Annotated in this window: 32 protein-coding genes (2 of these 32 cut by a window edge); 9 read left to right on the top strand and 23 right to left on the bottom strand. The window is 36.3% G+C overall.

The window, feature by feature from the left end; genetic code table 11:
• The 15 genes from CLU83_RS08530 to CLU83_RS08600 all read right to left on the bottom strand — a co-directional run.
• Nucleotides 1-915, bottom strand: partial view of a polysaccharide lyase gene (locus CLU83_RS08530; RefSeq protein ID WP_100431207.1) — the 5' portion only. 792 nt of this gene lie to the left of the window's left edge; only the first 915 of its 1,707 coding nucleotides appear in the window; it begins with the start codon at nucleotides 913-915; the stop codon falls past the left edge of the window.
• Between the two features lie 63 nt (nucleotides 916-978).
• On the bottom strand, nucleotides 979-1,650 hold the full coding sequence (locus CLU83_RS08535) for a DUF3826 domain-containing protein (RefSeq protein ID WP_232727029.1): 672 nt from the start codon (nucleotides 1,648-1,650) through the stop codon (nucleotides 979-981).
• Between the two features lie 77 nt (nucleotides 1,651-1,727).
• A complete protein-coding gene (locus CLU83_RS08540; RefSeq protein ID WP_100431209.1) occupies nucleotides 1,728-3,437 on the bottom strand; it encodes a polysaccharide lyase in 1,710 nt (569 codons plus the stop codon).
• Nucleotides 3,438-3,528: 91 nt separating this feature from the next.
• Nucleotides 3,529-5,520 carry a RagB/SusD family nutrient uptake outer membrane protein gene (locus CLU83_RS08545; RefSeq protein ID WP_100433680.1) on the bottom strand — a complete coding sequence of 664 codons (1,992 nt, stop codon included), beginning with the start codon at nucleotides 5,518-5,520 and terminating at the stop codon, nucleotides 3,529-3,531.
• A gap of 19 nt (nucleotides 5,521-5,539) precedes the next feature.
• Nucleotides 5,540-8,923 (bottom strand): SusC/RagA family TonB-linked outer membrane protein, encoded by a 3,384-nt coding sequence (locus tag CLU83_RS08550; RefSeq protein WP_100431210.1) that lies wholly within the window; start codon nucleotides 8,921-8,923, stop codon nucleotides 5,540-5,542.
• A gap of 388 nt (nucleotides 8,924-9,311) precedes the next feature.
• Nucleotides 9,312-11,333 (bottom strand): glycoside hydrolase family 127 protein, encoded by a 2,022-nt coding sequence (locus CLU83_RS08555; protein ID WP_100431211.1) that lies wholly within the window; start codon nucleotides 11,331-11,333, stop codon nucleotides 9,312-9,314.
• A 152-nt stretch (nucleotides 11,334-11,485) separates the two neighbouring features.
• A complete protein-coding gene (locus tag CLU83_RS08560) occupies nucleotides 11,486-13,939 on the bottom strand; it encodes a polysaccharide lyase family 1 protein (protein WP_100431212.1) in 2,454 nt (817 codons plus the stop codon).
• Nucleotides 13,940-13,945: 6 nt separating this feature from the next.
• Nucleotides 13,946-16,273 (bottom strand): DUF5703 domain-containing protein, encoded by a 2,328-nt coding sequence (locus CLU83_RS08565; RefSeq protein WP_100431213.1) that lies wholly within the window; start codon nucleotides 16,271-16,273, stop codon nucleotides 13,946-13,948.
• Nucleotides 16,274-16,451: 178 nt separating this feature from the next.
• On the bottom strand, nucleotides 16,452-17,858 hold the full coding sequence (locus CLU83_RS08570) for a sialate O-acetylesterase (protein WP_232727030.1): 1,407 nt from the start codon (nucleotides 17,856-17,858) through the stop codon (nucleotides 16,452-16,454).
• Nucleotides 17,859-18,115: 257 nt separating this feature from the next.
• Nucleotides 18,116-21,523, bottom strand: a complete 3,408-nt coding sequence (locus tag CLU83_RS08575) for a glycosyl hydrolase (RefSeq protein ID WP_100431215.1) — start codon at nucleotides 21,521-21,523, stop codon at nucleotides 18,116-18,118.
• 101 nt (nucleotides 21,524-21,624) lie between these two features.
• Nucleotides 21,625-24,948, bottom strand: a complete 3,324-nt coding sequence (locus tag CLU83_RS08580) for a glycoside hydrolase family 2 TIM barrel-domain containing protein (protein ID WP_232727031.1) — start codon at nucleotides 24,946-24,948, stop codon at nucleotides 21,625-21,627.
• Nucleotides 24,949-25,130: 182 nt separating this feature from the next.
• On the bottom strand, nucleotides 25,131-26,252 hold the full coding sequence (locus CLU83_RS08585) for a glycosylase (RefSeq protein ID WP_100431217.1): 1,122 nt from the start codon (nucleotides 26,250-26,252) through the stop codon (nucleotides 25,131-25,133).
• A 236-nt stretch (nucleotides 26,253-26,488) separates the two neighbouring features.
• Nucleotides 26,489-28,168 carry a hypothetical protein gene (locus tag CLU83_RS08590; RefSeq protein WP_100431218.1) on the bottom strand — a complete coding sequence of 560 codons (1,680 nt, stop codon included), beginning with the start codon at nucleotides 28,166-28,168 and terminating at the stop codon, nucleotides 26,489-26,491.
• The gene (locus tag CLU83_RS08595) at nucleotides 28,152-30,356 is read right to left on the bottom strand and encodes a family 78 glycoside hydrolase catalytic domain (protein WP_100431219.1); all 2,205 of its coding nucleotides are present in this window, start codon (nucleotides 30,354-30,356) and stop codon (nucleotides 28,152-28,154) included. The genes CLU83_RS08590 and CLU83_RS08595 overlap by 17 nt, the downstream gene beginning before the upstream one ends.
• 174 nt (nucleotides 30,357-30,530) lie before the next feature.
• A complete protein-coding gene (locus tag CLU83_RS08600; protein WP_100431220.1) occupies nucleotides 30,531-32,045 on the bottom strand; it encodes a right-handed parallel beta-helix repeat-containing protein in 1,515 nt (504 codons plus the stop codon).
• A 737-nt stretch (nucleotides 32,046-32,782) separates the two neighbouring features.
• On the opposite strand from CLU83_RS08600, the gene CLU83_RS08605 reads away from it, so the two are divergent.
• Nucleotides 32,783-36,085: an FG-GAP-like repeat-containing protein gene (locus CLU83_RS08605; protein WP_100431221.1), complete on the top strand. Its 3,303-nt coding sequence runs from the start codon at nucleotides 32,783-32,785 to the stop codon at nucleotides 36,083-36,085.
• A 313-nt stretch (nucleotides 36,086-36,398) separates the two neighbouring features.
• Here CLU83_RS08605 and CLU83_RS08610 read toward each other — a convergent pair whose 3' ends face one another.
• The 6 genes from CLU83_RS08610 to CLU83_RS08635 all read right to left on the bottom strand — a co-directional run bounded on the left by CLU83_RS08610 (nucleotide 36,399) and on the right by CLU83_RS08635 (nucleotide 43,559).
• The gene (locus tag CLU83_RS08610; RefSeq protein ID WP_100431222.1) at nucleotides 36,399-38,903 is read right to left on the bottom strand and encodes a right-handed parallel beta-helix repeat-containing protein; all 2,505 of its coding nucleotides are present in this window, start codon (nucleotides 38,901-38,903) and stop codon (nucleotides 36,399-36,401) included.
• Between the two features lie 205 nt (nucleotides 38,904-39,108).
• Entirely contained in the window at nucleotides 39,109-39,945 is an 837-nt protein-coding gene (locus CLU83_RS08615) for an amidohydrolase (RefSeq protein ID WP_100431223.1), read from the bottom strand.
• Between the two features lie 5 nt (nucleotides 39,946-39,950).
• The gene (locus CLU83_RS08620; protein WP_100431224.1) at nucleotides 39,951-40,748 is read right to left on the bottom strand and encodes an SDR family oxidoreductase; all 798 of its coding nucleotides are present in this window, start codon (nucleotides 40,746-40,748) and stop codon (nucleotides 39,951-39,953) included.
• 18 nt (nucleotides 40,749-40,766) lie between these two features.
• A complete protein-coding gene (locus CLU83_RS08625; RefSeq protein ID WP_100431225.1) occupies nucleotides 40,767-41,780 on the bottom strand; it encodes a zinc-binding alcohol dehydrogenase family protein in 1,014 nt (337 codons plus the stop codon).
• Between the two features lie 45 nt (nucleotides 41,781-41,825).
• On the bottom strand, nucleotides 41,826-42,680 hold the full coding sequence (locus tag CLU83_RS08630) for a fumarylacetoacetate hydrolase family protein (RefSeq protein WP_100431226.1): 855 nt from the start codon (nucleotides 42,678-42,680) through the stop codon (nucleotides 41,826-41,828).
• Nucleotides 42,681-42,794: 114 nt separating this feature from the next.
• A complete protein-coding gene (locus CLU83_RS08635; protein ID WP_100431227.1) occupies nucleotides 42,795-43,559 on the bottom strand; it encodes an SDR family NAD(P)-dependent oxidoreductase in 765 nt (254 codons plus the stop codon).
• A gap of 351 nt (nucleotides 43,560-43,910) precedes the next feature.
• Here CLU83_RS08635 and CLU83_RS08640 point away from each other — a divergent pair, with 351 nt between their 5' ends.
• The 8 genes from CLU83_RS08640 to CLU83_RS08675 all read left to right on the top strand — a co-directional run bounded on the left by CLU83_RS08640 (nucleotide 43,911) and on the right by CLU83_RS08675 (nucleotide 54,447).
• Nucleotides 43,911-45,059: an ABC transporter substrate-binding protein gene (locus tag CLU83_RS08640; RefSeq protein WP_100431228.1), complete on the top strand. Its 1,149-nt coding sequence runs from the start codon at nucleotides 43,911-43,913 to the stop codon at nucleotides 45,057-45,059.
• Complete coding sequence (locus tag CLU83_RS08645; protein ID WP_100431229.1) at nucleotides 45,056-46,201, top strand: CaiB/BaiF CoA-transferase family protein; 1,146 nt, start codon at nucleotides 45,056-45,058, stop codon at nucleotides 46,199-46,201. Before CLU83_RS08640 ends, CLU83_RS08645 begins: the two co-directional genes overlap by 4 nt.
• Entirely contained in the window at nucleotides 46,202-47,338 is a 1,137-nt protein-coding gene (locus CLU83_RS08650; RefSeq protein WP_100431230.1) for a CaiB/BaiF CoA-transferase family protein, read from the top strand. It begins immediately after the preceding gene.
• A gap of 2 nt (nucleotides 47,339-47,340) precedes the next feature.
• Entirely contained in the window at nucleotides 47,341-48,564 is a 1,224-nt protein-coding gene (locus CLU83_RS08655; protein WP_100431231.1) for an extracellular solute-binding protein, read from the top strand.
• A 2-nt stretch (nucleotides 48,565-48,566) separates the two neighbouring features.
• Nucleotides 48,567-49,637, top strand: a complete 1,071-nt coding sequence (locus CLU83_RS08660) for a Gfo/Idh/MocA family protein (RefSeq protein ID WP_100431232.1) — start codon at nucleotides 48,567-48,569, stop codon at nucleotides 49,635-49,637.
• Between the two features lie 192 nt (nucleotides 49,638-49,829).
• The gene (locus CLU83_RS08665; protein ID WP_100431233.1) at nucleotides 49,830-50,270 is read left to right on the top strand and encodes a MaoC/PaaZ C-terminal domain-containing protein; all 441 of its coding nucleotides are present in this window, start codon (nucleotides 49,830-49,832) and stop codon (nucleotides 50,268-50,270) included.
• A 25-nt stretch (nucleotides 50,271-50,295) separates the two neighbouring features.
• On the top strand, nucleotides 50,296-51,612 hold the full coding sequence (fucP, locus tag CLU83_RS08670; RefSeq protein ID WP_100431234.1) for an L-fucose:H+ symporter permease: 1,317 nt from the start codon (nucleotides 50,296-50,298) through the stop codon (nucleotides 51,610-51,612).
• Between the two features lie 213 nt (nucleotides 51,613-51,825).
• Nucleotides 51,826-54,447 carry a glycoside hydrolase family 3 protein gene (locus CLU83_RS08675; RefSeq protein ID WP_100431235.1) on the top strand — a complete coding sequence of 874 codons (2,622 nt, stop codon included), beginning with the start codon at nucleotides 51,826-51,828 and terminating at the stop codon, nucleotides 54,445-54,447.
• A gap of 85 nt (nucleotides 54,448-54,532) precedes the next feature.
• Here the strand turns inward: CLU83_RS08675 and CLU83_RS08680 are convergent, their stop codons facing one another.
• Complete coding sequence (locus CLU83_RS08680) at nucleotides 54,533-56,086, bottom strand: DUF5597 domain-containing protein (protein ID WP_100433681.1); 1,554 nt, start codon at nucleotides 56,084-56,086, stop codon at nucleotides 54,533-54,535.
• Nucleotides 56,087-56,425: 339 nt separating this feature from the next.
• A protein-coding gene (locus CLU83_RS08685; RefSeq protein WP_100431236.1) for a glycosyl hydrolase 115 family protein crosses the window boundary here: on the bottom strand, nucleotides 56,426-57,671 show its 3' end. The gene runs 1,280 nt beyond the window's last position; the window shows 1,246 of its 2,526 coding nt (coding positions 1,281-2,526); its start codon lies beyond the right edge, outside the window — the gene reads right to left on this strand; it ends in the stop codon at nucleotides 56,426-56,428.

Consider the following 57,671-nt stretch of genomic DNA (forward strand, 5'->3'; position numbering starts at 1 on the left):
CACATTATTTACAAAATTAAAATCGCCGTACATACCTATAGAAGCATTTCTGGAAATATTATCAGCCCATAAATTACGCATAAAGGTACTATTTAATCCGCCAATTGTACTTCCGAAAGCGTGATTGTATGTATCTAATCCTTCGGATGAAATAGTATTTTGAATGGTAATATTACAAGCGGGAAGCTTTTCTAATTTCGACTTATCATTGACCTGAAACTGATGTCTATACAATGAGATATTTTCATCTAATCCCCAGCTTATTGAGCAGTGATCAACAATTATATTCCCGATTGGATTTCCGCCAAGAGCATCGTCTCTTCGGGCAACATCGGTTGCTCCTCTGCGAAAACGCATGTGTCTGATGATTACGTCATGTGTATCGATTTCCAAGGTTTCGCCTGCAATGCAAATTCCGTCACCGGGAGCAGTTTGTCCTGCAATGGTAACATAAGGAGCACGCATACTAATACGGTTTTTCAAATGAATAATTCCCGAAACGTTAAATACTATTGTTCTCGCACCAACTGCTTCGCAGGCTTCACGGAAAGTTCCTTTTCCGCTGTCTTCCAAACTAGTCACTACAAATAGTTGCCCGCCACGGCCACCTTGCGTAAATGCTCCGCCTCCTTCTGCTCCAGGAAAAGCTGGAATATCTGCCTGAACAAAATCTTTTGGATAGGAAGCCCAAGGCAAATAAGGTTTTCCGTGCTTTGCTTCTTCCTTAAGAATGTTGGCATTATTTTTCCAGATTTCGCCCAAACGCTTTTCTTCTCTTGCTAAAATGGTATCGGTTTTAGCCTGAACTTCTTTCGGAATTTCCGGATATTGGGCAAATACTGATGAAAAAGACAGACAGAAAGCAACTGCCAAAAACGTCTTATTCGTAATGTTATTTTGGAAAATAGTAAACATTTGGAATTCTTATTAAAAGTTAATTTAGTGATTAGCTTATGTTTAAGAGCTAATCACCAATAATTATTTGGCTGATTTAGCCTTTTCACGTTCTTCGATACGTTTATGCCAGTCTGCACTTTCTTTATTTAAATCGTACCCTTGTTTCGATAAATAGTTGTTGATTCTTCCTTTGTATTTACCAAACCAACCGTGTTTTTCTTTGGATGAACCTCCGTCCATAGCGTGTTCTCTGGCTTCAACCAAAGCATCATAAATGTATTTTTTTTGTGCTTCTGTCAAATTTGGCAACATATCGTTATAACCTGCAACGGTAATAGGAAGTACGCCGTAGGTCATTCCGTCTTTTACTTCCGTAATTTTAGCTTCATTTAACTGAGTTCCTAATTTTTTCAAATAGGCTTTGTGCAATTTGTCAATTGATTTATCGGCATCAGCTTTCAGTTTATCAATTGATACGTTTTGTTTTTCTTTAGATAAAGTGGTGTCGTCTTTCACTTTTTTGATTTCAGCGTCCCTACTGTCCTGAATTTTACTCAAATCACGAAATTGCTGTGCAATAATATTGGTTACAGCAGTTTCTTTTTCTTTGTTTCCCAAAGCTAACTTCTCGACAATTTTTGCTGCTCGTTCATTGGTCACTTTGATATATTCCGGATCTGCATATTGCTGTGCGCTTAACTTGCAAAAGGCAAAAAGCAAAAACAACAGACTTAATTTCTTTATTGACATCATTTTTTAATATTTATTATTTGAAAACATTCTCATTTCGTATTTGAATAGGAAACAAGAATATTTTCAAAAATTATTTCTTAATTTAAATCTAATAAAGGTCTAACTAATGTCTCTTTATTATTGGCTAAATCTTTCCAATCTACTTTTATTGCAGGATTTACACCATTGATGTAGTCTTCAATATTAGAATATCCATCTCCGTTTAAATCTCCTTTTGCATCAGATGGATCTTTTGGATTCAGACCGTATTTTTTCTCCCATGCATCCGGTAAACCGTCTTTATCGGTATCTACATAAGGTTTCCCTTTGTATTCCGGATATCCGCCAACCTGTGAAATATCTGTTATAATTCCTTGTTTATAAGAGTCCATCGGTAAACGACGGTGCTCAAACTGATAAAATTCTTTTTTCTCTAATCCTTTTGCATATTCTGGAACCCCTGTTTTTACTGTTCTTACAATTCTTTCATCCACTTTATCTCTGATTGGCAAAGTGGCACCTACATTTTTCAAAACAAAATCATAAGATTCCTGGGCAGTCATAATTTTGCTAAACCAAGGCATTGGAAATGGTCTGTCGCTTTTCATTTTATCAAAATAGGTTTTAGCTTCATCATAAGTCATCAACTCGCCTTTTTTATTTTCGATTTGAATTCCGCCATCCCAGTTATCATTGGTTACTTTCTCGTTATTATTAACGACGTTTCCATTTACATACGCTCTACCAAAAACCATATAAGACAGTTTGCTTCTTCCTGATTCCGGTTTTAAGATTCTGTAGCTGATTGGCTCTGCCAAATTAGTTACCGGACCTGGTTTGTAAAAGTTATTGATGATATTGTAATTGGCTGTGTAATCACCACCATCAGTCGATCTGTTATACCAATTATATACTACATTGTTCACAAAGTTAAAAATACCATTCCAACCGATAGATGGGTTTCTGCCCGCATTACTGGCCCACATATTTCTCATGAAAGAACAATTTTCTCCACCTAAAGTACTTCCGAAAGCATGGTTGTAGGTATCCAAAGCTTCTCCGAATAAACTGTTTTGAATGGTAATGTTTACAGTAGGTTTCTTTTCGTCTGGATAACCGGCACCTGGGCTGTACATGTGTCTATACATAGACATATTTTCATCAAGTCCCCAAGTGGCTGACACGTGATCGATCATAATATTTCCAACTGGATTTCCTCCAATAGAATCATCCCTGCGGCCTACAAAAGTTTCTCCTCTGCGGAAACGCATGTGCCTGATAACAACATCGTGAGTATTTATCCAAACTGATTCTCCCGCCACACAAATACCGTCACCTGGAGCAGTTTGTCCTGCGATAGTGATATACGGTGCGCGAATGATTAACGGAGTTTTGATTCTAATAATTCCCGAAACGTTGAAAACAATAATTCTGGCTCCTCCTTGTTCGCAGGCTTCACGCAAAGTTCCTGGACCTCGGTCTTCTAGACTTGTGACAGTGTAAACATTTCCGCCACGGCCACCAAAAGTATACATTCCTCCACCTTCAGCTCCAGGGAAAACAGGTATAGATGCCTGTGGTAAATCGTTTGGTCTGGATGCCCACGGAATATAAGGTTTACCTTGTTTGGCTTCTTCTTCTATAATTACAAGCGCTTTTTCCCATGCTTCATCCGAAAGTCTATCTGCTTCATCTATAAAAGCTTTCGATTGAGCTTGCATTTCAGCGCTTATTTTTGGGTACTGAGCAAAACATTGGATACTTCCTAAAAACAAAAGGAAAATAGCCGATAAAGTGAAATTTTTCATACTAATTTTAATTTTGGCAATCTTTTTAAACAAATCACCTGTATCTTATGAATACAGGTGACAGTTTTTATAGTTTTAAATACTTATAGAATTATTCTTGATAATTAAAAGTCCCAGCACCACCAATATTACTATTCCATCCTAAAGTTTGCACTAACCATGGGTTTACGGTTAAAACATCTGTTTTAAGCCCATTTATGTAATAATTTGGATTAAATTTAATTTTAACAGCAGTTCCACCAACATTATCCATAGGTGTAAGTAAATTTGTACGGATGAAATTAGTGTTATAAAATGTCGCCAAAGTTGCCAATTGAGCTTGGAAAGTAGCTGTTGCTGCATCAGGATCGACAACTATACTTGCGCGAAGTGTTGCTAAAGGATCGGCAGCTGAAGTAGTAGCAGTTTTGTACTGTAAATAATTTCCTGTACGCTGTGTCCCATTGATAGGTGTTAAACCTAATTTACTAACAGTACCACCAGTAATTCCAGGTAATGATGCATCATCATAAAGCATCCAGCGCTGAACATCCCAAAAACGTTTACCTTCATAAGCCAACTCAACTCTGCGTTCGTATAAACAAGCTTCGATAGCGGCATATTTATCTGCCAATGTGCCTATTCCATAATTATTTGCAGAAGGAATACCCACACGGTTTCTAATTTTTCCTAAATAGGCTAAAGTATTACTCGTTTGCCCTAATGCTGCATAACATTCAGCAATATTCAATAACAATTCAGCATAACGGTATTCAAAAATATCAGTTGGTGAATACGTATAATTGGTTGCATTAGAAGCTGTTTGATTGCTCATTTTTCGAACAAATGCAGGACTTGTTGATGTCGTATTAAGATCACTGAAATATGCTTTACCAGCACTATCTAACCAACGGTAAGACCAAACAACAGGTCTGTAAGTAGCAGTAGCACTTTCTTTATATGCCCAAGTCATACCCGAAAAAGCAAATGTTCTGTAAAATCTCGGGTCACGATTCATAAAGAAAGTAAAATCGTTATATCCATTGGCTGCAGTGGGTCTTGAACCATTTGCCAATGGGAACAAATCAATCATCTCCTTAGGGACATTAACACCACCTGTTCCACCTTGACTCGGCAAACGCATCGATTTCTCCCAGTTATTATTTATGTTGAAGTTTATGTCAAGATTTGTATTACTTAAAAGCTGCACCGTGATTGCTTCTTTACACTTAACGTTATCAATCAAAAACATGTTATCCCAGTCTTTTATTGTTGTTCCATACAATCCGTAACCATCTTGCGTTAATTGCGCTTCTGCTGCCAGTCCAGCATCTAAAGCCGCTTGCCAACGTTCATTAGAACCATCCCAATTTTTATTAAACAAAGGACTTGCAAAAGTTAATAATACTCGAGATTTTTGAGCCAAAGCCGCACCTCTCGTAAAACGTCCATAAGCACCAGGCCAATCTCCTGGCAACAAACTTGCGGCCAAATCTAAATCTTTAACTATTTGAGCTACTACCTCAGAAACTTTTGCTCTTGGAAGTTTAATCGACGGATCGTCTGCTGATGCTGTTTGAGAAGCCGTTACAATAGGAACACCACCATAAGTACGCATCAAATCAAAATATTGTATGGCACGCATATAATACATTTGTCCTTTTGCCCGATCACGGAATGTTTTATCCAAAGCAGCTCCTTTTACATCAATATCCTCCAATAAATTATTGCATTCTCTAATCCTTGTATAAGGATTATTATTAATACTGGTACTTATTTTGACACCATAATAACCACTAGCAAGATCTGAAGTATTAATGGTTTTGCTCGGATTAGTAAAATCCTGAACCCCTCCTAGCTCTTCAGTCAGTTTGGTATTGGCATCTGTATAAATTCCAACTACACTTGATGTTGGTGATTTATAAGATGCAAAAAACTCAAAGTACTGATTATCAACATACGCTTGTACGCGCTCTTGACTTTGATAGAATGAATCATCATACTGACCGATAGGCTGAACATCTTCTAGAAAATTATCGTTACAGGAAGCTCCTAAAACAAGCAACAATCCTAAAGCTATATATATATTAAATTTTGTTTTCATAATTGCCATCGAATTTAAATTAGAATGATATGTTAAAATTAATCGACCATGTTCTAAGAGTAGGATACCCTACACCAGAGTCGTCGTACATATTACGATAATGACCTGGATAAGGATTGTAAAGATCCCAAAGATTATTACCGGTTACACCTAAAGATATATTTTGTATTTTGGTATTCACAAAAACTTGCTTTGGAATATCATACGTTAGAGTTAAATTTCTGACAACACAACGAAAAGTATCAAGTTGCCAAAAATCAGAAGTGCTTGTTGCACCAGCGGCCGCCAAATTTGGGTATTTTCCGTTTGGATTATCAGTTCCGTACATATCATTCCAAAAAGGTTCGCGTGCCCACATATTACTGGCACTACTAGTTGACTGACTTACTAAATCTACAAAAGTAGCTCCACCCCAAGAAGTTGCAATTTGGGTTTTTAAAGAAAATCCACTGTATTTGATCCCCAAGTTAGTATTAATTGTATATGTTCTGCTACTTTTAGCCAATTTAGTATAGTCATTTTTATCAATAATCTGACCATCTGGTCCTGTCAAAGTTCCGTCATTTTGAAGCGTCCCAGCAACGTCTTGAAAAGCCATAGACCCTTTTTGAATTTTAGTAGGATCACCGTTACCTAAATAACTTGGAACACCACCTACTGCTGTAGCATTGTCAGTCAAGTACTTCCAATAGTTAGCAATATCAGCATCTGTACGCAAAATACCGTCACCTGTAGAAGTTCCTTTCCATGTTTTGAATCCCCATACCGGATTAAATCCGCTTGAATATCCTTCTCTACTAGCGTTATTAGACGGAAGAAGGTTTCCTTGATTTGGATATTTCACTATTTTGTTATCTCCATAACCAAAATTTACGCCCACATCATAACTTAAATTACCTTTTACTTTATCGCTCCAAGAAATGCTAAGCTCAGAACCCCAAGCATTAACGGTAGCATAATTTTCTTCTGCAAATCCTCCACCAACAGAAACTGGCACACCAATTGCGCTACTCAGGTCAGTGATCATGTCTTTTGAAATGTCATAATAGAAATCTGCATTAAACTGCAATCTGTTTTCTAAAAAAGCCATATCAATACCAAAATTATTCTTTAATGTGCTATCCCATGCTGTCTCTCTGTTTGGAACTATTTTAGGAGTCACTGAAGACCCTAATTGACCACCGCCAGATCCAAATGTATAACCTTTATTAGGAGTAAGATCATAAAATTGAATCCATTTCCAAGGTGGAAGATTATCTTTTCCGGTTTTACCAATTGAATAACGCAATTTAAAGAAATTCACAGCTGACACATTATTTGCAAACCAATCTTCTTTAGAAACTACCCAACCCAATTGAAGTGACGGAAAAGTTCCCCAATAATGTTCTGGAGCGAACTTCGTGGATGCATCACTACGTATAAGAAATTGTGCCAAATACTTTGATTGATAGCTATAATTTAAAGTTCCAAAATACGACATCGTTGCATTATTTCCTTTAAATGCGGTAGAATTACCTGTATCAACTGTTCCTGCAGTACGCCAATCACCTTGGTAATCTTTAGGAGTGTTAAAATAAGCTAAACGAGTGGTGGCATAGTTAGACTCAGATCTTTCAGCTCCAAACATCGCACTAACTTGATGCCTTCCGAAAGTTCTATCATAATTGGCAAAAAAGTCCATCTGAGTGCTTTTAGAAAAACTTGTATTATAATACACTCTTGAATTTCTAATATTAGTTTCTATGACATAGTCAATAATACCACCTACCTCTGGGTTTTTAATAGTTGCACTTGGATATGCTGCACTTGCAAGGTGGTTATCCTGCAACTGATAATTTGTGATTCTTGCCAAGTCATAAGGGAGTTGGATTTGCTCTGCATTACTGGAATTTTGAGTTCTTGCAAAGGTTCCCTTAAAAGACAATCCTTTAATACCGGCTACTTTGTAATTCAACGAAGTAGTAAAATTATAAGAAGCATCATCAGTTGTTTGATGTGACCCATTGTTCATATTGGCAAAATAATTCCATCCGGCTATATTATTATTTGCATTAGCTGATCCAAAATTTTTATTAGTATTAGGAAATGGCGACATGTAATATTCTTTACCATCAACTGTTGTTTGCCATGGAACAAATTTTGGCATATGAACTAGGAAGTCGTAATCAGCCTGTTCTCCTGCACCAGTATCATAACCGCCAACACTTCCTGATGCTTTAGTAAACGCCTTATCAACAAATCCTGAATTTCCTGACATAGAAGCAGAAAAATCTAAATTATTTGCAATTTTAGCGGTAATCCCTGTACGATAATTCCATTTCTCATATTTTTGATAACCAAGATTCGCATCTTGGGTAAATCTAGTTGCACCTGCAAAATAGGTAATATTATCAGTACCCCCGCTTATATTAAGCGTATGCTTTTGTTGTATTGCAGGTTTCCAAGCCTTTTCTAACCAATCATAATCCAACCCTTTCATTTCTTCCAATTCCTTTGCAGAAAACAACACTTTTGGATCAATCACATTACCTGGAACTAATGCTCCAGTTAAAAATCTATTATTAAAAACTCCAAATTCATAAGCACTCATTGTTTTCGTATGACTAATAGCATCATTAACCGCAAACTGACTGCTGTAACTAAACTTAGCTTTACCAGATTTTCCTTTCTTAGTTCTTATAACTACCGCCCCTTGTGATGCACGGGAACCATAAATAGCGGCAGACGCATCTTTCAAAATAGTCATACTCTCAATTTCGGAAGGATCCAATCTGTTAAAAGTTTCCATCGTAGCCAAACCTGTGGCAGCATCAACTTGCACCATATCATCAATCACGATTAACGGTACTCCTGAATTTGCATCCTTTCCAAAACCAAAAGATTGACGGATTGAGATGGTACCGGCATCTCCAGGACGTCCAGATCCACTTGTAACAGAAAGTCCAGCAACCTGTCCTCTCAATGCATCAGATAAGTTAGTTACTGGTAAATTCTCAAGATCCGCGGCCTTTATTGTTGCAATAGCTCCAGTAAGATCTTTCTTTTTCTGGCTACCATAACCTACAACAACAACACTCTCTAATTGATTAGTGTCATCTTGTAATTTTGTATTTAAAACAGTACGTCCTGACAAAGGTATTTCCATTTTTCTCATTCCTATGAAAGAGAAAACCAATGTTGCATCACTCTTTACATTAATCTGATATTTACCGATAAAATCAGTAGTAACAGTATTTTTTGATGATTTTTCAGTTACGTTTACACCTGATAAAGGCATTCCTGCATTATCAGTAACAGTACCTGTGACTTTAATTTGACTGACAGCAGTTTGAGCATAAGTAATCATACTCATCAGTACAAATAAAATAACACTACATCTTCTCACTACTAGTGTTTGTTTCATAAAATTTGTTTTAGTTAATTATTAATTTGTTAGGTTAGGTTAATAAAATAAATGCTATATCGTTTTCATTATTTAAATGTAAAAACAACATTTATTACATGTCCCAAATTTATAATGATACATATACTCACGCATCCTGTACTATGCTGTATTTATTCAATTATTAAAAAAAAAATGAAATAAAAACAGTTATCATAAAATTAAGTGATTTTTTTTCAATATTAACAATACAAATAAAAAAAGCACTAATTATTCTTAAATAATTAGTGCTTCCAATATTTATTGTTACCAAGTATGCATTAATAATATCTGAAATAATTATTTTTCTCGTAAAAAAATTAAAAGATATTCTTAATCTAAACTTTAAATTATCAAGGACAAGAAAGAATTAGTGCGACAACCAAACAGACATTTCACCCTTACCGTGATTTCCCCACGCAAAATAAGGAATTAATTTTATAGTATATTCCTTATTATCTTTTGTGGAAATAGGCTTGTATAATTTTTTATCCCAGGAATTATCGGGAGTTATTGATGAACTGGCTGTTATGCCCAACAATTGTCTGTTGTTTATTTTGATAAAATCAGTTGTGAACTTAGAATTTAAATCTAAAACAACATCATTCACTTTCACATTCGCAGGAAGCTCATTCGATTCTAAGCAATACACAATTGGTCCTCTTTTTACAGCAACCTGATTTTTGACTTCTTCTACTAATGGATTGGCTTGCATTAATTCAACCGGCATTGGAATATTTAATTCAATAACATCTCCTTTTTTCCACTTTTGTGCTATTTTTTGGTACGTACCTGAAACAATGGCATCACTAATATTTTTACCATTGATTGCAATTGTTGTCTCCTGACTCCAACCCGGAATTCTCAGGAAAAAAGCGTAATTATCTTTTGGTGCTTTTAGAATTTTCAGCGTAATTTTTCCATCCCAAGGATAATTGGTTTGTTGCTCAATTTCAATTTTATCTCCCCCTAAAGTCACTGAATTCAAACTATTACTTCCATATAAATTCACATACAGTCCTTCTTTTGAAAAATTATAAGCATAATTACTCACCTCAGCAATTGTTCTGGTCACATTTGGCGCACAACAATTGGATAAAGCGATATAACCTTCACGCTCTTTGCTCCATCTTTGTTTGAAAGGCAAGTCTTTGGAAACATTCAGCGGATTGTTATAAAAGAATTCCTTCCCTCCCAGGCTGATCCCTGACAAAACACTGTTATACAATGCCAATTCCACAATATCAGCATATTTGGCATCTGCAGTGATTTGAAGCATTCTCCAATTCCACAAAACATTTCCGATATTGGCACAAGTTTCGGTATGCGCTGTAGCATTTGGCAATTGAAAAGGTCTTCCATAAGCCTGATGAATTTTTTGCACATCGGCAGGATTATAAGAAGTTCCGTCTGGCGAAACTCCGTCATACAAAGAACCGCAAGCGCCAGTAATGTACATTTTTCGATAGGTCACATCATTCCAAATCGATTCCAAGTTGTCTAATAATTTCTTCTCTCCCGTTTCGGCATACAAATCGGCAACTCCTGCATACAAATAATTGGCTCTTACCGCGTGACCCATTGCCGTAGTTTGTTTTCTGAACGGAATTCGATCCTGATTGTCGTCTGTTCCGTCATTGGTTGTTCCTCTAATATCAATTAAATTATTCGCCAATTCAAGATATTTTGGATTTTTAGTAGTGCGGTACATTTCGACAATTCCCATATAATGAGAAGGACAAATCGCATTTCGCGCTAATTCAGGCGATGCTTTTTTATAGAAATCGTATAGAAAATCAGCTACACCTTTCGCAATATCCAGAAAATTTGTTTTTCCGGTCGCACGATAATGAATGCAGGCTGCCGTCATCAAATGCCCCATATTGTATTTCTCGAAACCCAATTGTTTTTTCACTTCTTCAGGACCCAAAGTTCCCCAGCGTTCATCAATCAAAACTGGTGTGTGCAAATAACCATCCTTGCGTTGTGCTTTGGCAAAAAGCGCAATGGCTTTATCCATCTCGGCATCCAACTTCTCGTCTTTTGTTACCGCATAAGTCGCCGCCATTCCTTCAAAAATTTTGTAAAAATCTCCATCGTGGAATGAAGGTCCTTTAAAAGTTCCTTTACTTTCACCCGCAGCAATTTCAAAGTTTTTATAAGCGTGGGAAATCGAATCGTTATGATACAAATCCCACATATAGGGAAGTGTCTTTTTGGTTTCTACATCAAATTGTTCTTTCCAAAATCCATTTGTCCATTTCACATCTTGTAAATTGACACTTTGCAATTTGGAATAAGGGCTTTCAGAATTGGCAACCAAACCTTTATTTTGAGCCACAAAAGCTGTCGAAAAAAGTATCGCCGATAATAGAATAATGTTCTTTTTCATTTTCAAATTTTATTTAATTCAAATTGCTTAATGGAACGCGGATTACACAGATTGCTATCGCAAGACGCAGAAAAAAAACGGATTTATTTTTCTGTTATCTAGTTTTTCACGCAGATTTAAACAGATTGGAGCAGATTATATTTATTGCTTCTTTATTTTACAAAGAAATTAATTGTACGGCTCATCGAATCTCCATCGGTATCTTTAACAGTAATAGCAAAAGAACCGAATCCTTTTCCGCTTGTCGTAAATTGAATTTCTTTTCCTTTTAAAACTACTTTACCATTTTTAACTTCCGAAAAAGTATAGACTGGCTTTTTCTCATATCCTTTGAAAAAATCTGCAACAGTAAAACTTGTTTTTTCACCAGAACTCACAAAATAATGTGGTTTTGACAACCAATCTAAATATTCGTCCAATTGGGTAAATCCGTCTTTATCGGTATCTGAATTCGCATCCGAAAAATCTCCGGCTTTCGAATTTTCATTCAAGCCATTTGCTTTTTCCCACCAATTTGGTAATCCGTCATGATCCGTATCCCAATCTGCAGGACGAGTTTCAGTAGCGAAATTTGGCCATCCACCAGCATCTGCTTCATTATCAATCATGCCGCCTAAACCGCTTTTGCTTCCTTTATAGGTAAAAGTTCCTTTAAGGGTTTCATCAACAATTCTGTTATCATGTTTATCAAAAAATGGCTGATTCGCTCCCACATCCGAAAGTACATTTTTATAAGCGCCCTTTGCTGTTTGCGTATTTACAAAAGACTCGAAAAATGGTTTTGGCAAAAACACATCATAATCCACAATTGCCTTATTGGATAGTGTAAACTTTCTTCCTTTATCCTGATTTTTTTCATCAAAATAACCAGGCATCACATTTCCATCAAAATAATATTGCTGTTTCCCTTTTCCAACACCTTCAATTTGGGCATTTAGTGCCACAAATATTTTGGCAGAAACACCTGGTTTATAATAATTATTTACAAAATTCACTTCACTCGCTCCTCCATCTGTAGCGCGATGTCCCCAATTGTACACCACATTATTACGAATGTCCAATCGTCCTCCGTAATAGCCATCACCATTCAAACCACCGCCAATACTCCAATTTCTACCTTCATTGTGTGCCAATAAATTATGGTGAAAACTTCCGATATCGCCACCAATCGTAGCCGCATAACCGTGCATTTTTCCAGCTGGATATTTGTCGTGACCCGCAATATTTAAGGCTTCCGAAATTAAAGTTCGTTGTAACGTAATATTATGCGCACCACGAGAACTAAACGATTCGTCGATTGTCCAACTGATCGAACAATGATCAATAATACTAACGTTAGCACCCGTCAGTCCCATTCCGTCAAAAGTCGTTCCACCCCCGATTCTAACTTTTAGAAATCTCACAACTCCGTCATTACCTGTCAATCCAAGAGGTGCTCTACTAATTGTGATTCCTTCACCCGGAGCCGTTTGACCTGCAATGGTGATATATGGTTGGTTCGCCACTAATCGTGAAACCAGTTTTATATTTCCAGACACATTAAAAACAATAGTTCTCGGTCCGATTTCCTGATTGATTGCATCACGCAAACTTCCCGGTCCGTCATCATTTAAATTGGTTACTTCAACCACTTTTCCTCCACGACCACCTAAAGCAAAACGTCCATATCCCTCCGCTCCCGGAAAAGCCAATTGTGCGGGTTTGAATGACCACACATCCCCTAAAGTTACATCGCCTCTGCTATCCACTTCATCCACACGCCAGTAATAGGTTGAACCGCTGTATAAATCGGTATGCGGAAATTGAGTTGCAGTTAGTTTCCCTTTAAATTCTTTCGAAGATTCATTCGCATTGGCAACCGCATTGGCATCTTCTCCAAAATACAATTGATGAGCCACAGCCTTTTTGGAAGCATCCCATTCTAAAACTATTTTTTTATCTAAAGCCACAATGTGCTCGTTCCTATTTTCCGGTTTTGGAGTGCGTGCCTGATTCATTAAATTTGGTGTATCAATTTCAAAACCATTGATTACAATCTGCTTTACAATATCAGGATTAACAGTTGGGTCTATTTCAAAACGAATAATTAAATCTTTACCTTTTTCTGAATTAAAAGTAATATAGGCCATCGTCGCATCGATTTTCGCATTGGCTCTCTGACTTGCATTTACCGTCTCTTCTAATTTTCCGTTCACATAAATTTTGATTGGAGAAAAAGTCTTTCCTGTAATCACATCAAAGGCATTATGAAAAGTCAAAAGCGTATGTTTTCCCTCTTTTAATCCACTGATTTTTAATTCCAAATTTTCAGCTGTGACCAAACCGTCGCTTCCTAATCTGTTGTAATGAGGCGCGTTCATTCCGACTTTATACCATTTTGAAGTAAAGTTTCCTTTCAGTTTGAAGGTTACATTGTTAAATGATTTCTCCGCTTCTTTTTGATCGTTAACCACCCAGGATTCGTAACTGGGATCGTGTACTTCTTCCAGTCTTCTTTGAAAAAAGTCAAAATCGACTTTTACAATTTGTTTGTCGGTATTCTGCGCTTGTCCATTTGCTGTCAAAAGCATTGCCAAAGCAAAAGAACCTACTAATTTCTTTATCATTTTCTTTTAATTTAATTTCATTTTTTCTTCTGTCGATTTATTTAACAGATTGATTATATCTTTTTTCCTTTCTTCAGGAATTACTTTTAAAACTTTCAATTCGCCGTTTACAAGTTCAGCCTCAACGGTGGTATTTTTTGTCGCGTACAATTTGAAATGAACATTCCAGTCTTTTGGCCAAGCCGGAAAAAGATAGATTTTCCCGTTCGCTTCCTGCAAAAGCATTTCCTGCATTCCAATCATTCCTGAACCTCCCCAATTATGGTCGGGAACCCAATCATAACCCGGACCCCAAAAGGCTGGGAATCTTCTATCGGAATTCACCATTTTCAACAAATTGTATTTTTTTGCTTCTTCGGTTAATCCCAAACGGGCCGAAAAAATATTGTCCTGTTTCCAGCCAATATGGCTTCTAAATTTAATCGCATCTGTATCGTATTTCCAGGTATTCAAAGCCGTTTCTAAATCTGGTTTTCCTACGCCGTAAATTCCCCACGGATAAACGGAATACAATTGTGGTACTTCGGAATTATTGATTCGCTCCCAAGATTTCGCCGGAAGCAAAACTTTATGATTTTCAATTTGACCAAAATTTAGAGGTGGAATTCGTTTTTGAAAAGCTTTCAAATATTCCACTTCTTCTTTGGATAATTGTGTTGAAGAAAGATTTAAAAGCTGTTCTGTGATAACCTGCAAAGCAGAAATAGTACTATTAGAATTATTAGCCATTTTATACGTTTCCGCACCCGAGCCTGGAAATAAAATTAATTTTCCATTTCCGTCCAATGTTTTTCTACCTCTTTGTTTCGCTAAATATTGATAATGTTCATCAAAAAATCGAAGACAACTGATGATAAAAGAATTGTATTTCTGAATGTCTTCGCCTGCAAATTCTTTCTGTTGCAACATCATTTGGCAAAACTCAAAAACGGTATCCCATTCGTATTCCAGCCAGGCGTTGTATTCCATTCCCGGATCATAATCAGCTGGACGTTTCCATTCGTATTCGGCTGGATTGGGTAATCCGAAATTTTCCAGTTGTTCTGTAAACGATGCTCCACCGTGTTTCCAATAGACCTGCGAACGCAATTCTGCATTTTTTTGAAGGCTCAAATAATAATCCAATTGCGATTTCATCATATCAAAATCACCGCTTTTTACCATCGGAAAATAAACCAGTCTTTGATTTTGAGCAGTCATTGTTCCACCTCCCCAATTCCTGAAATCAGGAGTAAAATTCAAATCCGGATTAGTAAAAACAGGATCAACTGTAAACAATCCGCCGTTGAATTTGGTTGGATATTTTCCGTATGCATTACAGCCTAGCATATAACGGAACAATTGATAATTCTGCCCAATTTGATAAACAGAATCTTTGGCTGTCGAATTGCTTTTTTGGGTATAAATAAAACTGCGGTTCCAGAAATTATTCCACCATTTTATCGTATTTTTTTCTGCTTGTTTTGATTTGATTTTATAGTCTGAAATTTGATTTTTCAAACCTTTTTTCCAAGTATTTATATCAGATTGATTCGTGTGTAAATGAATTTCCAGAGATTGTTTTTTGGAAGGTTTTATACTCGAAAGACTGAATCCTTTAAAATCTGTATTTTGATATGTCCCTGAATAAGTTCCGTCAGGTTTCAAATTATCGCCAGTCATAAATCCCCCAAAAGTTAGATTCGCCAACGGATTCAGCATTTGATCTTTAACCGATTCCATTCTTTGCTGTTTTACCGCAACATCAAAAACGGTTTGTTGTCTGTTTCTATGATAAAATTGAATACCATTATTTTCAAATGAAATTGAATCTTTGAATGTTACGATTTCTCCTTGTGGCGCCCATTTATACGAATTAGCATTATTTGCTTTTCCTTTGGAATCACGGTTTTTATGACGCCAGCTTTCATAAGAAGCCGTCATTTTCACAGGCGTTTTACTTTCCAAATCCAAATGAATTACGGGTTTAAAAACATCTACCCAAAGTTTGATTTTAGTATCCTTCTGCCCAATCGAAATATAACCGTCTTTCAAAACCAATTCTTGTTTAAAACCTTCGTTATCCTTAAATGGATTTGGTGTTAACGTAACTTTTAGACGACCTAATTTCAATAAAGTATTATGCTCATCAAAAGTGCCAGATCGGGAAAAATAAAAGTACAAATCGCCTTTTTCTACCCAGACATTCAAACCAATATCGCCACCTCCCAAAGGCATAGATTCTGATGAATTGTTACTTTGCGTATTCCAGATTTGATTGTAATTTTCGAGCACGGGAATTTGCGCTTTAACTAAAAGCGTGAAAAAGAAAAATATGTAAATTGTATATTTCAAACTTATTATTTTTTTATTTTATTGTTCTAACTATGTCATTTCGACGTAAGGAGAAATCACACTAGTAATTCGACAAAGATTGGCGCTTTTAGGAACGGAGTTTCGTGTGTGATTTCTCCTTACGTCGAAATGACAAAAAACTTATATAATCTTATATCACTTATATGGTTTAAAAAAACTACCATTCATCCGTCCTAAAAGACGAAATTGGCAAACCACCACCACTAAACAATTCTGCCTTTACAAAATCTTTAAACAAATAACGAATCGCTACTGGTTTGGCAACTTTATCAGAAGTCAAAACCACCGATTTTCTACGAACAACCGTTTTTGCTGGATAGAAAATCTTATCTTCTCCCGCCAATTCAAAACCGGTAACTTCTTTGTCATACGAGGTTATTCCGTTTTCAACATTATCAAAAGAAACGGTTACTGAACCATCTTTTATTTCCATCGATTTGTATTTTGGACTTTCAAATTCGAAGCCTTCAATCCCGTAGGTTTTTGCCAAAGCCTGAAAAGCCAGTCGGTTTCCGCCTTTTTCTTTGTCCATTGGGTGAATATTATTTTCTTCGCCGACGTCCATCAAAACCGCCATTCCTGAATTCGGAATTTCCTTCGAAGCTTTCAATTGTGCTTCTCTCAAATAAGCCGAATTATATTTCTCCAGATTGTCTTTTGGATGAAATTGCGCATAATTAAACGGAGCAATTTGCGCATAGTAAAAAGGAAAATCCCCTTGCTTCCACAAGCCTCTCCAACTGCTGACCATTTTTTTCATCAAAGCCGTATATTCAGAAGCTCTTTCATAATTCGACTCGCCTTGGTACCAGATACAGCCTTTGATTCCGTAACCAATCACAGGTGAAAGCATTCCGTTAAACAAAGTCGTTGGTACACGATTGGAGTCTTTTACCAATTCTTCTTTTGTTGTTGGAATTTTGGCACTTGCAAAATCTTTCAGCATTTCCTGATTCATCCAGGCTTCCATACTTGAGCCTCCGTATGAAACATGAATTAATCCCACCGGAACATCTAAAACTTCCTGTAAAAGCGATCCGAAATACCAAGCTGTCGCACTAAAATTAGTCGTAGATTTTGGAGAGGCCGTTTCCCATTTTCCTTCGAAATCATCTTTAGGTTCTAAAACTGTCGCTCTTGGAATTGTAATTAAACGGATCTTATTATTGGTGGATCTGACAATGATTTCGTTGCCGTTTTTTACTGGCTGACCCTGAAAACCTTTCAAAGGCATTTCCATATTCGACTGACCAGAACACAGCCAAACTTCGCCAATCAAAACGTTTTTTATCGCAATAGTTTCCTTTCCCTGATTGACTTCAATCATAAACGGACCCCCTGCAACCGGAGTCTGCAATTCCACTCTCCATTTCCCCTGACTGTCGGATTTGGTTTTGTAGATTTTAGAATTCCACGATGTTTTTACACTCACGTTTTCATTCTTATCCGCCCAGCCCCACATCGGTGCGTTCGACTTTTGCTGTAGCATCATATTATCCGAAAAGAGTGCCGGTAATTTGATTTTTGCATTGATTTGGAAACTTCCCATCAAACATAAAATCACAACAATACATTTTTTTTATTTCTCATTTTTTTTATTTTAATCTATATTTCAACGGATTAAAATCCGTTGAAATAATATGAATTGTTCCTACTATTCATCGGGTTAAAACCCGACGCTACAATATGAATCGTTCCTACGGAACTCTGACATTATGTACTAGAGCCATCGGCTCGAAACATTTTGTAAGGCTGGACTTTAGTCCAGTTTATAAAGCTAAACACGATAAAAAAGAGCCGTAGGCTCGGTACATATTATATCTATTTCTCTTTTACAATCGTAACCGGCCCCAATAATCCTGCTTTCAGCAATGGCTCTCCTTCCAATCTAAAAGAAGCTGTTGTCCACGTTAACCTTTCTTCTTTTGGTAATTTTTCATCGCCAATTAATCGGTTTGCCCAGGTATTTGTAACTTTAATTTCTATAGTGTTTTTCCCTTTTTTTAAAGCTTCTGAAATGTCTGCTTTGTATGGAAATGTCCAGATTGTTCCGCAGTTGATTCCATTTACGGTTACTTCGGCAATATTGGCAATTGTACCTAAGTCGAGCCAAATTTTATCGTTGGTTTTTCCTTTCCAGATAAGGTCTTTTTTATAAACTACCGCACCTGAATAATATTTAATCTGATCATTTGTTGAAGTACTCCAATCAAAAAGCTTGTTGATTTTTATAACTTCTTTCGGGCCTTTATATTCAGAATCAAATTGCAACTCCCAGTTTTCATCTAAAGTCTGAACCGTTTCAAATTCTGAATTATTCTGTGTTCCTTTAACAGAAACCATTTCGGTTTTATCTTTAAAAATCACAAAACCTGATTCATTTTCAGCTAATGAAATTGTAGCAATCGTTCTTCCGTTTTCGATTTTCCAGTTATTTAAAACAATAGTTTTATCCGTTACAGGATTGTACCATTCAGGAATTTTTCCAGTAATTCTAAACGATACTTCAACTTGTCTTTTTTGTTCTTTTTGATTAGAAATAAAATAGATATCCTCTGTTTCAGATTTTCGGTGAGTCCAGGCAATTGTTTCCGAATCGGTTCTGTTTAATTTTGGAAAATAAACATCTTGTTCGATTCCAATGGAGGTAAAATCATTTCCTACATACGGAAGTTTAATTATAGTTCCTTTTCCTATTTTCCACAACGACGCATTCAATTTATTGTTCCAAATTTCATCAATTACATTTTGCCATTTTTTTTGATCGGTTTCTGATTGCATTCCGGGTTGTAAATCTGGTTTTTCATCAACAAAAACAGTTGCTCCTTCTTTTACCAATTCCAATATTTTTTCGGCTACAGCCAAAGACATCATTTTATTCGGCGCCATTTTATGACTTCCCGGAAATAGCAAAATTCCATATTCGATACTGTTGCTGAAAACTATCTTTCCGTTTTCAACTTTAGCACTATTTAGTAAAACATCAGCGTTGAACGAATCGTATTGATAACCGTTCATTGCGTTTGTCCATTGTGACAAATCGGTTGAATTTTTAGAAGAAGTGACTTCTTTTGGAATTTTGATGCTTGGCTGACCTTCATTTTTCAATCGAATGGCTTCACTTTCCAGACGTTCTTTTCCAAAAATATTCGGAATAAACGGCACTAAACGATCCGGAAGCACTGAACGTGACGGTAAATCTTCACCAATAAAAACCGCCAAATCAATAACCGGTTTTCCTTTTTGCAATTGAAACTGTACTCGCTGGCAATAATCTACCCAGGCTTTTCCGGGTTTCCACCAAGTTTGGTCTTTTTGAAAATAAGAACCAACACCGTCTAAAGTCATTCCGGGTTTTCTGTCCGTCCACGGATTGTGTACAAAAACGTGGTAGAAAAATCGGTTGATTCCAAGAGCATAATTCCGGTCTGCTAAAGTTTTTAGATTTCCCGGATGTTCATCCCAATCCATTTTCAATTCCGTAAAAGCTTCCGCCTGAATAATATCTTTTCCGTAAATATGTCCTCCCGAAATCGCATCGAGTATATCATTTGGTTTGTCGTGCGTTGGACTTTTCAGCCAAAATTCTCCACTCGGATAATCGATGTGTTTAAAATGTAAAAGTCCGTCGCTCATCATCGTTGGCGCCACATTTTCGGAGCTGAATTTCACTCTTGCTTTTTTAGCTTCATCAGCCAGCGTGCCGAAAAAATTATCACAAACCAATTCTGCAATAGTTTTTCTTATATCATAAAGTGCTTTCTCCGAAGTTTCAATATCATTTAAAGGAATCCCAGCCATAACCGGCAAATAATCTAGAACATCATAGCCTCTGCGTTTTTTAAATTCCTCCTGAAAAACGGGTGACCAGTTTTGGCTCCCACATTCCCAGCTATCGATATGCAAGATTTTAACGACTTTGGATGCCAGTTCAGGCCCTGCAGTTCTCAACATTTCGCCAAACCAATGATCCAGTTGAAAACGGACTGCTTCGGCATTAAACTTATCCACCTCCAATCCTCTTCCTGCACCTGCAGTAGCATTTTCGTGACCAGTTGACGTATGTCCAAAACGAATAATTCTCCAATTTCCTTTTGAAGGAGCTTTCCAATTCAGAATACCTTTTTCGTCAACAAACTTGGAAACATTAATCATTTTTGACTGGTCAACACAATCAGTTTTTCCGATTTGTTCAGTCGAAGTTTGCGGGCTCAAACGCCAAATAGCTCCTGATTTTCCCTGGTAATTATCTATCAAAGGCTCGTTTGACAAATAGATTTTAGCAACTTTCAATCCCTGATTCCATTTGGCAGGATCTAAATCTTCTGCTCCTGGTTCACTACCTTCGGGATCATAAACGAATCTGAAATATTTGGCTTTTGTCGGAACGATGCTGTGTGTGTAAAATGCATCAACGTCCTGCCAACCGTGACGAGGCGTTGTCAATCGACCAAGACTTTTAAAGTTTACGCCGTCATCACTCACTTCAATTAGTAAACGATGCGCCTGATAATTATTTCCTTTGGTTTCTATTTGAATGGATTTGCACAAAAACGGCTGATCAAATTCGTATTGAACCCATCCTTTTTCTTTCAATCTAAATTGATCTTCTTTTTTTGAATCACTCAAAAATGAAGCATCAAAATCGACAAGTGTAGAAGTGATTTTTGGACGATTTTGATTGGATGTGATGTAACTTTCCTTAATGGGAATGGCAAACACAGCAATATCTTTATAATAATCTTTGTAATGATTTGGCACTGGTAATTGCAGATTTTTGAAGTTATTCCCACTTACAGTAACATCTGCCCAAACCACTTTTTGCATCGACATTTCGGGTGTAATCCAGGGTCCTCCCGCAACGGCAAAACCATCGGCAGGATGAAATGCGATTTTTACACCCAATCGGTCTGCTTCGGTTAAGGCAAAATGTACCAAATCCCAAAATTCTTTGCTCAACTGCAAAACCGGTGGATCCATCAATGGCGGATTTGCCGGACCTTTAATCGTCATTAAATAAGCACCTCCAATTCCGGCTTGTTTCATCGCTTCCAAATCGGCTGTTATGCCAGGTTTTGAATACGCGCTTTGCATCCAATACCAATACACCCAAGGTCTTGAGGTTTCGATTGTAGGCTGAAACAAAGTATTTTCTTTTTTATGGACTTCCTGTGCGGAAACGTATCCCACAAAAAGTAATATAAAAAAGAACTGTGTTTTTTGAAACATTACTTATTAAACTTTTGTAAAATCTCCAGGATCTGCCAAATCTGCGTGCTATAATTTTTTCACGCAGATTTGGCAGATTTAGCAGATTATTTTGATTTTTACTAATATTTAAACTTCTTCAAACTACTTTCCAGTTCATCTTTTGAACCTGTAAAAGGAATCAAATAAAAACTATACTGATAATCTCCTGACTTAATTTGATATTGTTCCAAAGGCTGTGCGACTAATGTCCAGCTATCGTTTCCTCCCACTCCCATTTGGATTAAATCAATATTCACTGTCAAAAATCCGGGGTCTTTTAATTCGTAAGTATGCGTCGCTGAACTCAGATTTTCTTGGGTATACGGCCACACACTCGTACTTAAAACTTTGGTATCATTAACGACCAAAAATCCTTTGTTTTTTTGTGGAGTGGTCAAAGCCATCCATCTCACTTCGGTTCTGTTTCCGTTTTCTTGTGGTTTTACGTAATGCTCGATAAAATCATTAATCGGCAGTGAATATTTCCCAACAAACGAGCCAAAACTTCTGTCGTTATAATTTTCCAGTTCTCCTTTTCCGTACCACGAAATCTGGTCGAACTTTCTTTGAACTCCCATTTGCATTCCAATTTTCGGGATGTTTGGTAATTTATTCGATGCTTTCAAACTGTAATCTACTTTTATAGTTCCATCTGGTTTGATGTTGTAAACCACATTTACACTCGCGCTGTCTTTTATAATTTCGTAATCGCTGGTGATTTTAATTTCCTCATTTGACTGATCCATTTTGATATTCGTCAATTTTGGTTTTGCTTTGTACCATTGTTTCAAAAGCTTTTGTGATTTCCATCCTCGCTTGTCATTATCCGTAAGTGGTCTCACGAAATTTGGAAGCAAAGGTGCAAAAACCTGTTCTTCTCCGTTGAAAATGTACGAACTCAAGGCTCCGTTTACTTTATTTATTTTTATATCGAAAGCTTTTCCTTTGATGTTGAAATCGGAATCTGATTCGGAAATATTTACATTTCCTTTTTTAGTTTCTAAAACAAGATCTTTCTTTTTCAGCAGAAATTGATCTTCCGCGACAGCGTAACCTTTAGAAGCCCATAGCTCGTCTTTCGAAAGTTGGAATTCGATATTCAAAATGTATTCGGCATCAGATTTCATTTTTGGCAAATATGGATTTACGTTCAATATCGTAGATTGTCCTGCTTCTAAATTGAAAGGTTTTAAAATCTGCGTTTTGATGACATTTCCGTTTTCTAAAATTTTCAAAACCGGAGTATAATCGGCTAAAGATTTTACAGCACTGCGGTTGTTTATTTCTAATTGATTGCCATCTTTCAGCGTTGAAGTTGCTGGCTGATACACCCATTTATTCTCAAAAATAGAACCTTTTGGTTTTCCGTTGGAATCGACAATTCCTTTAGTGTTGAAATTTCCATCGTGGTATCTTTCGCCGAAATCTCCACCGTGGGCGAAATAATTCTGACCTGATCGTGAGTCGAATTTTACCAATCCCTGATCTTTAAATTCCCAGATACAGCCTCCAATAACTCTTGGAAGAGAACGGAATTCATCCCACAATTCTTTTAAATTTCCAACAGAATTTCCCATTGCGTGCGAGTATTCTACAAAAATAATTGGTCGGGTATCTTTCTTTTGATCAACTAAAAATTTAGGCGTAAAAACTCCCGGATAAAATCGGCTGACCATATCGACATAAGGTTCGTCCTGCGGATTTTCAAATCGATACGCATGGTCTATTGTTTTTGGATATTTTGGATCAAGCGGATCAATATAACCGTCCAATTTCGGATTTCCCTGCGCCGGTTCATAATGTACGGGACGAGTTAAGTCGAAATCGTGAACCCAACCCGCCATTGCCGAATGGTTTGGTCCTTTTCCCCCTTCGTTACCCAAACTCCACATCACAACGGATGGATGGTTTTTGTCTCTTTCGACCATTCGGGTCATACGCTCCAAATAAGCGTTTGTCCATTTTGGATCGTTCGCTAATTTTCCACCGATTCCGTGCGTTTCCTGATCGGCTTCGTCCATCACCATAATTCCGTATTGATCGCACAATTCATAAAAATACGGATCGTTTGGATAGTGACTGGTACGAATAAAATTAAAGTTAAACTTCTTAATCGTCGTAATATCTTGTTTGATATCATCTCGGTTTAAGGCTTTTCCTCGAATTGGATTATGGTCGTGACGGTTGATGCCATACACATACGTTTCTTTTCCGTTGATTAACATTTTACCGTTTTCTTTCGAAAATTCTATCGAACGAAAACCAACTTTACAGCTTTTAGCTTCGGTAATATTGCCATTTTTATCTTTTATGGAAACGACCAAAGTGTATAAACTCGGTTCTTCTGAACTCCATTTCTTTGGATTTTTGATGGTCTCCTGAAACATTCCAAAACGAACATTATCCAGACGTGGATAACTTTCGTTAATCATATCGATCACCGGTTTTTGAAGTGGTTCTTTGAACATTGCCACATTATTAGCATCATACAACTGAACATTAAAAATATAATCTTTGATTTTTTCTCCTGTCAGATTCTCCACTTTTGGACGCAGTTTAAAAATCGCATCTGTGTATTGTTTGTCTAATTTGGTTTGAACAAAGAAATCCTGAATGCGTAATTTTGGCTCTGCCATAATAAAAACTTCACGCTGGATTCCGCTCACGCGCCAATGATCCTGATCTTCGAGATATGAACCGTCTGCCCAACGAATGACCTGAACGGAAACTACATTTTCTCCCTCTTTCAAATAAGGCGTAATATCAAATTCGGATGGTAAACAACTGTCTTCTCCATAACCCAAAAACTCTCCGTTCAGCCAAACCTGAAAACCGGAACTCACACCTCCAAAATGCAATGTCACCGTCATATCATTCCAGTTTGCAGGAACTGTAAAACTGCGCTGGTACGAACCGATTCCGTTATAATCTTTAGGAATATAAGGCGGATTTATTGGTCGAAACGGATAAACGGCACTTTTGTAAATAGGGTTATCATAACCTTTCATTTCCCAGTTGGAAGGGACTTCTATTTTATCCCAGCCTGAAACGGTAGTTTTATAAAAATCTTTGGAAGCTTTTTCAAGATTCACAGCATATTTAAAATTCCAATCGCCGTTCAGCATTTGGATTCGGCTTTTGGTTCTGTCGCCTTTTAAGGCATCTTCGATATTGGTGTACGAATACGCCGTTGCTCTTGAAGGCTGTCTGTTGATGCTTGTTACCGTTGGATCTTCCCACGGAGCGAACTCGTATTTTTTGTGTAATTCTGGAATTCCTGCAGGTTCTCCGGTTACGGATTGCGCGTATGTAGTGGAGATTGTGAGAAATAAAATTACAGTCAAAAAGTCGAAAGTCGAAAGTCGAAAGTTGAAAAATTGGGGAATATGATTTGACTTAAACATTGATTTATATTTTTTAGTTTTTTGTCATTCCGACGAAGGAGGAATCTCCGTAAGAAGCTCTACAAAGTATTTCTTCACTTTGTGGAATATTGTCGCGGAGATTTCTCGTTCCTCGAAATGACAAACTGTGTCTTATTTATTTTGTGGTTATCAAACCTATCAGGTCTAAAACGCACTATATCTTAATTCTTTTTAACCTTCTCCGGCGGAGCCACAAAATTCGTTTCGCTTTTACCTAAATCTTTCGAAGTTGCTACTGCAATTCCTCTTTGTTCTGCTTTGTTTACCGCACAATAAAAGTGATATACGACTCCGTTGTGTTTTACGACAAATGATTTATGTGCAAATAAATCGTCGTAAGGCTCTGATGATTTAATTAAATCTTCGCCTTTCCAGTCGGTCCAGTTTTGCAAATCATTCGAAACGGCAAAACGGTTAAAAGCGCCCGGTTTCCAAAACGCGCCGAAGTAAAACATCACCCAGGTATCATTGATTCTCTGAATAAAAGCATCACCTGTAATTCCTTTATGGTTGTTTAATACCGGATTTTTTCCGAAACGTTTCCAGGTTTTCATATCGTCAGAAACTGCCATTCCAATTCGTTCTGCACCTTTTTGTGGTTTCAAACTATCACCTCTTGCGTTGTAGTACATAACAAAATTATGTCCAGTCAATTTATCTTTATCACGAATTACACTGTTTTTGTACATCGTGCTGTTGTCCCACCAGCTTACATCTTTGTCTTTTGGCGTTAAAACCGGGTTTTCCAGTCTTTGAAACTCATGAGGTTTTGTCGGTGATTCTTTCGTATAAGCCATTCCGATTGACAACACTCCCGCTTCGTATCCTTTACTGTCTCCGCCAAAATAACTCATCCAGTATTTGTCATCGTATTTTTCCCATTCGTAACTTCCGCCCCAGGTTGGGTCTTGTAGTGAAATATATCCCGCTTTTTGGTTCACATCCCAGTGTTTTTCATTTTCCGAAAAGGACATTACTTTTCCTAAGTGTTTCCAATGCAATAAATCATCGCTTTCGGCCAGCCAGGTTTCGTAACCTCTTCCGTCATAAATCAAATAGGTCATAAACCATTTTCCGTCTTTTCTGAAAACACTCGGGCAGTCCATTTTATAGGAGTTGTCCGTTGGCACCATCACCAATCCGTATTTGTAAGGCGTTTTGATTTCGTTGTAAATCTCCTGCATTACGGCTTCGTTAATTTCTCTTTTCTTGAATTTGGTGGCACAACTTGCGATTAACAAAGCTGTGATTCCAATTACGAGATATTGTATTCTATTTTTCATTTCAAATTTAATTTGCTTCAATGGAACGCGGATTAAACTGATTTTCGTGGATTTTCGCGGATTTTTTTCTTTAATCTATCAACATAAAATCTGCTAAATCTGCGTGCTAATTTTTTCTATTTTTTTTCACGCAGATTTAAAAGGATTTTTGCAGATTTTTATTATTTTGAATTATTAAAATCCGTTTTAATCCGCGTCTTTACGAAGTAAATCCGTGTAATCCGCGTTCAATCTTTTTATTTCAATTCTTTCAATCGGGATTCCATTACCTCTTTGTTCAATTTCACTTTTACCATTCCTGTTGGGTGAAATCTTTTTTTCAGATCGATGGCGTTGTACACGATGGTATAAACGTCATTTTCTTCCGGAATTAAACAGAGTGGCGTTCGCATAATATCCCACCATTTATCAACTTTGGTTTCTATGGGCAGATAGTGTGCTTCTCCCCAATTGATTCCGTCTTTCGAAAGTGAATATCCAATCATATTTGGTAAATGATGTCCCCAGCCTTCAGGACCTCCATCAAAAATAGCGATGTACAAACCGTTTGGCAACTGACTCACAATCGGATTCTCAACAAATTGCGGATGGATTGTTTTTATCGGTTCCAAACCTTTGTTTAAGCGTTTCCACGGACCTTCGAGACTATTTGATTCTGCCAATGCCACAAACCAGCCTTTCCCTGATTTCCTCGGATAATCTGCCCAGGAAGCAAATGGATAGGCTCCGCTGTAAAATCCGAAATATTTATCTCCAACTTTATACGGAAAAAAAGAAGCTACTCCCTGACGTCCTTCCCAAGGCTGAGAATCCAAACCCGGTTCCATAATGATGCCCATATCTTTGTACGGTCCGCCAATTCCATTGATACCTTCGACAATGGATTCACAACGCCAGATTCTTCCGAAAGAGTGATTCGGTTCTATTTCTTTGTGAACGGTGTAGGCTAAATAATAGCCGTACCATTTGTTTGCTTTTTCATTAAAAACCGGCATATACGACCAAATTGCCGAACGTCGGTCGTTCATCGGATTATCGTCTTCGGTAACGGCATAAACACCGCTGGCCTGATAAATCGTTGATTCTCTTTTCCAGTGAATGGCATCTTTACTCGTCCAATGTCCGATTTTAGTTTTGACACGATCGTAATAATAGTCGACTCCTTTTTCACCTGCTCTTTCGGTTGGAAACATATGATAAGTATCGTCTACTTTCACTACTCTTCCACCTTCAAAACCTCCCTGAATATCTTCGGTTCCGGGCATTCCTTCGTCAATCACGGCTTTGTTTTCTCCGCCTATGATTTCGAAAAGCGGTTTCTCATCTGAGAATCCTTCAACTATATATGTTGGATTCCATAGTTTTCCGTCCGGGAGTTCTGCATTTTTGAATTCCAGTTTTTGAGAAGCTTTTACCACTCCTAAAATGGCGAATAATCCTTTTCCCGGATTAATGGTTTGTGTTCCATTTGGATACGCAATCGCATAAACATTTACTGGCGCTAAACCGGTAACCGTAACTCCGTTTTTAAGAATCAGAGTGCCGTTTTCTATTGCATTTGATTGGAGGTATTCTTTGTTATTAGCTTCCTGAAATACGCCAATTAAAACCTGAACCGGTTCTTTGAATTTTAGTTTTAAAGGTGCATTTGTTCCGTTTTTATATGTTGATAAAGGAAGTTCAACTCCTGTTAATCCTTGCAATTCGGGAACAAGTCGAACAATATTGTGTTTGCTCCCCGAAAATACGTGAGCATATTGAGTTGTTTTGAATGTTTTGTAATTCGAATTTACAACTTCAAAAGAAGCTGATTGCCAAGCCGAATTTTTTACGGCATCCATTTTTTGGCCTTGACCCGAAAACTGAAAGACCAAAATCAACAATAAACCTAATATGTATTTATTTTTTTGTATCATTTTTTAAAGCTTTATAGCTGATTTGATAATCCACATTCGGTTGGACCGTCAATTGGTATTTATTTTTGGCCAATTCCGTAATCGTTCCCGAATTGGTTTTAGGCTTACTTTGACTTTCGAAAACCAATTTCCCTTCGCCTTCGGATGCTTTTACTTTAATTTCTTTGGTACTGCAATATACGCTTACTTCTCCTTTTGGCGTTGGCACTTTTCCTTCCATCCATTCCAAACCACCAAGATTTGGTTTGATTTCATATTCGGAATAACCCGGTTTCAAAGGTTTTACTCCTAAATAATATTTTCCCAACAAATAAATCGGGCTCGCACCCCAAGCGTGACAAAGACTTTTCCCAAATTCTCTTCCGTACATCGCCAAATGTTCTGCTCCTTTTTTATTCGGATTGTATTCTTCCCAAAATGTTGTAGCACCCAAATTCAGCATTCCGCCCCAATAGTCTTTCATTTGTTTCAACACATAACCCTGTTCACCCATCGCACACAAGGATTCCAACTCGTAGAAACGCATATAAGGCGTGGTGATTTTTTGAATTTTATCATTCAACAACACCGAAGATTTAACCTGTTGTTTTTGTGCTTCGCTAAAATAATCAAAGAAAATGGCAAACATATTGGCATAACGTGTTACGTTTTCGGTTTGTTTTCCATCGACAAAACTGTGTACCAAAGCTCCTTTTTCGGGATTCCAATATTTGTCGAAAATCTTGGTTTTCATTTGAGCACCCAAATCTTTGTATTTAACCGAACCCGCATCGTCACCCGCAATTTTGGCACAAGTCGTCATCGCTTCAAGGCTTCGAGCCAATAATAATTGTTCGAAACTTACTTCGCCTTTTTTGCTCAAACCATCTGCCCAATCGATAAAAATCCAATCGCCCGACATTCCCTGCATCATTCCGTTTTCATTTCTTCGCGATAGGCAATATTCCATCAAGGATTGCATTCTTGGATAAAATTGTTTGATAAAAGTGGTGTCGCCCGTGTATTGGTAATAGTCGTAAATCCCCAAGAACCAATAAAAAGTATAATCCATAATGGTATTGATGTGCGCCGTAACCGGGTCTTTTCCTCTCAAAGCCAATAAGGTTCTTTCGACAGTCGGCGAATCATTCGTCAAATAATAATTCATCAAATAACTTTGGTACGCATCACCCGACCAAACCCAACGGTCTCTTTTGATTCCGTCGATAAAAAACTCTCTCGTATTCAGATGAAACGTGTATTTCGCCACATCATAAATTTCATTGATTTGATTGTCCGAACATCGGAAACCGCCTTGGTCTTTGACATCGGCATATTCGTATAACATATTTACGGAACCAATAGTCACTCCCGAAGAAGGTACAATCTGCACATAACGGAACGCTTTGGAAAGTGCCATCGTTTGGTCCTTTGGCGAAGCATTATCCACTTCGATGTAATCCAAAGTCATACAATTGTCTTTGGAAAGTGCTTCTTCTTTGGACTCTCCGTAATAAATATTTACCGTTCCTTTGCCTTGCAATGCATTCAATTTGATGAAACCAAAAGTCTCTTTGCCAAAATCATACAAACTCCCATCATCTGATTTCACGACACTTACCGCATCCATTTTTTTGACTGGCAAGGCAAATTTGGACGGTGAATTATTGGCATCGTTCAAATTCCAAGAACCTGCCAACAGCCAAGTCGTTCCTGATTGGTCTGAGGTTTTACCTGTTTCGTCAATCCATTCCTTATCTTCAAATGTAACTAGCCAAGTATTGTCCGATTTAACGGTTTTTCCATTAATGAAAATCGCAGGAACCGAAACCTGATTATAGACTTTTAAACTCAATTTGTGCTTTCCGGCAGGCATTGTAAATTTCTTTGGAAAACCAAATAAAGCCTGACCGTCAATTTTAATATTATAAGTTCCTTCGACCGCAATGGCTACTTCTTCTGGACTTGTCAAATTAAAATCTTTATGAAAATCAATCAAATTATAAAAGGTGTCCATTTTCCAAAAAACAGGAAAAAAGGAACCTCTATCAGTTCGACGGTTTTGCATTTGATTCGCCAAATTGATTTCGAAATCACCGGGATACCAAATCCAAGTCGCAGGCTTATTTTCCTGAGCATTCATAAAAGAAGAAGAAAACAAAACAATAAAAACAACTAATTTTTTAAAATTCAGAAAACGATTTCGCATAAAAATATATTTTGGCAATAAAGATAAGTGTTGTTTTTACATTTTACATCCTGTACTATCCTGTACTATGCTGAAATAAAAAAATGCTCCCGATTTTGGGAGCATTTTGAGTTTTATTAATAGCTATGAATTCACAAATTGTTTTTAAAAATCATTTTGTTCCTAATATTATCTCTAAACTTTAATAATATGTTTAATAATTTTATTTGTAGAATTTGTTACAGTAAGGATATATTCTCCTGATGGAAGATTTTCTAAATTTAACAGGAGTGTTTGTTCATTTGCAGTTTTAGCAGTAATTAATTTACCTGACAAATCAAATAATTGAATTACAGCTCCTTTTGCCATTTCATTATCTAATTCTATTGTAAGGATATTTTTTACCGGATTCGGATAGTAATTTAATATACTACCAGAGTTCAAATCTTCTATAGTATCCGAAGATATCTCAGTATTTATTTTTTTACTGGTTGTATAGTTACTTTCTGAATAACCTAAATCAGGATTACTGCCAGAATAAGAAAGACCTACATTAGTTCCTTTGTCTATCAAATCGCTTCCCTGAACCAATTTAAAAGGCAAATTACCCGGAAGGTCACCATTTGACTGTCTTTCGCCAATAGCAAGTGAAGTATTGGTACTTGTAAAATCGGAGAAATTTACAGTGACACTTAAATTCCACGAATTGTTTTGCTCCGTGGCGTTTGATATGGATATGGTTCCGGATAATGAAATATTATTTTTGAAAATATGTTTTTTTCCGGATTGTACCGGATTACCAAAGCCAAAATTTATATTATTCCCATATCCTGTACAATTGTATACCGTTATGCTTCCGGTATTGTTATTCTGATCGAATCCTTTTTTTGGGTGACCTATAGCAACACATCTGGTCAGTACATTGTCTGCCGGAACTGAATTTCCTCCCACTTTAAAACCATTTCCGTTTCCTGTAAATCCTCCATAATTCCATACATCTACTCCATTTCTGATAGCCCAGCAATTTTCAAAAGTTACCTTTTGTGTACTATCGAAGCAATCGTATCCGTCATCTGAATTTTCCCATGCACGGCAGTTGATGAATTTATTTCCGGGACCTTGTGTTTGTTTTGGGCCAAAACCATCAGCCATACTTCCCTTTTTTTTAGGATCATAATTCCTGTAAGCATCGCAGTTCTTTACCGTTGTATTAGAACCTCCTTTGTTAATTTCTAAACCAGTATTACGATTGTTATAAAAAGCACAATTTTCAAAAGTAGTATTGGCGCCTGTTACATAAGCTCCTTGATATCCGGCTCTTGTAATGGCAATTCCTTTAAAACTCCAGTAAGAACCTGTAATACTAAAACCGAATGAATCTTGTACCCATTCCTGATCCGGAAACGAAAAATCTATTATGGCCTTTCCGTTATCTACACATTCCACCTTAATAGGACTTGCGGAAGTTCCTGATTTTGTGAATGAAATAGTGTTTTTAGCACCGGCACTATACGCAATTGTATAGGTTCCGGCTTGTAATAAAATGACATCTCCGGCAACTGCTTTGCCAACAGCGGTTTTAAAATTCATTGCGTTAGAGAAACTTGAACCTGAATTGGAAGCATTTCCAGTTGGTGTCACGTAATAGGTCGCTGCTGAAACTGATCCCGAAACTAAAAGTGACAGCATAAAAATGTAGATTTTTTTCATAAGTTGTGTTTTTTTGAGTGACACAAGATACCTATGGTTTTTTATAAAAATATTGAATTAATTCAATGGTTTTTGTAAAAAATGATTTTGATTGGAAAATTATGAAAACAATAAGAATAGGATTTTAGCGATAAATTTGAATTGTTTGTGGGTACGAGTTTGAAGTTCGCACGAGCTAGAGCAGGCTTATTTTCCTGAGTAAATAGAAATGAAGAAGAAAATAAAATTATAAAAACAAATAATTTTTTAAAATTTAAAAATCGATTTCGCATAAAAATATATTTCAGCAATAAAGATAAGTGTTGTTTTTACTTTTTACGCCCTGTACTATGCTGAAATGAAAAAATGCTCACAGAATTTATTTTTAAGTTGACATTTTAATACAAATAAAACAATGTAAAAATTATATTTCTTAAGCAAAAAATCTGACACTTATATATTTAATAAATACAACCATAAAATATAAAAAAATTATCTTTGATTTTTTAAAATACACTTACATCCGATTATATAATCTTTTTATAAATACCTGCCAAAGGAATATTGACACTTTGTTTTAATTAAGTTAGGAAATTTAAAAAATTTATGTCAAATAACTTAGTTTATTTATAGAAAGGCTTTTGTAAATAGTCCGGCGTAATAAGATAAAAAAGGGATTGAAAATTAAGATAACCTTTTAATAATACAACATTGCAGCAATGCTTGTAAAAATTTATACTGGAAATAATTAAAATTACATGAATTATAAAAATACATTTAAAATAAAATTACTCAGTTTTTTTCTATTTTATTTAAACATAATTACATCTCAAAATTTTGAAAAAGTATTATATACTGAAAATTTAAAAGGTGGCTATAATGGTTTTTCAACATTTGTTGATTATAATAAAGATGGTTTATTAGACATTTTTGTAACAGGAGTTGATTTTGGCAGTAATGGAGATTTCAGTCATGCTATTTTTTATAAAAACAATGGAGATAAAACATTTACAGAAAGCGCAATAAAAAATATTCCCAGAGCAATTTACGGCGATTGTTCGTGGGGTGATTTTGACAATAATGGGACTTTAGATTTGATTTATTCCGGTACAACTAGTGGTTTTGCAGAATATAACATAACAAAGATTTACAAAAATATTAATAACGGTTGTGAATTTGTAGAAATTCCTACTTCAATCCCTGCAATATTCAATGGCACCGTTGAATGGGTTGATGTAAATAATGATGGTTTATTAGATGTTTTTTATCAAGGCCTAAATAAGAAAGAAGAATATGATTCTGGAGTTTTTAAAAACAATGGAAATGAAACATTTACAAAAATTGAAAATACAAGTTTCTATATTATTAATGGAGCTAGAGCAAATTTTCAACACAATAGGGCTCAATGGGCAGATTTTGATGGAGATGGTTTAAAAGACATTATTACTGCTTCTTCAACAAAAACCGAACGGGAATTTGCTATATATAAAAATTTAGGGAATTTTAAATTTGAAAAAATAAACTTTACTCTTCCTCAATTGAGCTATGTTAGTATGGATGTAGGGGATATAAATAATGATGGGCTAATAGATTTCGTTTTTACTGGAAGTTCAAAATTTGATTTGATGAGTGGAGATCCAGGAACTAAACTCTATTTTTATGTCAATAAAGGAAATATGAATTTTAACAATTCATTTACCATGAATAATGATGGTGCCTTTTTATCAAAAATAAGACTAGGAGATTTTGATAATGATGGTTTTTTAGATCTCATTAACTATGGTACAGGTCTTTCTTGGAGAAATACAAAATTTTATTTAAATAATAAAAGCGGTCAGTTCTCTGAAATAAACAAATCATTCCCAGATTGTTACTTCGGTGGAGTAGATTTTGGAGATTATGATAATGACAAAGATTTAGATATACTTTATTATGGCAGAATCGAAAATCCAAGAGATGATGAAGTTACTTATGTTTATGAGAATAAAACTTTAAACATTGAACTTCCAACTGAGATTCTTTTCGATAAAGGATGTGACTGTAATTTACAAGGAGATTTTTCGTTAAACAATTCAGTGGATAATGTAAAATGGGACTTTAACGATCCTGCTACTGGAACATCAAATGAGTCTGTTTCACTCAGACCAAAACACACTTTTTCAAAAAGAGGAACATATATAATTTCTGCAACATATACGAAAGGAGCAAAAACTGAAACTCTTAATAAAACCATTTCTATATTTGGCTTACCCGAAGTAACTCAACCCGCAGATGTTTCAACTTGTAATGTGAATGAGGAATTTAATTTTCATACTATTAAAGACAATGAAATACTTAAAAATTTATCACCTTTAGATTATGAAATAAACTATTACTTATCACAAACCGATGCTGATAACAACACAAATAAATTATCAGATGTATACAAAATTCAAAAGGTAAAGGAAACTATTTATGTCAGAATCCAAAACAAAGAAAAATCAAATTGCTATGTAGTTAAAAAATTTGAAATAAATGTTTTGGCTTCCCCAATAGCAAATGCTATTGATGATATTTATGTTTGTGATTCTGACAATGATGGATTTTCATTATTTAATCTTAACAATGTTGAAAATATAATTATTGGAAATCAAATAAACGTTAAAATTGATTACTATGACAGCAAAAACAATCTACTGACAACTCCATTATCCAATAATTACAAAAACACAATTAAAGACAAAGATTATATTATCGCTAAAATTACAAATACAGCTACCAATTGTTTTATTGAAACAAAAATAAATTTAATTGCTAGCCCTTTGCCAATTGCCAATAATTTAGATGTTTTAGTTGGTTGTGATGATAACAATGATGGGATTTCAGAATATTTTGACACTTCCTTAGTAGAAAAAAATGTTTTAGCTGGTCAAATGGATATGAAAGTCTCTTATTATGACAACCTAGGAAATGAAATAATATACCCTTTGGCTAATCCATTTACAAATACAACAATTGGAAGCCAAAATATAATTATACGAGTAACAAATCTTAAAACTAATTGTTCATCTGAAACAATACTAGTACTTAAAACATCTTCAAAGCCAATAATTAGCAAACCAAAAACCATATTTGCATGTGAGGAAGAAAAAGGATTTGGAAATTTTAACACCGAAACAATCGAATCTCAGCTAATAGGAAATCAATCTGGTTTGAAAGTTTTATATAAAGATGTAAATGGAGTTATATTACCCAGCCCTTTGCCAAAATATTTCAAAAATACTATCGCTGACCACCAAACTATTTTTGTCAGAGTTGAAAACAGTCTAAATCCTTTATGTTTCTCAGAAACAAGTTTTGATTTGACAGTCAATAAATTGCCAGTAGTAAATTTGCAAAATAAGTATGTTATATGTGGTTTAGATTCTCATTTATTTATTTCTGTTGATTCCAATTTTGATTCATATCAATGGAAATTTGAAGATGGAACAATTATTTCAACTTCTAATGAAGCTAAGCTTATTAAGGACGGTAATTATAACTTGAGAATTTCAAAAAGTGAAAATGGAATAATGTGTGAAAATAATTTCCCTTTTAGTTTAATAAGATCAAAATTACCCACCATAGAAAATGTAGTTTATGATGAATTTGGGAGTAATAGTGTTGAAATAAAAGCATCGGGAGATGGTGTTTTTGAATATTCTATTGATAGCATTAATTATCAGGACAGTAATATTTTTAATAATATTTCAGGGGGAGATTATGTTGCACATGTAAAAGATAAAGGAGGCTGTGGTGAAGATAATGAGGAAATAACATTGCTTAACTATCCAAAATTTGTAACTCCAAATGATGATGGTTATAATGATTATTGGCAAATTAAAGGAATCGATAAATATCCAAAAGCTAAGATTTATATTTATGACAGATATGGAAAGTTACTTAAGCAATTAGATCCTAAAGAAATAGGATGGGATGGAAAATATAATCAGCAAAATTTAATTTCTGATGATTATTGGTTCACTGTAAATTTAGGAAATCAAAACAGAGTTTTTAAAGGACACTTTTCATTAAAAAGATAGGAATCAATTATTTCATGGAATTCCTACTTAATGCTAATTTCTAATTTAACATTGTGAAATATTAGTTTCTAAAATCAATAAAAATCATTTAACATAAGATTAATTCCAATTAAAAATAAAATACAAACTCAAAATAATCATCCCCAATAAAGCGAATAAATCTTCACACGCTTACTGGTTTTTGGAACATTATATGGTTTTAAAAGATTTTTTAATCTGTGTTAATCCTTTAATTTGTGGACAAATAATTTTAGTTTATTTGGGTTTAAAAAGAGACCTAACAAATTTTAAAAACCTGTTAGGTCTGATTATTTCAGTTTATTCTTTTCAAAAATATCCAGGTTTCATTTGGTTTTACACCTTCAATTCCTGTTTGATATTTTTTCATTAAGGTGTTCCAATCGTCTACGCGTGGATTATTTTCGGTAGTTTTTGGATTCAGCTTATCTAAGCTTTCGCCTTTTGGAATACTGATAACCAACATCAATTGTCTTCCGTTTTTGAAAACCTGCAGTTGCTGAAAATCGGCATTACAGAAACCTTTTGCAATTTCCGGCCACTTTTCAAATTGAGTGGTGTGATAATCAATATATTCTTTTTGCATTTTCTCATCTTGCACTAAATTTGCAGTCAGAACAATATTCTCCCATTCGGATGCTACTTTTACCTCTTTACATCTTTGGAAATTCTGGAAATTATAAATTGGATTTTCGTAGATTTTAATTTCCAATGCAGGAAATGCTAAAGCCAACTTCTTTTTCGTCCTTTCCGGCTGATTCATCAATCCGTAAATCACCAGATGATTTTCCCATTGGTACAATTCTTCGCCTACAATTCGGAAACCTTTTATGGTCGATTTGATTTTTTCGATATCCAAATCTTTTCCGATTAATTCTATCGTAACCGATTTTGGCATTTCCTGCAGTCCCCAAGCTTCATCAATGACAACTTCTTTGGTTAAATCGCTGTATGGTTTTCTGATTCCTGCATTTTCCTTGATTTTTGGATCAACAAAAGCATAATTGTCCTGCCAAACATTCCCCGCAGGACCATTATTGTTTTTCAATATTTTCTGAATCGGAATCCAGTTATTTTTGATTGTAAAATGCTGACTTCCTTCATCGGTATACAAATACAGCCACAAAAACGGATCGTGTGCATACGGACTATTATAAACCTTATCAATATAGTTCTCTTCTATTCTGCTGTCCGGCTGTGATGAAAGCGTATAAATTCCTGCTACATCGTGTAAATGTTTGGCATAATGATGAATTTTATTCGCCAAAATTTTGTTGTTTCGCATTACGTTTTCGGTGGGTGTCCAACCCCAACCCATTGAAATTCCGCTGTAAGCCACATCCGAAATTTCGTTGTGTTCAATCGTCAGATTCTTTATAAAACCGGCAGCAATTCCTAGACAACCCCAATCTTCGTTTGCAACATTCGTAATCAAATTATCAGCAATCAATTCATCGGAACAAACTATTCTTTCGTCTTTTACAGTATAAGGCAAATGCGCCTCGAAGGATTCTTCTGAGAAAACGCCCAGATTGATTCCGTTTCCGCCAATGTCTTTAAATAAATTCCCTTTAACAGTATTATGATTAGTTCCTCTATGCAAATCCAAACCTGTGGAAGACAAATGCTCAAAACTACAGGATTCGAATTGGGTATTGTTCGCATAATTTACCTCAACAGCTGCTCTCGGTCTGCCTACCCATCCCTGATTTTCTAAATTCGCCTGATTAGAAGTTCCTGGAGTTTTTAATTTATAAGCATCCAGCAAATACATTCCCGCCTGCAACGGAACGTGACCTTGCTGCGAAGGACGAAGCCAATTGCTGTACTGAAACGAAATTCCTTTGAAATTAAAATGATGTACGGGAGTATCCAAAGTTCCTTCCATTTTTACTAAATTTTCCAAAACCGGAACGGTAACTTTTGCCGAAGTTAAATCTTCCCCCGCTCTTGGAATGTAATAGATTTTACCTTTTTTTCTGTCCAAATACCATTCTCCGGGTTCGTTCAGCATTGAAATACCATTATTTAAATAGAAAGCTGAATTACCGTTGTTTTTTGAAATCCAAGGTGCTGGCCAAGGATGTTCGCTTTGAATGTGGCTTTCAGGCTGTTCAAAAGAAAGTCTGGCGCTGTCTTTTTGCACTTCAATATTTTTGATTCGAAGATTGGCAGTTGACCACCATTGGACAATAAGCATTTCCATTCCGGGTTCAAACTTAATAGACTTATCTTTATAAGGAATCCAGCAAGTTTCGGTTGCAGCATCCCAAGACAAAATTCTGTCCATTTGATTTCCGGCAGTGCTTTTGACCCTAACGGCTTTTTTTCCGTTGACCCATAATTGTCGGTAATTGATGATTTCACCTGCGTTTTCAGGAGCATTGGCTTCCCAAACGATTCCTTTTTTTAGTCCGTTTATAGAAACATCTGATTTTTTCCAGTTTTTGATTTCGATTCCACCACTTAAAATTGGTTTGGCATTGGCATCAGCTTCAATAGTAGTTGGACTTTCTGCCGATCCGGAATCTTCGGGTCTTACAAATAAAGGTTCGTTTAAATAATAGGTTCCGTTCATTACGATAATATGAATTCCGTCTTTTATCGATGGATCTTTCAAACGGCGTAATTCTCTGGCTTTTCTAACTGCCATTTGGATTGTAGCCAACGGACTTGATTTTGTTCCTAGATTACTGTCTTTTCCGTGAGGTGAAACCCAGATTTCGGCAGCATTTGCTGAAAACAAGGAACCCACAATTAAAAAAACAGTCAATATTATTTTAAAAGTATTTAAACGCATTTTTTTCTTTTTTGTATGGCTAAAAACCATAGAAGGTATTAATTATTCTTTACTTGGCTGAATTGAATAGTGATTTATAGGTTTTCCTGCAAGATCTTTTTTCGACCTTGTGGATATTTAGATGTACGAAGAAACACACCTACAAGGTTTTCAAAACCTTTCAGGAATCCCAAAATTTTGTAAATCAATTATTTAGTAACCAAAATTAGATTTTCAATTTATAAAATGCTGCTGCATTTTCGAACCAAATCATATTTTGTTCTTGAATTGAAAATTGAGCGATGTAATTTTCTAATGTGTCTACCACTTTTGAATAATCTGCAGCCAGATTACAAACTGGCCAATCCGAGCCGAACATTAATCTGTCAGCCGAAAAATTTTCAAAAATCACATCAAGGTAAGGTCTTAAATCTTGAAATTCCCAATTATTCCAATCTGCTTCAGTCACCATTCCGGAAATTTTGCACATCACATTTTCAGCTTTGGCTATCTCTTTAATATCTTTTTCCCATGTGGCAATTTCACCTGATTTAATATTCGGTTTAGCAATATGATCGATAACAAATTTTTGTTCTGGAAAACGATTGACCAAATCTATAGCTACTGGCAACTGGCGATGAAAAATGAGAATATCATAGGTAAAATCAAATGCTGCAAGCGCTGTAATTCCATTTCTAAAATCATTTCGCAGCATAAAATCATCCGCTTCGGCTTGCACAACGTGACGAAAACCTTTGATAATTTTATCATTCGAAAAATGATGCAGTCTTTCGCTTATATTTTTATTGCGTAAATCTACCCAGCCAACAACACCTTTTATAAAATCATTTTTTGAAGCCAAATCAGCTAAAAAATTAGTCTGCTCTTCCGATTGATGTGCTTCAACAGCTACACAGCCCTGAAATTTATTTTCGGTCAGCAGAGGCAGTAAATCTTCAGGCAGAAAATCCCTTTGAATCTTTTGCATAGAATCATCAATCCAGCTGTCTCTAACTGGATCGAACTTCCAAAAATGCTGGTGGGAATCAATTCGTTTGTTCATCACAATTAATTTACGTCACTGATTAAAGCACGATCAAGATGTACATAACCGCCTTCAACAAAAACAAATTGTCCAGTTGTGTGTGACGAACGATCCGAAATTATGAAAAGTGCTGTATCTGCAATTTCTTCTGTTTTGGTCATTCTTCCCTCAAATGGAATACTTTTATTGATTTTTTTCAAAACTGCTTCACCATCTGGTACCGTTTTGATCCAGTCTTCATAAGCTGGCGTATAACATTCGGCAATGATTATCGCATTGGAACGAATACCAAATTGTATTAAATCTACAGCCCATTCTCTGGTCAGTCCAAGTACTCCTCCTTTTGCGGCAGCGTAACCTGAAGTACCTCCCTGCCCAGTCAGAGCCACTTTGGAACCAATATTCAGAATGTTTCCTTTTGATTCTTTCAAGTATGGAAGCGCAAATTTTACCAACAGGAAGTAGCTTACAACATTCAATTTTAATGAATTCATAAACTCCTCGTAAGAAGCATCTAATCCTGCACCGTCATTTACGCCCACGTTATTGATAACAGCGTCAATTCTTCCATATTTTGCAGCAATTTTATTAACTGCATTTTGCATTTCATCAGGATTGGTAACATCCGTTTGAACAAATAAAGAATCGATTCCTTTTTTTTGCAATGCTTCGGCATAACCAAAACCTCTGCTATTTCTATCAACAAGAACTGGAATAGCACCTTCATCAGCCAATCGATTGATGATGGTTTCACCAATACTTCCTTCTTTTCCAGCCGAACCTGATACTACTATTATTTTTCCTTTTAAATTTAAATCCATGATTGTTGTTTTTTTAAATTAATTCAATTCTATAATTGCTTTAATAGTATTATTTTTTGGATCAATCCATTTTTCAAATTCAGTAATCATATCCGAAAAATCAGCTCTGTGCGTGATGTATTTTTTAGGATCGATTTTACCTTCTTTGAGACATTGCATAACATATTCAAAATCTTCGATGGTAGCATTACGGCTACTCATTAAAGTAGATTCTCTTTTATGAAAATCAGGATGGCTAAAACTCAATTCTCCTTTTTGAAGACCAACTAAAACAAATCGACCACCATGAGAAATGTAATTGAAAGCACTGTTCATCACTTTTTGATTTCCAGTAGCATCAATCACCACATTGGCCATGTCACCATTAGTCAGCTCCGCCAATCGTGCTGCCACATCATCATGCAGAGGATTTATCGTTTCATCTGCCTGCAGTGCTTCTTTGCAGAAATTAAGACGGTACTCATTGATATCCATAACAATAACTTTGGCTCCGGCAATTTTGGCAAATTGAATTAATCCCAATCCGATTGGTCCAGCACCCATTACCAAAACAGTATCGGTTGCTTTTACAGCGGCTCTGCGGACACCGTGTGCGGCGATTGCCAAGGGTTCTATCAATGCCAGTTCATCATAATCCAAACCTTGTCCGTGCAGTAAATATTGCTCAGGAACAGTCACATATTCTGCCATTCCTCCATCAATATGCACACCAAAAACTTTGATATTGGCACAGCAATTGGTCAATCCATTACGGCAAGCCACACATTTTCCGCAGCTGAAATAAGGAATAAAAGTTACTTTATCGTCAGGCTGAAATCCTTTAGCATTTCCTTTTATATATTCAGCAGCCAATTCGTGGCCTAAAATTCGGGGATATTCAAAATAGGGCTGTGTTCCGCCGTAAGCATGAATATCGGTTCCGCAAACTCCTATCCTTTTAATTTTTAATAAAACTTCGCCTTCTTTTGGTTCTGGCATTGGTTTCTCTTTCAACAGAAACTCTTTCGGCTTTTCGCAAACAATATATTTCATTTTAATAGAATTAATTTTTTGGAAGTCAAAACCTCCAAATTTGTATTATTTACTGTATGCTTTTGCTACTTGTCTGCTAGATCCTAAACCTTCCATGCCTAGCTCAATAACGTCACCCGGTTTGATATAAATTGGATCTGGCTTGATTCCTAATCCAACTCCCGGAGGTGTTCCTGTACTAATAATATCACCAGGCATCAAAGTCATGAACTGGCTTAAATAATGTACTAAAAATGGAATTTTGAAAACCAAGTTCAATGTGTTGCTGTCTTGGAATTTTTTACCGTTTACTGTTAACCACATTGGGATATTATTTACATCGGCAATTTCATCCTGCGTAGCCAAAAATGGTCCAAGCGGCGCAAACGTATCGCAGCCTTTTCCTTTAGCCCATTGTCCGCCCATTTCGATTTGAAAAGCTCTTTCGCTGTAATCGTTTAATAAAGCATAACCCGCCACATAATCCAAAGCCTCTGCTTCTTCCACATAACTTGCTTTTTTACCTATAACAAATGCCAATTCAACTTCCCAATCAGTCTTCTCACTGTTTTTTGGAATAATCAAATCATCATTTGGACCACATAAAGAAGTAGTTGATTTAAAAAAGATAATTGGTTCTGTTGGAATCGGAGCACCGGTTTCTTTACAGTGATCTACATAGTTTAAACCAATGCAGATTATTTTTGAAGGTCTCGCCACTGGAGATCCTAAACGTACATCTGCTCCAACTTCAGGCAATGCTGGATTGTTCTCCAAAGCTTTTTTTAATTTTTCTAATCCATTTTCATCAAAAAAAGCTTCATTGAAATCCGAAACAATTGAAGATACATCATATCTTTTTTCTCCAATAATAACTCCTGGCTTTTCTTTTCCTACTGCTCCAAAACGTATTAATTTCATTTCTTTATATTTTTAATTGTTATTTTTTTTTGAGTTGCTGAGATTCTAAGTTGCTAAGCTTCTGAGTTTTTCAAATCTTAACGACTCAGCAACTTAGTGTCTTAGTCACTTTTTTTAATTATTTAACTTGATAAAACCTCCATCAATAGGATAATCTGAACCCGTTATAAAACCTGCTTCATCACTGCATAAATACAACGCTAATGCAGCAACTTCATCTGGTTTCCCCATTCGTCCAATTGGCTGTGATTTAGATAATTTTTCGAAAATTTCAGCTTCTTTTCCTGGATAATTTTTATTGATAAAACCATCTACAAATGGGGTATGCACCCGCGCTGGCGAAATTGAATTACAGCGAATGCCCTCATTAATATAGTCTTTAGCAACAGACAAAGTCATTGCCATTACAGCTCCTTTTCCAGTTGAATAAGCAAACCGGTCTGGAATACCAACCCAAGCCGCAATCGAAGCCATGTTCAAAATTACTCCTCCGTTTGATAATCGAAATTGTGGAATCGCAGCATACAAACAATTGTAAACCCCTTTCACATTTACATTCATCACTCGGTCAAAATCGGCTTCTGGTGTAGTGTCCACTTTTCCAACGTGGGCAATCCCAGCATTATTGACAAGAATATTGATGTTTCCTATTTTATCAAATGTTTCGACAACTTCTTTTTGATCGGCTACATTACAGGCATACGAAAATACTTTTCCTCCCAATTGTTTAATCTCGTCTACAGCCTCTTGAGCACTTTCGATTGTTAAATCAATAATATGAACCTCAGCTCCTTGTTTAGCAAACAGCGCAGCTATGGCCCTTCCAATACCGCTGCCTCCTCCTGTTACAATTGCTTTTTTATTTTGTAATGAAAACATATTTATTAAAATTTAATTTTATTAATTCAATTCTAAAGTAGTTAAAATAAAAGACTTCGTTACTTTCAGACCATTATTTTTCCTTCTTTCAATTATCTAATATTCGTAAGAACCGTCACGGTATGGATTTACACCCAAATCTGCTACAGCAATCTTTCTTCAGATCAATATTATTTCAATCAGTTTACTTTTTTTGATGGGATTTTTTATACAAAAAACTTAAAAAAATGTAATCGATTACACAAATGTAAATTTAAATATTAATATTCCAAACATAATTAATACATTTGAATTGTATTTTTTACATTTATTATTTTTAAAGCTAAAAAATAAAATATTATTCATAAAAAAATGACAAAATTAAAAGGAATAACTTGGAATCATACCAGAGGTCTTTTACCTATGGTTGCCACAGCGCAGCGCTTTACAGAACTAAATCCAGGAATCGAAATTACATGGGAAAAAAGAAGTTTACAGGAATTTGCTGATGCTTCAATAGAAGACTTAGCCAAAAGATTTGACCTATTAGTTATTGACCATCCTTGGACGGGTTTTGGAGCAAGTACCAATGCTATTTTACCTTTATCAGATTACCTTTCTGCTCCATATATAAAAGACCAAGAAATAAATACCGTTGGGCGTTCTTATGGAAGCTACGTATTTAGCAACAAACTATGGGCGTTGCCAATAGACGCAGCAACTCCAGTCGCTTCTGCCCGATTGGATATTTTGGAAAAACAAGGACTGAAAGTTCCTCAAACGTATGGTGATTTATTGGCTTTAGCCAAAAAAGGACTGGTTGCTTTTGCAGGAATTCCAGTTGATGTATTGATGAGTTTTTATATGTACTGCTGCAGTTTGGGCGAAGCTCCGTTTCAATCGGATGAGAAAGTAATTTCGACTGAAACTGGAAAAAAAGCTTTGCAAATGTTTAGAGAATTGGCACAGCTGATAGATTCTGCTAACTTCAGCAGAAACCCGATTCAAGTTTATGAAGCGATGGTTAATTCAGATGAAATTGCCTACTGCCCTTTTGCGTATGGTTATTCCAATTATTCCCGAATTGGCTACAGCAAAAACTTACTTCATTTTTATGACCTAGTAAAATTGAATGACCAACCGATGATTAGCTCATTAGGCGGAACTGGTTTGGCTGTTTCTTCATTTAGCCAGCATATTCCTGAAGCCATTAAATATGCCGAATTCACAGGTTCTTCACACGTACAGCAAAACATTTTTGCTGATAATGGCGGACAGCCAGGACATTTGCAAGCTTGGAAAAGCGACCGAATCAATGGTGTAACACACGATTATTTCAAAAACACACTGCCTGCTTTAGAACGTGCTTTCCTGCGTCCGAGATATTCTGGACACATGTATTTTCAGGATCATGCCGGCGATGTGGTTCGTGATTATTTAATGAATGGCGGGAACGAAGAATTAGTTTTGGAAGAAATGAATGCACTTTACGCAAAGTCTTTAAACTTACAAGCTAAATGAAACCACTTGAAGGATTAGTAGTATTGGAGTTTTGCCAATTTTTGGCAGGGCCGTCGGCTGGATTAAAATTAGCCGATTTAGGAGCCAGAGTTATCAAAATAGAGCGTCCCGTAAAAGGCGAAGCCTGTCGACAATTGAGCATCAAAGATCTTTTTGTTGATGACAGCAGTTTGCTTTTTCACACCATAAATAGAAATAAAGAATCTTTTGCAGCCGACCTAAAAAATCCGGAAGATTTGATTTTGGTCAAAAAACTGATTGCCAAAGCGGATATTATGACCCATAATTTTCGCCCAGGCGTGATGGACAAAATAGGATTAACTTTTGCGGAAGCATTGGCAATTAATCCAAAAATTATTTACGGAACTATAACTGGTTATGGCGATAAAGGTCCTTGGGCTAATAAACCCGGACAGGATTTACTATTGCAGTCATTATCAGGACTAAGCTGGTTAAGCGGCAGAAAAAGTCAAGGACCAGTTCCATTTGGTTTGGCTGTAGCCGATTTAATGTGCGGGAATCATTTTGTTCAGGGAATTTTGGCGGCATTGCTCAAAAGAGCCAAAACTGGAAAAGGAGTTTTGGTTGAAGTGAGTTTGCTGGAATCGGTTTTGGATGTTCAGTTTGAAGCCATCACTTCTTACTTAAATGACGGAGGACAACTGCCTGAAAGAGGCGATGTTAAAGGAAGTGCTCACGCTTTTCTGAGTGCTCCTTATGGTGTTTATAAAACTCAGGACGGTTATATTTCCTTAGCAATGGGCGATTTGCTTTTCATTGGAAATGTCCTAGAAATTGATTTAAAAAAATACGCTGACAAACAGCAATGGTTTTCTCAAAGAGATGAAATCAGAGAAATTTTAGCAGAAAAATTAGCCCCTCAAACAGCAGATTATTGGCTGGATTTACTTCAAAAGGATGGAATCTGGTGCGGAAAAGTGCTTAATTACGAAGAACTAAACAATCAATCTTTTGTGAATAAATTACAGTTGAAACAGATGGTGAAAAATTCGGATGGTGAAAAATTAATTACCACCAGAAGCCCTATTCAATTGGACGGCGAAATTTTGGTAAGTCCGAAAGCAGCACCAAAAGTTGGAGAAGACAATATAGCAATTCATGAACAATTTTTAACCGAATAGATGAAACCATTAGAAGATTATTTAATAGTAGATTTTAGCCAGTTTCTTTCGGGACCGTCGGCCAGTTTGCGATTGGCAGATTTGGGTGCCCGCGTGATAAAAATTGAGAAGCCCGGAACCGGAGACATCTGCAGAACCTTATATACTTCTGATTTGATTATGAATGGGGAATCTTCCGTTTTTCATACTATCAACAGAAACAAAGAATCATTTGCTATTGATTTCAAACAACCTGAAGAACTTCAAAAATTAAAAAAATTACTGGCCAAAGCCGATGTTGTCATGCATAATTTCAGACCGGGAGTAATGGAACGCGTAGGTTTGAGTTATGATGATGTCAAAGAAATCAATCCAAATATAATCTATGCCGAAATTTCGGGCTACGGTACGAAATCGGAACTAAAAGATTTACCGGGACAGGATTTATTATTGCAGTCGCTGACTGCTCTTACTTGGCTGAGCGGTAATCAGGAAGATGGTCCCGTACCGATGGGGTTATCGATTGTAGATATGCTGGCTGGAGCTCATTTGGCACAAGGAATTCTAGCCGCTTTATACCGAAAAGCAACTCATAATATGGGTGCGATGGTTCAGGTAAGCATGCTGGAATCTGCTTTTGATTTTCAATTCGAAACCATTACTACTTTTTTTAACGATGGCGGTGAATTACCAGTTCGGACAAAAAACAATAATGCTCATGCTTATTTGGGAGCGCCATACGGAATTTATAAAACCCAAAATGGCTATTTAGCTCTAGCAATGGGCTCGATTCCTGTTTTAGCTTCACTTTTAAAATGTGATGAACTGCTGCAGTTTCCTGAAAATAAATTTCATTTAAGAGATGAAATCAAAAATATTCTAGCTGCGCATTTGCAAACTCAGGATACACAATTTTGGCTGGTTATTTTAGAGCCTGCTGATATTTGGTGTGCCAAAGTATTAAACTACCAACAGCTTTTTATTGAAGAAGGCTTTAAAGTTTTGGAATTTACACAGCAAGTTGAAATGCAGGACGGCTACTCCTATAAAACAACCCGATGTCCGATTAAAATAGATGGAGAAATTTTTATATCAACTAAAGGTTCACCGAAATTAGGACAGGACAACGAGCGGATTATTAAGGAATTTATAGATTGATAATGGAAAAATTAAGAATCGCTGTTAGAAAATTCGACCCTTTTGAAACTACACTTCAAAAGCTATGGGACTTGTTCTGCCTGAAAAACAATATCACCATTGAAGCAGAAATGATTCCATTGGAATTGCACGATTTATATGCAGAAACCATTAGTAAAAAAGGATTAAAAAATGGTTCTTGGGATATTGCACATCTCAATACGGATTGGATTTTTGATGCTGCCAATGAAAAAGCAGTCCTTGATTTAACCCCGCTAATTAATGAAAATGCTCCTCAAAATTACCCTGAAGGCTGGCATCAATCGTTGCTGCATTTACAGCAAATCAACAATGGAACATACGGACTGCCTTTTCACGATGGGCCAGAATGCCTGATTTTTAGAAAAGATTTATTCGAAAATTTAACTGAAAAAGAAAATTTCAAAAAACAATACGGTTACGAATTAAATCCTCCAAAAACTTGGGAGGAATTTACTCAAATAGCCGAATTTTTTAATCGTCCGGAACAAAATTTATACGGGTCTGTCTTTGCTAATTTTCCTGATGGTCATAATATGGTATTCGATTTTTGCCTGCAATTATGGACACGCGGAGGTTCTTTATTGAATGCACAAAATCAAATAGACATTCATCATGCAGAAGCCATCAAGGCTTTAGAATATTATAGAAAAATAATAAATAATTCTAAAGCTGTTCATCCTAAAACTAAAAAATTTGGTTCGGTTGAAGCTGGTATGGCTTTCGCCAAAGGTGAAGCCGCAATGGCAATCAACTGGTTTGGATTTGCCTCAATGTGTGAAGTGATTGAAGAATCTAATGTAAAAGGAAAAGTAGACATTACAGAACTTCCCCACAACCAAAATCACAAAACCGCTTCTTTGAATGTCTATTGGCTGTACACGATTGGAACAGGAAGCAAGCATCAAAAACTAGCCTATGACTTTCTGCGGTTTGCCACTACGCCAGAGAGCGACAAATTACTGACCAATGAAGGCGGTATAGGCTGTCGGAAATCAACTTGGAATGATGCCGAAATCAATAAAACCATTCCTTTTTATCACAAGCTGGAAATGCTTCACGAAAATGCTTTAACGTTACCACAAACACCGATTTGGCCAAAAATAGCCGAACTGATTGACCAAATGGTATTAAAAGCGATTGAAAGTTCTGTTTCATCAGAACAACTATTATTGGAAACACAAAAATCAATCCAAAAATTATACTAATCATGGATATAAAATATAAACCATTATTGCCCGAAACCAAACAGCCCATTATTATTATTGGAGCGAGCGGTATTGTAAAAGATGCACATTTACCTGCTTATAAAACGGCTGGTTTTAGTGTTTTTGGCATTACAAACAGAACGATAGCAAAAGCACATGCTATGGCTGAGGAATTCAATATTCCAAATGTTTTTGAAAACGTTGCCGATGCAGTCAAAAATGCTCCATCGAATGCTGTATATGACATCACCGTCCTGCCCGATCAATACATCGAAATATTAGAACAATTGCCAGATGGTGCTGCCGTGCTGATTCAGAAACCTATGGGAAATGATTTGGCGCAGGCCAAAGAAATAGTAGCGGTTTGTGAACGCAAAAAATTAGTAGCCGGCATCAATTTTCAATTGCGTTTTGCATCTTACGTAAGCGCAGCGCGATACCTGATAAATCAAGGAATTATTGGTGATTTGTATGATCTGGAAGTTAAGGTGACTGTAAATACGCCTTGGGAATTGTTTCCGCTGATTAAGGAACATCCAAGGTTGGAGATTCTTTTTCACAGTGTACACTATATCGATTGCATCCGCTCCTTTTTGGGAAATCCAAAAGGGGTTTATGCCAAAACAACTAATCATCCTTTGAAGAAATTATCGTCCTGTCGTTCTTCGATTATTTTGGATTACGGAGATTCGATGCGTGTGGTTATCAATACCAATCACGATCATCATTTTGGACCAAAACACGAAGAAAGCTACATCAAATGGGAAGGAACCAAAGGAGCAATCAAAGCCAAAATGGGCCTATTGATGAATTATCCTGACGGCATGCCTGATGAATTTGAATATGCATTGCCTACCGAAGACGGAAGCATTTATGAATGGAAGAAAATCGAACTGGAAGGCTCCTGGTTTCCAGAAGCTTTTATTGGCACGATGTCAAATTTGATGCGTTTTAAAGAAGGCTCAGATGCTGTTTTACATGCGAGTGTACAGGATGTTTTAGACACTATGAAAGTGGTAGAAGCCTGTTACATCAGTAATGAAAAAGGAGCAATTCCATTAAACGCATTATAGCAGCGTACACCCGCGTTAACGATTGAAGCGGCATCCTTTTTTGGCTTTTCCAGCCAAAAAAGATACAGCGGAAAGCGTGTTAAAACGCCCAAAAAAATTATATTAATCATAGTAATTAGTAAAAAGTCATTAGTAATTAGCATCTGAGCTAGTCACTAAGGACTAATTACTAAGGACTAAAAAACTAAAAAAATGTATTTTAAATCGACCTTTTTTGAAGATTACCAGCTCAATGAAAAACGAGTAACCTTGGGAAGAACCATTACCGAAACCGACTTTGTAGTTCACGCTGGACACACTGGCGATTTTTTCCCGCATCATATGGATGAGGAATGGTGCAAAACACAGCCTTTTGGACAGCGGATTGCCCACGGGACAATGGTTTTCAGTATTGGAATCGGCTTGACTGCATCTGAAATAAATCCGGAAGCTTTTTCTAAAGGATATGACAGAATGCGGTTTGTAAAGCCCGTACACATTGGCGACACCATCCATTCGGAAATTACTATTTCTGAAAAAGGAGAAGCTAAAAGACCCGAAATGGGAACCGTAACCGAACACGTTGAAATCATTAACCAAAAAGGTGAAGTGGTTTTGGTGTGCGATCATCTATTATTAGTAAAAAAGAAATAATTAACCAACCTATAACTATTAAATTATGCAAGTAACCAACCAAATTGGCGACCAACACGAAGTACCAACAGAACAAGGAGCAGAAGAAGGATCAGGAAAAAAATATCTTTTGCCTTTTATCTTAATTACCAGTTTATTTTTCCTTTGGGGAATGGCACACGGTTTTGATGGAATTTTAATTCCGCATTTGAGAAAAGCCTGTGAGTTAAACAACCGACAATCTACGTTAATAGACACTGCTGTGTTTCTTGCTTATTTTATTATGGCAATTCCTGCGGGAATGCTGATTAAACGTTTTGGGTATAAAAACAGTATTATTACTGGATTATTAGTGTTTGCCGCAGGTGCTTTTCTATTTATTCCTGCTGCTAATTCTAGAACTTATGAATTGTTTTTATTTGCTTTATTTGTAATTGGCTGCGGATTGACAATTTTAGAAACCAGTGCAAATCCCTACGCAGCGATTTTAGGACCTGCAGAATCTTCTTCGAAACGATTGAATTTAGCTGCTTCATTTAATGGCCTTGCAGCCATGCTTGGACCTGTATTGGGTTCAATGTTTATATTGTCTGGAAAGAGCTTTACGCCTGCGCAAATGACTGCGATGCCAGATACGGCTAAAGCGGCATATTTACTAGAAGAAGCTTCAACAGTAAAAATGCCTTATATGATTCTAGGAAGCATATTGATACTAATGGCTATCCTTTTTTATTTTATGCACTTACCATCAATGAAACCTACCCATACTGAAGTTGAAATAAAACCAGGTTTCTTTTCGGTTTTACGATTTTCTCATTTAAGTTGGGCGGTAGCTGCACAATTCTTTTATGTGGGAGCGCAAGTATGTGTGACCAGTTTTTTTGTCCGAATCGCGGAACAAAGTGCTGGACTGGATGAAAAAACAGCGGGTTACTACCTAGGTATTTATGGTTTCCTTTTTATGGCAGGACGCTTCATTGGTACATTCTTTTTACGTTATATAAAAGATTATATCTTGTTGTCTATTTACTGTGTTATCAGTATTATTCTATGTGTAGTAGCCATTTACGCAAGCGGTATTGAAGTGATTTATGCGCTAGGAGGATTAGGTTTTTTCATGTCTATCATGTTTCCAACTATTTTCTCTTTGGGATTAGTAGGCTTGAAATCTAATACCGAAACGGGTTCTTCATGGCTGGTAATGTCAATTGTAGGCGGTGCAATACTTCCTTATACTATGGGAACATTAATTGATATGAAGCATGACGATATTCAAGCGGGATACATTATTCCTTTAGTGTGTTTTGTTATTATTCTTTATTTTGGTGTGTTTGGACATAAAGTAAAAAACAGTATTTCTTAGAATATTTAATCCCTTTATAAAATTAAAGATAGTATTGAAGTAATATTCGATACTATCTTTTTTATTTTTAAAACAATCGGTTGCTTTTTTATCTCATCCATGACTTCTTTTTTATATCTTCGTGAAAATCATCAATTGGATTAAGGAAACATTACTCTATTTATGATCTTGCAACATTAAATTATACTCCTTTCAGCTAAAATAACTTTACCAATGAAAATAAGTAAAATTTTTATAATTCTAATTATCAGCATTGCCTACAGTACTTTCAATTGTGCTGCGCAAAACCAATATCGTTTTCAAGATTATAATTTAACTTTTGAAGAACGGGTAAATGACCTGGTTTCTCATCTGAGCCTTGAAGAAAAAGTATCACAAATGCTTAATTCCTCCCCTGCAATAGAACACTTGGGCATACCGGCTTATGACTGGTGGAACGAAACACTGCACGGAGTGGCCCGTACCCCTTTTAAAGTGACCGTTTACCCGCAGGCTATTGCAATGGCAGCAACATTTGATAAAAATTCGCTGTTCACTATGGCCGATTATTCTGCTACAGAAGGACGGGCTATTTACAATAAAGCAGTCGCTTCCGGGCGCACAAACGAGCGATACTTGGGACTTACCTACTGGACGCCAAATATTAATATATTCAGAGACCCCCGCTGGGGACGCGGACAGGAGACTTATGGCGAAGATCCTTACCTGACTGCCATGCTGGGAGATGCCTTTGTACGAGGACTGCAGGGTGATGACACAAAATATATTAAAGCAGCGGCCTGCGCCAAACACTATGCGGTACATAGTGGTCCGGAACCGCTGAGACACGTTTTTGATGTAGACGTAAGCGCATACGACCTTTGGGATACTTACCTTCCTGCTTTTCAAAAATTAATTACCGAATCTCATGTCGTTGGAGTTATGTGCGCTTATAATGCCTTCAGGACTCAGCCATGCTGCGCCAGCGATATATTGATGACCGACATACTTAGAAACCAGTGGAAATTTGATGGCTACGTAACCTCCGACTGCTGGGCAATTGATGACTTTTTCAAAAATCACAAAACACACCCGGACGCTGCATCGGCTTCGGCAGATGCTGTGTTTCACGGGACTGATATAGACTGTGGCACTGATGCCTATAAAGCCTTAGTTCAAGCAGTAAAACAAAACAAAATTACGGAGGCGCAAATAGACGTTTCGGTTAAGCGCTTATTTATGGTTCGTTTCCGCCTGGGCATGTTTGATCCAGTTTCTATGGTTAAATATGCGCAGACGCCCGATAATGTTCTGGAAAGTAAAGAGCACGCTGCACACGCCCTAAAAATGGCACAGCAGTCAATGGTATTGCTAAAGAATGAAAACCAAACCCTGCCGCTTAGCAAAAAATTAAAAAAGATAGTGGTGCTAGGGCCTAACGCAGATAATTCCATAGCCATTTTAGGAAATTACAACGGAACTCCCTCTAATCTTAAAACCGTATTGCAGGGCATAAAAGATAAAGTTGGTGCAGCTACCGAAGTCATTTTTGATAAAGCAGTTAACTTTACCAATAACAACATTTTACTATATCAGGATTTATCCCAACAGTATTCTTATGAAGGAAAACAGGGATTTAAAGCCGAATATTACAATAACAAAGACCTCGAAGGCACTCCTGTCGTAACCCGCGAGGCCAAAGTGGACAACATCTGGCAGGAAGGCCAGACAGTGACCGGCACTATAAGAGCCAATAACTTTTCGGCTAGATATACTGCTGATTTTAAACCTGAAAAAGACGATACAATAACCTTTGAACTCCAAGGCGATGATGGCTACCGATTTATAGTAAACGGAGCAATTGTTATTGATTCATGGAAAAAAAACCGCTGGGGCTCAAAAACCTATGAGCTTGCAGTAAAAAAAGGCTCCAACTACACCCTGACTGTAGAATACTGGCAGGGAGACGGAAGCGCCAATATAAAAATGAATGCAGGCAGCTACGTTAAAACCGATTATAACCAGATTGCAGACCGATACAAAGATGCTGATGCTTTTATTTTTACAGGAGGAATATCTCCGCAGCTTGAAGGCGAAGAAATGAAAGTAAGCGATCCCGGCTTTGAAGGCGGAGACCGAACTACCATACTACTGCCTGCTGTACAGACCGAACTGATGAAAGCCTTGAAAACTACAGGCAAACCCGTAATATTTGTCATGATGACAGGAAGTGCCATCGCAACTCCATGGGAATCCGAAAACATTCCTGCTATCTTAAATGCATGGTATGGAGGCCAGTCGGCTGGAACCGCAGTGGCAGATATTTTATTTGGCGATTACAGCCCATCTGGAAGATTGCCTGTTACCTTTTACAAAGGAGACAGCGACCTAGCTTCTTTCAATGATTATAATATGGAAAACCGAACTTATCGCTATTTCAAAGGCGTTCCGCAATATGGTTTTGGATTTGGACTCAGCTATACCACTTTTGAATACAGTAAATTAGAAATACCTGTACAGGTTGAAAAAGGTAAAAATGTCATAGCATCGGTAACGATTACAAATACAGGAAAATTTTCAGGCGAAGAGGTGGCGCAACTTTATGTGCTGGATCAAGGCAAAAAAATAAAAGTTTCTATAAAAACGCTCAAAGGTTTTGAGAGAGTTTCACTTAATCCTGGACAAAGCAAAACTATAACCTTTACTTTGACTCCACAGGATCTGTCTTATGTTACCGAAGAAGGCAAACTTCGCCAACTGGAAGGCAAAGTAGAAATTGCAGTAGGCGGACACCAGCCTGACGAACATAACCCATCCAGCAGCGGACTGATTAAAAAAATCATAACAGTAAAATAACAGCATTTAGAAATATAAAATAATTCTATTTGCCTCTTCTTTGGAGAGGTGGGTAAAAAAAACTATTTTATATTTCTAAATGCCGTTATTCGTATGTATATAATTTTAGCTTTTGAATTTCATAATCGCCTACAGCAATTCTAAGATGTCTTCCCTGATGCGTTTGATCGCCGTTAAAATGACGAATTGTTCTCCAACCATTATTATCAAATCTTCCTTGATCCACTTTAAGAATTCCAGCATTTAGATCATTATTTTTTAACGGTTTAAAAGTCACCACAATTCCAGATCCGCCAATATAAAATTCATCGGGTGCAGTTTCTATGATAATAGCACTCGACATTGGCCAAACATTTTCCTTCGCACCATCAGACCAGTTTAAAGTGTAATCGTGTTTAAAAGTAAATTCATAATTGCCTAATGTAATAATCTGAACCGCATTTTCTTTATCCAAAAGTACGCCGTCAATCTTGCCAAAACCTTTGTATTGCTCTATAACTGGAGTTAACTGCTTAACCATATCATATATTTTCCCCAGTGGCTCATTTTTGGCGTCAGCAACAGATTCAATAGAAAATGGAGAAAAACCAATGACTTCATAATGACCAATTGCATACAATCCCTTGAATGGCGCTGTAGCATCAAACTTATGTTCTGGTATAAATAATGGATCTCCCTGACGGGTAAATAAATCATTCCATTGCTTAAAGTTAGGATTATAAAAATCCGGCGCAAGAAAATCTATTGTATTTCCTGCAGCTTTCCAAACATCCATTACATGTGGCAGAGGGCCGGCACTTGGATACTCGCCCGGTTTTTTTCCAGACGCATTTAGGGCGGCGTTCACATACATTGGTATTGCATAGCTTTCTTTACCCGCTTTGGCAACTGCATTAGTGAATTTTGAAAAGAACCAAGCCATAAAAATTTCATCAGTCTGCAGTCCTTTACCAAAAATTTCTTCCCAGTTTCCAGACGTTTTAAAACCATTTTTTTTCCATAGTTCTAAAAACTCTGGCACCAGTTTTTCTCTATTCTTCAGCATATACAGCAATAATTCTTTGGGTACCTCTTTTTTGAAAGCCACGTTTGCTAATGGATAATAATCTCTTGCTGTTGGCAGCATCCCGATTTCATTCTCCACCTGAATCATGATAACAGTTTGATCTTTCTTATCAAAATCTTTTATGTGTGCCATTAGTTTTTGAAAAGCGTTTAAATCTGCCTTCAAATTATTTTCACTAAAAGGCGTTAAGATCTCATGACTTTTATTTTTATCATCTTTAATTCTTGGGTATTTTTTTTGATTCAATTTTACCCAAGCCGGAGCATGGCTTGACATACTGTTTTTCCATGATCCGAACCAAAGAAAAACTAATTTTAAGTTTTCTTTTCGAGCCTTTAGAATCAAATCATCAACCAAATAAAAATCAAATTTGTCTTCCTCCTTTTCAATAAGTTCCCAATAAATTGGCGTTAAAACGGTGTTAAGATTCATATCAGTCAGTTTTGACCAAATGGATTCCATACTCTCCATACTAGTGGCAGAAGAATTTCCTAACTCACCGCCTCGTATAATAAATGGTTTGTCATTGACAATTAATTGAGTTTTATTACCTTTTTTCTGAAGGTTTGGCATTGAATTTTGACAGAATCCCAGTTGCGCAGCCAATATTGCGGCTAAAAGAAATCTGCAGTTTATAAAATTAAACATCTTTTTATTTTAAGATTAAAAAACGAAAAACAGAGTTAAAAAGTTAAGAAAAAATAATCCAATTCTATCTCCCTCTTCTTTGGAAAGGGTTGAGATGAGGAAAAACAAAAAAAACTATTTTATATTTCTAAATGGTATAAGGCATTATTGAGTCATATATATGTGTGTGTGGTGGAAAAAATGCAATCGGTTGCCTGTAGAGCAAAAACTCCTTGAATTTAATAATTTATCCTCTAAAATAAATTATTAAATTCAAGGACAGTTTTAATCAATAATTTCACTTTCAGGAGATCCAAGATAAGAAGGCTTTAACCCTCCTGTATCTATAAGAATCTTTTGCAGAACAATACCTGGTTCTAAAACTCGGAAACGCAGTGTATGTTTTCCTGATTTCAAAACAGAAAGTTTAGCTGAAGATCGTATAATTTGCTCGGCTTGCCATTTTCCTAATTCTCCACGATAATTCCCGTTGAAATTTACGGTTTGCGGTTTTTCTCTATCAAAAGAAATTTCATAACGCAATCCTTTATTACTATTAAAATTTAAAGTTGGTGCCAAAAGCAGCTGAATGGTAAATTCTCCGCTGGAAGTAAAATCAATTTCATATTCTACAAAAACATTTTCATCCTCTTTTGGATAAGCGTTTTGTGGAAATGTAGTAATCCCTGACTTTGTTTTCCCAAAATCTGGAATCACTTCCCAATGAATTTTATCTGAATTATTTGATTTAGAAAAATTTTCAGCTTCTATAGAAACATAACCATTCTTTTCTTTAAACACTTTTTCAACTGGTTTTGCATTTTCCAAAATATAGGTCACTTCCGGAAGGATATTTTTTGGTTCATCATGCCAGCTATTATATCCAATATGCATTTGATCCATCATGTGTATCCACTTTCCTGCTGCAATTTCATTATTATATTTATTTTGAAGAATAGAATCACGAACAAAATGCGTTTTCATTTTATCAGCATAATAATTAGCTAAAACATTTTTTTCTTTGGCTAGTTTTTGGTTTTTAGCTTGTGCAAAATACATTTCATACAAATTACTGCACGCATCAATAGGATATAGTACTAACTGGAAATAGGCGTCTTTGTATTGCTGAGGAATTTCATCGTAAAGACGGTAAGCATCCAGTGCTAAATTCTTATAGTCATTTACAACAGTTTCAAATTCGTTATAATTTTCAAGACTATATGTTTTACTATTTAGCATTTCAGGAGTAACACGGCGGTTATATCTTGGATAAATATTTAATAATTCGGCAATTTCTTTGGCGTGTCTTTTCCCAAACTGCTGCGCAGCCCAATTTTTAGTAAATTCAAAAAGATTCTTAGAATTGAACTGCTTTGGATTCCAAGCCATTTCCAAAAAGAAACTAATTGGAAATTCCATAGGTTTAAGATCACCAACATTCACAATCCAAACTTTATCAACGCCGTGTTCGTAACTAAGATTCATTTGTTCCCAAACCCTTTGTATTGGACTAATATTGATCCATTTTGAG

It is taken from the genome of Flavobacterium sp. 1 (genome assembly GCF_002797935.1).
Taxonomy (GTDB): domain Bacteria; phylum Bacteroidota; class Bacteroidia; order Flavobacteriales; family Flavobacteriaceae; genus Flavobacterium.

Bases quoted from the DNA above. Each gene is read 5' to 3' on its own strand.
- CLU83_RS08535 (WP_232727029.1), bottom strand. From the start codon at position 1,650: ATGATGTCAATAAAGAAATTAAGTCTGTTGTTTTTGCTTTTTGCCTTT.
- CLU83_RS08540 (WP_100431209.1), bottom strand. From the start codon at position 3,437: ATGAAAAATTTCACTTTATCGGCTATTTTCCTTTTGTTTTTAGGAAGT.
- CLU83_RS08545 (WP_100433680.1), bottom strand. From the start codon at position 5,520: ATGAAAACAAAATTTAATATATATATAGCTTTAGGATTGTTGCTTGTT.
- CLU83_RS08550 (WP_100431210.1), bottom strand. From the start codon at position 8,923: ATGAAACAAACACTAGTAGTGAGAAGATGTAGTGTTATTTTATTTGTA.
- CLU83_RS08555 (WP_100431211.1), bottom strand. From the start codon at position 11,333: ATGAAAAAGAACATTATTCTATTATCGGCGATACTTTTTTCGACAGCT.
- CLU83_RS08560 (WP_100431212.1), bottom strand. From the start codon at position 13,939: ATGATAAAGAAATTAGTAGGTTCTTTTGCTTTGGCAATGCTTTTGACA.
- CLU83_RS08575 (WP_100431215.1), bottom strand. From the start codon at position 21,523: ATGTTTCAAAAAACACAGTTCTTTTTTATATTACTTTTTGTGGGATAC.
- CLU83_RS08580 (WP_232727031.1), bottom strand. From the start codon at position 24,948: ATGTTTAAGTCAAATCATATTCCCCAATTTTTCAACTTTCGACTTTCG.
- CLU83_RS08585 (WP_100431217.1), bottom strand. From the start codon at position 26,252: ATGAAAAATAGAATACAATATCTCGTAATTGGAATCACAGCTTTGTTA.
- CLU83_RS08590 (WP_100431218.1), bottom strand. From the start codon at position 28,168: ATGATACAAAAAAATAAATACATATTAGGTTTATTGTTGATTTTGGTC.
- CLU83_RS08595 (WP_100431219.1), bottom strand. From the start codon at position 30,356: ATGCGAAATCGTTTTCTGAATTTTAAAAAATTAGTTGTTTTTATTGTT.
- CLU83_RS08600 (WP_100431220.1), bottom strand. From the start codon at position 32,045: ATGAAAAAAATCTACATTTTTATGCTGTCACTTTTAGTTTCGGGATCA.
- CLU83_RS08605 (WP_100431221.1), top strand. From the start codon at position 32,783: ATGAATTATAAAAATACATTTAAAATAAAATTACTCAGTTTTTTTCTA.
- CLU83_RS08610 (WP_100431222.1), bottom strand. From the start codon at position 38,903: ATGCGTTTAAATACTTTTAAAATAATATTGACTGTTTTTTTAATTGTG.
- CLU83_RS08615 (WP_100431223.1), bottom strand. From the start codon at position 39,945: ATGAACAAACGAATTGATTCCCACCAGCATTTTTGGAAGTTCGATCCA.
- CLU83_RS08620 (WP_100431224.1), bottom strand. From the start codon at position 40,748: ATGGATTTAAATTTAAAAGGAAAAATAATAGTAGTATCAGGTTCGGCT.
- CLU83_RS08625 (WP_100431225.1), bottom strand. From the start codon at position 41,780: ATGAAATATATTGTTTGCGAAAAGCCGAAAGAGTTTCTGTTGAAAGAG.
- CLU83_RS08630 (WP_100431226.1), bottom strand. From the start codon at position 42,680: ATGAAATTAATACGTTTTGGAGCAGTAGGAAAAGAAAAGCCAGGAGTT.
- CLU83_RS08635 (WP_100431227.1), bottom strand. From the start codon at position 43,559: ATGTTTTCATTACAAAATAAAAAAGCAATTGTAACAGGAGGAGGCAGC.
- CLU83_RS08640 (WP_100431228.1), top strand. From the start codon at position 43,911: ATGACAAAATTAAAAGGAATAACTTGGAATCATACCAGAGGTCTTTTA.
- CLU83_RS08645 (WP_100431229.1), top strand. From the start codon at position 45,056: ATGAAACCACTTGAAGGATTAGTAGTATTGGAGTTTTGCCAATTTTTG.
- CLU83_RS08650 (WP_100431230.1), top strand. From the start codon at position 46,202: ATGAAACCATTAGAAGATTATTTAATAGTAGATTTTAGCCAGTTTCTT.
- CLU83_RS08655 (WP_100431231.1), top strand. From the start codon at position 47,341: ATGGAAAAATTAAGAATCGCTGTTAGAAAATTCGACCCTTTTGAAACT.
- CLU83_RS08660 (WP_100431232.1), top strand. From the start codon at position 48,567: ATGGATATAAAATATAAACCATTATTGCCCGAAACCAAACAGCCCATT.
- CLU83_RS08665 (WP_100431233.1), top strand. From the start codon at position 49,830: ATGTATTTTAAATCGACCTTTTTTGAAGATTACCAGCTCAATGAAAAA.
- fucP (WP_100431234.1), top strand. From the start codon at position 50,296: ATGCAAGTAACCAACCAAATTGGCGACCAACACGAAGTACCAACAGAA.
- CLU83_RS08675 (WP_100431235.1), top strand. From the start codon at position 51,826: ATGAAAATAAGTAAAATTTTTATAATTCTAATTATCAGCATTGCCTAC.
- CLU83_RS08680 (WP_100433681.1), bottom strand. From the start codon at position 56,086: ATGCCAAACCTTCAGAAAAAAGGTAATAAAACTCAATTAATTGTCAAT.